The organism is Serratia sp. 2C06 (genome assembly GCF_050037615.1).
GTDB lineage: Bacteria > Pseudomonadota > Gammaproteobacteria > Enterobacterales > Enterobacteriaceae > Serratia > Serratia ureilytica.
The window spans coordinates 4537109-4593908 of record NZ_CP188299.1 but is presented as its reverse complement, the minus strand read 5'-3'; the positions used below and the strand labels follow the sequence as shown (position 1 = coordinate 4593908).

The 56800-nt window shown below is 57.9% G+C and carries 53 protein-coding genes (1 of these 53 only partly in view); 24 read left to right on the top strand and 29 right to left on the bottom strand.

From position 1 onward, the window contains the following. Both ACP3TA_RS22435 and ACP3TA_RS22430 read left to right on the top strand, forming a co-directional pair. A protein-coding gene (locus tag ACP3TA_RS22435; RefSeq protein ID WP_033643796.1) for a FecCD family ABC transporter permease crosses the window boundary here: on the top strand, positions 1–1000 show its 3' portion. Its footprint begins 83 nt before the window's first position; 1000 of the gene's 1083 nt are visible here — the last part of the coding sequence; its start codon lies off the left edge, out of view; it ends in the stop codon at positions 998–1000. Continuing rightward, positions 997–1785: an ABC transporter ATP-binding protein gene (locus ACP3TA_RS22430; RefSeq protein ID WP_033643795.1), complete on the top strand. Its 789-nt coding sequence runs from the start codon at positions 997–999 to the stop codon at positions 1783–1785. The genes ACP3TA_RS22435 and ACP3TA_RS22430 overlap by 4 nt, the downstream gene beginning before the upstream one ends. 736 nt (positions 1786–2521) lie before the next feature. On the opposite strand, the gene ACP3TA_RS22425 is transcribed toward ACP3TA_RS22430, so the two are convergent. The 5 genes from ACP3TA_RS22425 to puuR all read right to left on the bottom strand — a co-directional run bounded on the left by ACP3TA_RS22425 (position 2522) and on the right by puuR (position 8973). Next, complete coding sequence (locus tag ACP3TA_RS22425) at positions 2522–3469, bottom strand: siderophore ABC transporter substrate-binding protein (RefSeq protein WP_099784159.1); 948 nt, start codon at positions 3467–3469, stop codon at positions 2522–2524. A gap of 55 nt (positions 3470–3524) precedes the next feature. After that, positions 3525–5513, bottom strand: a complete 1989-nt coding sequence (locus tag ACP3TA_RS22420) for a ligand-gated channel protein (RefSeq protein WP_046687513.1) — start codon at positions 5511–5513, stop codon at positions 3525–3527. A gap of 244 nt (positions 5514–5757) precedes the next feature. Beyond that, a complete protein-coding gene (locus tag ACP3TA_RS22415; protein ID WP_046687512.1) occupies positions 5758–6753 on the bottom strand; it encodes an ABC transporter permease in 996 nt (331 codons plus the stop codon). Next, on the bottom strand, positions 6750–8261 hold the full coding sequence (locus tag ACP3TA_RS22410) for a sugar ABC transporter ATP-binding protein (RefSeq protein ID WP_047025339.1): 1512 nt from the start codon (positions 8259–8261) through the stop codon (positions 6750–6752). The genes ACP3TA_RS22415 and ACP3TA_RS22410 overlap by 4 nt, the downstream gene beginning before the upstream one ends. Before the next feature lie 154 nt (positions 8262–8415). After that, entirely contained in the window at positions 8416–8973 is a 558-nt protein-coding gene (gene puuR, locus ACP3TA_RS22405; protein WP_016927000.1) for an HTH-type transcriptional regulator PuuR, read from the bottom strand. A gap of 394 nt (positions 8974–9367) precedes the next feature. On the opposite strand from puuR, the gene ACP3TA_RS22400 reads away from it, so the two are divergent. Together ACP3TA_RS22400 and ACP3TA_RS22395 are read left to right on the top strand one after the other, a co-directional pair. After that, the gene (locus ACP3TA_RS22400) at positions 9368–10786 is read left to right on the top strand and encodes a glutamine synthetase family protein (RefSeq protein ID WP_033643789.1); all 1419 of its coding nucleotides are present in this window, start codon (positions 9368–9370) and stop codon (positions 10784–10786) included. A gap of 535 nt (positions 10787–11321) precedes the next feature. Further along, a complete protein-coding gene (locus ACP3TA_RS22395) occupies positions 11322–12689 on the top strand; it encodes an APC family permease (protein ID WP_025303526.1) in 1368 nt (455 codons plus the stop codon). A 70-nt stretch (positions 12690–12759) separates the two neighbouring features. Here the strand turns inward: ACP3TA_RS22395 and sbcB are convergent, their stop codons facing one another. The 3 genes from sbcB to ACP3TA_RS22380 all read right to left on the bottom strand — a co-directional run bounded on the left by sbcB (position 12760) and on the right by ACP3TA_RS22380 (position 14727). Continuing rightward, positions 12760–14187: an exodeoxyribonuclease I gene (gene sbcB / locus ACP3TA_RS22390; RefSeq protein ID WP_033643788.1), complete on the bottom strand. Its 1428-nt coding sequence runs from the start codon at positions 14185–14187 to the stop codon at positions 12760–12762. Between the two features lie 90 nt (positions 14188–14277). After that, positions 14278–14466: a DNA polymerase III subunit theta gene (locus ACP3TA_RS22385; protein ID WP_033643787.1), complete on the bottom strand. Its 189-nt coding sequence runs from the start codon at positions 14464–14466 to the stop codon at positions 14278–14280. Between the two features lie 54 nt (positions 14467–14520). Beyond that, positions 14521–14727 carry a hypothetical protein gene (locus ACP3TA_RS22380; protein ID WP_046896373.1) on the bottom strand — a complete coding sequence of 69 codons (207 nt, stop codon included), beginning with the start codon at positions 14725–14727 and terminating at the stop codon, positions 14521–14523. Positions 14728–14985: 258 nt separating this feature from the next. Here ACP3TA_RS22380 and ACP3TA_RS22375 point away from each other — a divergent pair, with 258 nt between their 5' ends. After that, entirely contained in the window at positions 14986–16095 is a 1110-nt protein-coding gene (locus ACP3TA_RS22375) for an SDR family oxidoreductase (protein WP_033644325.1), read from the top strand. A 36-nt stretch (positions 16096–16131) separates the two neighbouring features. Here ACP3TA_RS22375 and ACP3TA_RS22370 read toward each other — a convergent pair whose 3' ends face one another. After that, complete coding sequence (locus ACP3TA_RS22370) at positions 16132–16878, bottom strand: LexA family transcriptional regulator (RefSeq protein WP_206196369.1); 747 nt, start codon at positions 16876–16878, stop codon at positions 16132–16134. A 176-nt stretch (positions 16879–17054) separates the two neighbouring features. Between ACP3TA_RS22370 and ACP3TA_RS22365 the strand changes: the two genes are divergently transcribed. The 10 genes from ACP3TA_RS22365 to araD all read left to right on the top strand — a co-directional run bounded on the left by ACP3TA_RS22365 (position 17055) and on the right by araD (position 27507). Further along, complete coding sequence (locus ACP3TA_RS22365) at positions 17055–17822, top strand: N-acetylmuramoyl-L-alanine amidase (RefSeq protein ID WP_072627327.1); 768 nt, start codon at positions 17055–17057, stop codon at positions 17820–17822. A gap of 94 nt (positions 17823–17916) precedes the next feature. Further along, positions 17917–18984: an FUSC family protein gene (locus ACP3TA_RS22360; protein WP_033643781.1), complete on the top strand. Its 1068-nt coding sequence runs from the start codon at positions 17917–17919 to the stop codon at positions 18982–18984. A gap of 160 nt (positions 18985–19144) precedes the next feature. Next, on the top strand, positions 19145–19462 hold the full coding sequence (gene tmaR / locus ACP3TA_RS22355) for a PTS system regulator TmaR (protein WP_004935612.1): 318 nt from the start codon (positions 19145–19147) through the stop codon (positions 19460–19462). A gap of 354 nt (positions 19463–19816) precedes the next feature. Continuing rightward, complete coding sequence (locus ACP3TA_RS22350) at positions 19817–20884, top strand: zinc-binding dehydrogenase (protein ID WP_069100301.1); 1068 nt, start codon at positions 19817–19819, stop codon at positions 20882–20884. A gap of 136 nt (positions 20885–21020) precedes the next feature. Next, a complete protein-coding gene (locus tag ACP3TA_RS22345) occupies positions 21021–21938 on the top strand; it encodes an ABC transporter substrate-binding protein (RefSeq protein WP_016927010.1) in 918 nt (305 codons plus the stop codon). A 54-nt stretch (positions 21939–21992) separates the two neighbouring features. Further along, positions 21993–23483 (top strand): ATP-binding cassette domain-containing protein, encoded by a 1491-nt coding sequence (locus ACP3TA_RS22340; RefSeq protein WP_206196370.1) that lies wholly within the window; start codon positions 21993–21995, stop codon positions 23481–23483. After that, positions 23480–24469 carry an ABC transporter permease gene (locus ACP3TA_RS22335; protein WP_122016217.1) on the top strand — a complete coding sequence of 330 codons (990 nt, stop codon included), beginning with the start codon at positions 23480–23482 and terminating at the stop codon, positions 24467–24469. The genes ACP3TA_RS22340 and ACP3TA_RS22335 overlap by 4 nt, the downstream gene beginning before the upstream one ends. Before the next feature lie 8 nt (positions 24470–24477). Beyond that, on the top strand, positions 24478–25965 hold the full coding sequence (locus ACP3TA_RS22330) for an FGGY-family carbohydrate kinase (protein WP_206196371.1): 1488 nt from the start codon (positions 24478–24480) through the stop codon (positions 25963–25965). Further along, on the top strand, positions 25952–26821 hold the full coding sequence (locus ACP3TA_RS22325; RefSeq protein WP_206196372.1) for an L-ribulose-5-phosphate 3-epimerase: 870 nt from the start codon (positions 25952–25954) through the stop codon (positions 26819–26821). Before ACP3TA_RS22330 ends, ACP3TA_RS22325 begins: the two co-directional genes overlap by 14 nt. Next, the gene (araD, locus tag ACP3TA_RS22320) at positions 26815–27507 is read left to right on the top strand and encodes an L-ribulose-5-phosphate 4-epimerase (RefSeq protein ID WP_033632583.1); all 693 of its coding nucleotides are present in this window, start codon (positions 26815–26817) and stop codon (positions 27505–27507) included. Before ACP3TA_RS22325 ends, araD begins: the two co-directional genes overlap by 7 nt. A gap of 6 nt (positions 27508–27513) precedes the next feature. On the opposite strand, the gene ACP3TA_RS22315 is transcribed toward araD, so the two are convergent. Beyond that, entirely contained in the window at positions 27514–28518 is a 1005-nt protein-coding gene (locus ACP3TA_RS22315) for a LacI family DNA-binding transcriptional regulator (protein WP_160125622.1), read from the bottom strand. 518 nt (positions 28519–29036) lie between these two features. Here ACP3TA_RS22315 and ACP3TA_RS22310 point away from each other — a divergent pair. The 4 genes from ACP3TA_RS22310 to ACP3TA_RS22295 are packed head-to-tail and all read left to right on the top strand — an operon-like array spanning position 29037 to position 30667. After that, complete coding sequence (locus tag ACP3TA_RS22310; protein ID WP_206196373.1) at positions 29037–29882, top strand: ATP-binding protein; 846 nt, start codon at positions 29037–29039, stop codon at positions 29880–29882. Beyond that, entirely contained in the window at positions 29869–30105 is a 237-nt protein-coding gene (locus ACP3TA_RS22305) for a hypothetical protein (protein ID WP_197824125.1), read from the top strand. Before ACP3TA_RS22310 ends, ACP3TA_RS22305 begins: the two co-directional genes overlap by 14 nt. A gap of 12 nt (positions 30106–30117) precedes the next feature. Beyond that, positions 30118–30333 carry a hypothetical protein gene (locus tag ACP3TA_RS22300; protein ID WP_040265248.1) on the top strand — a complete coding sequence of 72 codons (216 nt, stop codon included), beginning with the start codon at positions 30118–30120 and terminating at the stop codon, positions 30331–30333. A gap of 1 nt (position 30334) precedes the next feature. Then, positions 30335–30667, top strand: a complete 333-nt coding sequence (locus ACP3TA_RS22295; RefSeq protein ID WP_197824124.1) for a hypothetical protein — start codon at positions 30335–30337, stop codon at positions 30665–30667. A 531-nt stretch (positions 30668–31198) separates the two neighbouring features. Here the strand turns inward: ACP3TA_RS22295 and ACP3TA_RS22290 are convergent. From ACP3TA_RS22290 to ACP3TA_RS22280, 3 genes are all read right to left on the bottom strand, one after another. Further along, positions 31199–32101: a hypothetical protein gene (locus ACP3TA_RS22290; protein WP_197824123.1), complete on the bottom strand. Its 903-nt coding sequence runs from the start codon at positions 32099–32101 to the stop codon at positions 31199–31201. Then, on the bottom strand, positions 32101–33096 hold the full coding sequence (locus ACP3TA_RS22285) for a DGQHR domain-containing protein (protein WP_206196374.1): 996 nt from the start codon (positions 33094–33096) through the stop codon (positions 32101–32103). Before ACP3TA_RS22285 ends, ACP3TA_RS22290 begins: the two co-directional genes overlap by 1 nt. A 390-nt stretch (positions 33097–33486) precedes the next feature. Next, positions 33487–34380 (bottom strand): LysR family transcriptional regulator, encoded by an 894-nt coding sequence (locus ACP3TA_RS22280; RefSeq protein WP_426784441.1) that lies wholly within the window; start codon positions 34378–34380, stop codon positions 33487–33489. A 107-nt stretch (positions 34381–34487) separates the two neighbouring features. Here ACP3TA_RS22280 and ACP3TA_RS22275 point away from each other — a divergent pair, with 107 nt between their 5' ends. Next, on the top strand, positions 34488–35795 hold the full coding sequence (locus ACP3TA_RS22275; protein ID WP_089194961.1) for a serine hydrolase domain-containing protein: 1308 nt from the start codon (positions 34488–34490) through the stop codon (positions 35793–35795). An 89-nt stretch (positions 35796–35884) separates the two neighbouring features. Here the strand turns inward: ACP3TA_RS22275 and ACP3TA_RS22270 are convergent, their stop codons facing one another. The 10 genes from ACP3TA_RS22270 to ACP3TA_RS22225 all read right to left on the bottom strand — a co-directional run bounded on the left by ACP3TA_RS22270 (position 35885) and on the right by ACP3TA_RS22225 (position 45875). Beyond that, positions 35885–36658, bottom strand: a complete 774-nt coding sequence (locus ACP3TA_RS22270; RefSeq protein ID WP_089194960.1) for an ankyrin repeat domain-containing protein — start codon at positions 36656–36658, stop codon at positions 35885–35887. 147 nt (positions 36659–36805) lie between these two features. Beyond that, positions 36806–37564 (bottom strand): ankyrin repeat domain-containing protein, encoded by a 759-nt coding sequence (locus tag ACP3TA_RS22265; protein ID WP_232095102.1) that lies wholly within the window; start codon positions 37562–37564, stop codon positions 36806–36808. Continuing rightward, entirely contained in the window at positions 37561–39063 is a 1503-nt protein-coding gene (locus tag ACP3TA_RS22260; protein WP_198772641.1) for a phospholipase, read from the bottom strand. The genes ACP3TA_RS22265 and ACP3TA_RS22260 overlap by 4 nt, the downstream gene beginning before the upstream one ends. Positions 39064–39286: 223 nt before the next feature. Beyond that, positions 39287–40366, bottom strand: coding sequence for an LPS export ABC transporter permease LptG (lptG, locus tag ACP3TA_RS22255; RefSeq protein WP_426784440.1), 1080 nt, complete (start codon positions 40364–40366; stop codon positions 39287–39289). Then, positions 40363–41433, bottom strand: a complete 1071-nt coding sequence (lptF, locus tag ACP3TA_RS22250; RefSeq protein WP_046687455.1) for an LPS export ABC transporter permease LptF — start codon at positions 41431–41433, stop codon at positions 40363–40365. The genes lptG and lptF overlap by 4 nt, the downstream gene beginning before the upstream one ends. A 28-nt stretch (positions 41434–41461) precedes the next feature. After that, positions 41462–42028 carry a YtfJ family protein gene (locus ACP3TA_RS22245; RefSeq protein WP_047575559.1) on the bottom strand — a complete coding sequence of 189 codons (567 nt, stop codon included), beginning with the start codon at positions 42026–42028 and terminating at the stop codon, positions 41462–41464. 20 nt (positions 42029–42048) lie between these two features. Beyond that, positions 42049–42918 carry a hypothetical protein gene (locus ACP3TA_RS22240; protein WP_101453902.1) on the bottom strand — a complete coding sequence of 290 codons (870 nt, stop codon included), beginning with the start codon at positions 42916–42918 and terminating at the stop codon, positions 42049–42051. After that, a complete protein-coding gene (locus tag ACP3TA_RS22235; RefSeq protein ID WP_004935553.1) occupies positions 42915–44252 on the bottom strand; it encodes a lipopolysaccharide biosynthesis protein in 1338 nt (445 codons plus the stop codon). The genes ACP3TA_RS22240 and ACP3TA_RS22235 overlap by 4 nt, the downstream gene beginning before the upstream one ends. Before the next feature lie 72 nt (positions 44253–44324). Beyond that, complete coding sequence (locus ACP3TA_RS22230) at positions 44325–45119, bottom strand: hypothetical protein (RefSeq protein ID WP_426784439.1); 795 nt, start codon at positions 45117–45119, stop codon at positions 44325–44327. Positions 45120–45149: 30 nt separating this feature from the next. Further along, on the bottom strand, positions 45150–45875 hold the full coding sequence (locus ACP3TA_RS22225) for a lipoprotein (RefSeq protein ID WP_033643765.1): 726 nt from the start codon (positions 45873–45875) through the stop codon (positions 45150–45152). Positions 45876–46243: 368 nt separating this feature from the next. On the opposite strand from ACP3TA_RS22225, the gene ACP3TA_RS22220 reads away from it, so the two are divergent. Continuing rightward, positions 46244–46975: an ATP-binding protein gene (locus ACP3TA_RS22220; protein ID WP_089197232.1), complete on the top strand. Its 732-nt coding sequence runs from the start codon at positions 46244–46246 to the stop codon at positions 46973–46975. Positions 46976–47045: 70 nt separating this feature from the next. Here ACP3TA_RS22220 and spt read toward each other — a convergent pair whose 3' ends face one another. From spt to ACP3TA_RS22200, 4 genes are read right to left on the bottom strand one after another with little or no spacing between them, the layout of a single operon-like run. Beyond that, positions 47046–48218 (bottom strand): serine palmitoyltransferase, encoded by a 1173-nt coding sequence (spt, locus tag ACP3TA_RS22215; RefSeq protein WP_089197231.1) that lies wholly within the window; start codon positions 48216–48218, stop codon positions 47046–47048. Continuing rightward, on the bottom strand, positions 48205–48465 hold the full coding sequence (locus tag ACP3TA_RS22210; RefSeq protein ID WP_015378483.1) for an acyl carrier protein: 261 nt from the start codon (positions 48463–48465) through the stop codon (positions 48205–48207). Before ACP3TA_RS22210 ends, spt begins: the two co-directional genes overlap by 14 nt. Positions 48466–48496: 31 nt before the next feature. After that, positions 48497–49411, bottom strand: coding sequence for an NAD-dependent epimerase/dehydratase family protein (locus ACP3TA_RS22205; protein WP_262943119.1), 915 nt, complete (start codon positions 49409–49411; stop codon positions 48497–48499). After that, positions 49408–51147, bottom strand: coding sequence for a fatty acyl-AMP ligase (locus ACP3TA_RS22200; RefSeq protein ID WP_160204420.1), 1740 nt, complete (start codon positions 51145–51147; stop codon positions 49408–49410). Before ACP3TA_RS22200 ends, ACP3TA_RS22205 begins: the two co-directional genes overlap by 4 nt. Positions 51148–51886: 739 nt before the next feature. Between ACP3TA_RS22200 and ACP3TA_RS22195 the strand changes: the two genes are divergently transcribed. From ACP3TA_RS22195 to ACP3TA_RS22185, 3 genes are all read left to right on the top strand, one after another. After that, positions 51887–53011, top strand: a complete 1125-nt coding sequence (locus tag ACP3TA_RS22195; protein ID WP_033643760.1) for a DNA-binding protein — start codon at positions 51887–51889, stop codon at positions 53009–53011. A gap of 206 nt (positions 53012–53217) precedes the next feature. Beyond that, positions 53218–53583 carry a diacylglycerol kinase gene (locus tag ACP3TA_RS22190; protein WP_033643759.1) on the top strand — a complete coding sequence of 122 codons (366 nt, stop codon included), beginning with the start codon at positions 53218–53220 and terminating at the stop codon, positions 53581–53583. Positions 53584–53685: 102 nt separating this feature from the next. Beyond that, a complete protein-coding gene (locus ACP3TA_RS22185; protein WP_033643758.1) occupies positions 53686–54585 on the top strand; it encodes a LysR family transcriptional regulator in 900 nt (299 codons plus the stop codon). On the opposite strand, the gene ACP3TA_RS22180 is transcribed toward ACP3TA_RS22185, so the two are convergent. Then, on the bottom strand, positions 54560–55366 hold the full coding sequence (locus ACP3TA_RS22180; protein ID WP_033643757.1) for a substrate-binding domain-containing protein: 807 nt from the start codon (positions 55364–55366) through the stop codon (positions 54560–54562). The two genes, ACP3TA_RS22185 and ACP3TA_RS22180, sit on opposite strands and share 26 nt — an antisense overlap. Positions 55367–55392: 26 nt before the next feature. Then, the gene (locus ACP3TA_RS22175; RefSeq protein WP_033643756.1) at positions 55393–56688 is read right to left on the bottom strand and encodes an MFS transporter; all 1296 of its coding nucleotides are present in this window, start codon (positions 56686–56688) and stop codon (positions 55393–55395) included. Positions 56689–56800: the final 112 nt, after the last annotated feature.

Here is a 56800-nt window from a genome sequence, read left to right as displayed (position 1 = left end):
CCATCGCCTGTTGATGATGGGCGTATTGGCATTGGCGATCCTGGGCTCGCTGCTGCTGGATTTCACCATGGGGCCGTCCGGCCTGTCGTTGTCGTCCTTATGGCAAACGCTGCTTGATCCCGCCGCGGCCGATGCCGGCACGCGGGTGATCGTCTGGGACATCCGCTTGCCCTATGCGTTGATGGCGGTGGTGGTGGGCTTTGCGCTCGGCCTGGCCGGGGCGGAAATGCAGACCATCCTGAATAACCCGCTGGCCAGCCCCTTCACCCTCGGGGTGTCTTCCGCCGCGGCCTTTGGCGCTGCGCTGGCGATCGTGCTCGGTATCGGCATTCCGGGGATCCCCGATCAGTGGTTCATCTCCGCCAACGCCTTTATCTTCGCGCTGTTCGCCGCGCTGATGCTTGACGGCATCACGCGCTGGACGCGGGTCGCCACCTCCGGCGTAGTGCTGTTCGGCATCGCGCTGGTGTTTACCTTCAACGCGCTGGTCTCGATGATGCAGTTCATCGCCAGCGAGGACACGCTGCAGGGGCTGGTGTTCTGGACCATGGGCAGCCTGGCGCGCGCCTCGTGGGACAAACTGGGCATTCTGTTCGGGGTGTTCGCCGTGCTGCTGCCGCTGTCGATGATGAGCTCGTGGAAACTGACCGCGCTGCGTCTGGGTGAAGACCGGGCGGTGAGCTTCGGCATCGACGTGCGTCGGCTGCGTTTGACCACGCTGCTGCGCATCAGCATGCTCTCGGCGCTGGCGGTGGCTTTCGTCGGGCCGATCGGCTTTATCGGTCTGGTGGCGCCGCACATCGCCCGCATGATCTTCGGCGAAGATCACCGTTTCTACCTGCCGGCCAGTGCGCTGATTGGCGCGCTGGTGCTGTCGATGGCCTCGGTGGCCTCGAAAAACCTGGTGCCTGGGGTAATCATCCCGGTGGGGATCGTGACGTCGTTGGTCGGGGTGCCGTTCTTCCTGAGCATTATTCTGCGCCACCGGGGGAACGTATGAGCCAGGGTTTACGGATAGAAAACTTCTCGGCGGGTTACCCGAAACGCCAGGTGATCGACAATCTCTCGGTGCCGATGCTGCCGCGCGGGCAAATCACCGTGTTGCTGGGGCCGAACGGCAGCGGCAAATCGACATTGCTGCGCTCGCTGGCCGGGCTGAACCCGGCGCAGGGCAAGCTGTGGCTGGACGACGGCGATTTGATGCAGATGCCGTTCGCCCGTCGGGCGGAGAAAGTGGTGTACCTGCCGCAGTCGCTGCCCGCCGGGGTGCATCTGCACGTGCTGGAGTCGATCATCGTGGCGCAGCGCGCCTCGGGCGGCCGCAGCAACGCCGGCAGCGAAGCGGAAGTGATGGCTTTGCTGGAACAGCTGGGCATCGCCCACCTGGCGCTGAGTTATCTCGATCAGCTGTCCGGCGGCCAGAAACAGTTGGTGGGGTTGGCGCAGTCGCTGATCCGTCAGCCGTCGCTGCTGCTGCTGGATGAGCCGCTGAGCGCGCTCGATCTCAACTACCAGTTCCACGTGATGGATTTGGTGCGCCGCGAAACCCGCAAGCGCGATATCGTGACGGTGGTGGTGGTGCATGACATCAACATTGCGCTGCGTCACGGCGACCACGTGCTGATGCTGCAGGATGGCGATCTGATCGCCGACGGCGCGCCGGATCAGGTGATTACGCCGCAGAGCCTGGCGCGGGTCTATGGCGTGCGCGGGCGCATCGAGCGTTGCTCGCAGGGCACGCCGCAGGTGCTGATAGACGGTCTGGTGAACCAGCCGACGATATAATCCAGGAAAAAGCCCGGCATCGCCGGTAATGCCGGTCAGTTAAGCCTGACTGGCATTTTTTTATCCCATCTTTGTGTGTTTCGTGCAGCCTGAATTGCCGTAAAAATCTCTCATTTCTCTGATGCCGTAGCGAACGGCAATTGGAGGGGCCGAAGGCGCGGCCCCTCCACCTGCGCCTTCGCTTAACACCGTCTGTCCGCTACGCGGATACCCTCGCCGTGTCTGCGTTGTCGGGCGGGTCGGCTGCGACAAACGTCCCTGTTAGTCTCGCCTCAACCGGCCTTCCCTGGCCGGTTGCCCCTGACAACGCCGTCTTGCTCGGCAGCCAGTGATGCGCGCTCAAGGTCAACACCTGAGCTGGCAGCTACTGGGAAATCTGCCGCTGATGAGGTTGTGGTAGAGAAGTTGGAGATGAGCGCGGTGTTGGGCGCCCTTGAAGACGCCGAACGCAGGCATAGCGCATTAGGCGAAACCGCCATGGACGGCGGTTTCAGGTGAGACAGGCAGGGACGCCTGTCGCAACCGGCCTCAATGCGCTATGGCGGAGGGAGGGAAGTTGGCAAAGCCAACCGTCTGACAGGGCAAAGGCGCGGGTTGCCAGGGGCCGCGCCTTCGGCCCCTGGCTCGGTCGAGGTGCGGGAGTCTCATGATGCACCTCTCATTTATCGACCGAAAGCGTCACGAGTACTTCAAAAAAACGCTAACTGACACGCATTACGGCATCGCCGGGCTTTTTTTATCGCGCAGCGCGGTTCAGTGCTTCGCTCACGCGTTCGACGACGTGCTGGGCGGTGACGATGCCGCCGGACAGATAGACCTCGGCCGCCGGCAGGTAAACCACCTGGCCTTTTTTCACCGCCGTGGTTTTCTTCAGCGCGGTGCCGGTGAGGATTTTCTGCGGCGCCACCGCGTTCGGCCGACCGGTCGCGGCGTCTCTGTCGATGACGAACAGCCAGTCCGGGTTCAGTTTGGCGACCTGCTCAGGCGTCAGCTTATTGCCGCGCACGTCTTTTTCATCGGACTGCAGCGCGGACGAGAAGCCGAGGGCGTCATAGACGAAGCTGAAACGGCTCTTGGGGGCGTAAGCGCTGATCTTGCCGCCGGAGAACAGCACCACCAGCCCGCGTCCGGCCTGGGCGGCCTGCGGTTTGACCGCCGCGATCTGCGCATCCAGCTTATCGATCGCCGCCTGCGCCTGTTGCGGCTTATCGAACAGCTCGCCCAACTGCAGGGTGCGCTGTTTCAGGCTGCCCAACTGATCCTGCTGATCGACGGACATGTTCAACGTCGGCGCCAGCGCGTTCAGCTCGTCATAGGCTTTGGACGCCCGGCCGGCGATCAGGATCAGGTCCGGTTTGGCGGCGCGCAGCACGGCCATATCCGGCTCGAACAGGGTGCCGGCATTGAGGTATTTGTCATCCTGATAGCGCTTCAGGTTATCCGGCAAGTTCTTGCGATTGCCGGGCAGCGCCAGCGGCTCGACGCCCAGCAGCTGCAGCGTTTCCAGCGAAGCGTAATCCAGCACCACGATACGCTGCGGGTGCTTCTTCACCTCGGTGCTGCCGTTCAGGTGCTGGACGTTGACGGTGGCCGAGGCCGCCGGCGCGTCGGTTTTGCTGTGGCAACCCGCCAGCGCCATCGCGGCCAGCAGGGCGATCATCAGGGGGGAGCGGCGTAATCTCATGGGGCTTCCTCTCGGTGATGGAATGAAAAGGGCGCGCAGCGCGCGCCCGGGGGCATCAGAAGTTGTAGGTCATGCCGACGGTGTAACGGCGGCCGTCCAGCGTGGTGCGGTAGTGATCGTAATCCACGGTCTTGTCGAGAATGTTGTAGACCCCGCCGGTCAGCTGCAGGTTTTTCGCCGCCTGGTAGCTCAGGCCCGCATCGACGAAGGTGTAGGATGGGGTGCTGGTCTCCATCGACGTGCGGCTCAGGTAGTCTGAGGTGCGGCTGCGGAAGTTAACGCGCGACCACAGGCTGAGGTCTTGCGTAGCCTGCCAATCCAGCACGGTGTTGATCATGTGCTTAGGCATCTGGTTCAGCGCCTTGCCCTGGAACTCGCCGCTTTTCTGCTCGGAAGCGGTGTAGGTGTAGTTGGCGTTCCACTTCCAGTCTTTATTGATCTGCCAGCCGAAGGTGGCCTCTACACCGCGCATATTGGCTTTGTCGACGTTGACGCGATCGCTGATAAAGTCGTAGACGTCATTGCCGATCTTACAGTCCGGCGTGTCTTCGCAGCGGCGCACTTCGGTGATCTTGTTCTTGAAGTCGGTGTTGAAGACGGTCACCCCGGCATTGACGCCTTCCAGGCTGTCCCACATCAGGCCGATCTCTTCGCTCAGGCTCTTCTCCGGCTGCAGATCCGGGTTGCCGACGATGATGCCGTTACGCACGCCGCCGCCGGTGACCTGGCCCCAGCTGGCGGAGGATTGGCGCAGATCCGGCGAACGGTAGCCGGCGGAGACGCCGCCTTTCATCGTCCACTGTTCGGTCAGGTGCCAGACGCCGTACATGCGCGGCGACCAGTGGCTGCCGAAGTTCTGATCGCGATCCATACGGATGCCGCTGGTCAGGCTGAAGTCGTTGGTCAGCGCCCATTCGTCCTCGGCGAACAATGCCCAGCTCCAGCGCGTCAGCTGGTTGACGTCTTGCGCCGAGCTCAGCTGGTTGCCGCTGTCGCCCAGTTTCTCATAGCGGTATTGGCCGCCGAGGTTCAGCATGTGGGCACCCAGCTCGAACTGGTTCTGGGTGTTGAAGATGGTGTTGTACATCTTCATCTTGCGGCCCGGGTTATTGGTCTCTTCCCGCTGAACGTAGCTGGTGGAGTTACCGAAGTCGTAATAACCGTTGTGGGTCAGCGCGTAGTTGGTGCGGGTGTAGAGATTTTCGCTGCGAGAGGTAGGTTTGCACTTGCCTTTGCTGCAGCGCTCCGCCACCACCGATTTGCCCGGCGTGCTGTTGCGATCCTGCAGCGAGCGGCCGATTTCGAAGTCGAATTCGTTTTTCTCGTCCGGCGTCAGAGTGAACACCGCGGTGCCGCTGCGCATGCGCTGTTCGTTGTAACCGTTGGCGATTTTATCTTCGGCGCGGCGCGACAGCAGGCCGTTGACCCGCACGCCGAGCAGGCCTTCAATCAGTGGGCCGGAGGCGTAGGCGTTGGTCTGGAACAGATCGCCGGAATCGCGGTTTTCCTGAAGGGTGGCGTCGCCGTGCAGCGAGCCTTTCCACTCGGTGCGGGAAGTCTTGCGGGTGATGACGTTGATCACGCCGCCCATGGCGTCGGAACCGTACAGCGAAGACATCGGCCCGCGCACCACTTCGATGCGCTCGATGGCTTCCATCGGCGGCAGCCAGCCCTGTTCGATGCCGGCGTTATCGCTGTTCGGCCGGGTGCCGCGGGTGTCAACGCGCTTGCCGTCCACCAGGATCAGCGTGTACTTGGAGGACATGCCGCGGATGCTGATGTCGCTGCTGCTGGCGCCGCCGGTGACGACCACGCCCGGCACGTCTTTCAGCGCGTCGGTCACGTCGCGATAGGCCTTATCTTCGATCTGCTGGCGCGGGATCACCGAGATGGAGGCGGCGGAGTCCTGAATTTTTTGCTGGAAGCCGGAGGCGGTGACGACCATGGTGTCTTGGGTGTCGTCCTGCGGCGCGGCCAGTGCGGCGGTGGCGCTGAGTGAGGCGATCACCAGAGCGGCGAGCTTGCTGTAACGTGGCGTTTCCATGAGGTAAACCTTTCCTGGATTGAAGTGAAAGTAATTAACCAATTGAATTTCTAATGAAATAATTCATCGTTCGCTGAGAAATCCGTCGCTTCGTCAGCGTTGCGTGAGGCCATTGTAAGGATTTTTTACTGAATGTAAACGCTAATGATAATTCATATCATTTGTATGCTTGTTATTCTGGCGGGAAAGAGTAACCGGATGAATTAAAGGGAAAAGCGGCGCAGCAGACGTGCGCCGGAGAGGATCAGCGTTTCTGGATATAGGTGATGGCCAGCGCCAGCGCCAGCACCAGGCCTTTGATAATGTCCATGGCGTAGTAGGGCACCGACAGCATCACCAGGCCGTTTTGCAGCACGCCGAGGATCACCGCGCCGATCAGGGTGCCGAGCGCATTGGGTTTGCCGGCGCCGGCCAGCGAGAAGCCGATGTAGGCCGCCGCCACCGCATCCATCAGATAGCCACCGCCGGCATTGACCTGCGAAGAGCCGATACGTGACGCCAGCAGGATGCCGCCAAGCGCCGCCAGCCAAGAAGAAATGACGTAAGCGGCAACCCTGTAACGCACGGTGCGAATGCCCGACAGGCGTGCCGCCTCGGGGTTGCCGCCGATGGCGTACATGCGGCGGCCGTGCTTGGTCAACGACAGGAACAGCTGTACCGCCACGGTGACCGCCAGCATGATCAGCACGATCACCGGCACCTGGCCGAGGGCGGAAAACACTTCCGGGATCAGGCCTTCCGCCATGTCGCCATTCGGCAGCACCATGTTTTGGGTGATGGAGCCGCCGTAGCTGTAGGTCATCGCCACGCCCTGGATCACGAACAGGCTGGCCAGCGTCGCCAGCATATCGGGGATTTTGAGCACCACGATCAGCAGGGCGTTGAACAGGCCGACCAGCGTGCACAGCAACAGCGTCACCACGATGGCGCCGGCGGTGCCGAACCCGTGCCAGACGAACAGGGAAATCACCAGCGCGTTGGCCAGCGAGGCGGTCGAGCCGACCGACAGATCGAAACCGCCGACCGACAGCGAGATAGAGACGCCGATGGCGATCACCGTCACGATGGCGATCGAACGCAGGATATTGATGATGTTGTTGGCATCGAGAAAGTTGTCCGACGCCAGGCCAAACAGGGCGACCAGCGCCGCGACGGTCAGCAGCATGCCCCACTTGTAGAGGAAATCAAACAGCTGTTGGCGCCAGGGCAGCGCAGGCCGCAAGGCAAATTCTTTACTCACGCAGGGGTTCCTCCGGTGGAATAGAGCAATAAGGTTTCTTCGTCGGTATCGGCGGCGTTCAGCTCCGCCACGATGCGGCCATCCCACAGCACGCAGATGCGATCGCACAGGCCAACCAGCTCGGCGAACTCGCCGGAGGCGTAAATCACGCCTTTGCCGGCGCGGGCCAGGCCGTCGATTAGGCTGAACAGTTCCTGTTTGGCCTTGATGTCCACGCCCTTGGTCGGCTCATCGAAGATCAGCACGTCGGCGTCGCCGCGCAGCCACTTGCCGATCGCCACTTTTTGCTGATTGCCGCCGGACAGGCGCGCCAGCCGCTGTTGCGGACCGGAGGCGCGAATGTTCAGACGCTGCATGATCTCGCGCGCCCAGCGCAGCTCTTGCCGCCGGCTGAACAGGCTCCAGCGCGAGAAGCTGTCATCGGCGCTGACGCTCAGGTTCATCGGGATCGCCTCATCGATAAAAATGCCTTCTTTGCGGCGTTCTTCCGGCACCAGCGCCAGCCCCTGTTCGACCGACAGATGCGGCGCACGCGGCGCCCAGGGCTGCCCGCGCAGTTCGCCGCGTTCCAGCTGCGCGGCACCGGCGCCGAACAATGCCTTGCACAGCTCGCTTTTCCCGGCCCCGGCCAGACCGGCGATGCCGAGGATCTCGCCTTCATGCAGCCGCAGCGAAACGTCGCGCAGCTTATGGCGATCGCGCAAGCCCTCCACCTGCAGCAGCGTACGCTCCGCGTGCGGCGGGCGCGGCGGCGGGAAAATGTCGTCCAGCCGGTGGCCGAGCATTTTCTCGACGATCTGTTCGCCGCCGAGGCCGCGCATGGCGTCTTCGCTGACGCGGCGGCCGTCGCGCAGCACCGTCAGCCGATCGCAAATGTCGCTCAGTTCGTGGATGCGGTGAGAAATGAACACGATGCCGATGCCTTCGGATTGCAGGCGGCGCACCACGTTGAACAGGCGCTCGCTCTCGGCGCGATCGAGCGGCGCGGTCGGTTCATCGAGCACCAGAAAACGGCAGCGGTGCGACAGCGCGCGCGCCAGCAGCACCTGCTGTTTTTCCGCCAGCGTGCAGTCCGCCAGGCGTCTGCGCGGGTTGAGCGGCAGCGCCCATTGCTGCAGCAGCTGTGCGGCGCGGCGGTGCAGTTCCGCCCAGTTCAGCCAGTGGCCCGGTTCGTTCAGCCAGTCCAGCATGATGTTTTCCGCCACCGACAGCGTGGGGATCAGCGCGACGTCGACCTCTTGTTGCACCACGTGGATGCCGTGGCGGCGCGCCTGCAGCGGGGAATGAATTTCCACTGCCCGGCCGTCGATCAGGATCTCGCCGCGGTAGTGATCGTGGGCGCCGGAGAGGATCGCCATTAGCGTCGACTTGCCCGCGCCGTTGGCGCCGACCAGCGCGTGGATTGAGCCGCCGTGCAGCGTGAAGTCCACGTCCTGCAGCGCGTTGAAGCCGGCGAAGGCGATCGAGATATTGCGCATCTCGAGGCGCGAAGGCGTTGCGGTTGACATTGCGTAGTGAGGCCGTTTAGATGTTTAGATGGCTATTTTGCTCTGTTGTAACACAGATTGCGCCGTTGGCAACCAACAAAATGGCATAACGGCGATGAAAGCGTGGGCGGACAGGGGCGCAACCCGCGTCAGGCTGCGCCGGAGCGATAAACGGTCAGAAGGTGGTGGGGGTGTGTGCGCTGACGATGCGGCAGATGCGCGCCGAGGTATTGCTGAAGCTGTGCGGAATGCCGGTGTTGATGGCGTAGCTCTGACCGGCGGTCAGGCAGTAACTCTGGCCGTTGATGGTCAGCACGATCTCGCCCTCCAGCAGGGTGCCTATCTCTTCGCCCTGATGCTTGATCTTTTCGCCGGTGGTGGTGCCGGGCTGGTAGGTTTCCAGCATCATCGCCAGGTTGCGCGTCGGGCTGCCGTTGTGCACCAGCTTCATCGACACCCCCTGGCTGCCGATCTCAATCAGATCCTCGGCGTCGATCACCACGCGCGGCTCGTCGACGGCCTCCGGTTCGGCAAAGAATTCCGACAGCGACAGGCCATACACCTTAAGCAACTTTTGCAGCGTGCTGATGGCCGGGCTGACTTTGTCCTGTTCGATGGTGCTGATCGCACTGTGGGTTAACCCGGACAGTTCGGCGACCCGGCGCTGCGACAAACCCAATTGCTGGCGGATCTGCGACAGGCGTTTGCCCGGTGCCAAGCTGGCTTCGCTCATAGCGGTACTTCCTTCTGGTAAGGGCGACAGGCTGAAATGACGATCGGTATCGGGCGCCTGCCTGGTCGATAACGATGCTGCATGATATCGGTAGTTAGGGTAGGTTTGGAAAATATATTGCCCATGCTCACCGTCGGCGCGGCGGACAAAATAGTTGACGTGAAAATGGCGGCAAGGCCTTTTCGGTCAATATTTTATCAATTTAGCAGCCGGTGGCGAATAATCAAACAGGATTGTAACATTTGCAAACCCATTCTGTTAAGACTATGTTTCATGTTGTGGATGTTATTTTGAGCGCCCGCAGCGGCGCGACCTGGCGAGAAATCCAATCATGTGTTGAATCGAACGGCGGACGGGCGCCAACGCGCCTTAAGAGCATAATGGCGGGTGACGTATGCAAACCAATAGCGCAGCAGTTGAACATTTTGCACAGCATCATGAAGAGAGGCGAAGTAGCGCGTTCCAAAATGAGGTCGCTCATTATTTGGAACGCCATCCCGCCACGCAGTATATCGATATCCTTCTCACCGATCTCAATGGTTCCTTCCGCGGCAAACGCATACCCGTCTCAGGGTTGAAAAAACTGGAAAAAGGCAGCTACTTCCCCGCGTCGGTGTTCGCTATGGACATCCTCGGCAACGTGGTGGAGGAGGCCGGCCTTGGGCAGGAACTCGGCGAACCGGATCGCGTATGCCTGCCGGTGCCCGGTTCGCTGACGCCGTCGGCGGCCGATCCGCAGCACATCGGCCAGGTGCTGCTCACCATGCTGGATGAAGATGGCACTCCCTTTGACGTTGAACCCCGCAATGTGCTGAACCGCGTGTGGCAGGCGCTGCGACAGCGCGGCTTGTTCCCGGTGGCAGCGGTAGAGCTGGAGTTTTATCTCATCGATCGGCAGCGCGACGCGGAAGGCGATTTGCAACCGCCGTGTGCGCCCGGCACGCAGGAGCGCAACACCCAAAGCCAGGTGTACTCCGTCGATAACCTGAACCATTTCGCCGAGGTGCTGAACGATATCGACGCGCTGGCGAAGCTGCAGGGGCTGCCGGCGGACGGCGCGGTGGCGGAGGCCTCGCCGGGGCAGTTCGAGGTCAACCTGCGCCATACCGACGATATCTTGCAGGCCTGCGACCACGCGCTGGCGCTGAAGCGGCTGGTGCGGCTGGTGGCCGAGAACCACGGCATGCACGCCACCTTTATGGCCAAGCCCTATGAGGATTACGCCGGCAGCGGCATGCACGTGCACGTCAGCATGCAGGATGGCGCGGGCAACAACCTGTTCGCCGACGGCGAAGGCGAGGATTCGCCGCTCTTGAAACAGGCGCTGGCCGGGATGATCACCCTGATGCCGGCGTCGATGGCGCTGTTGGCGCCGAACGTCAATGCCTATCGGCGTTTCCAGCCGGGGATGTATGTGCCGATCCAGGCCGCCTGGGGCCACAATAACCGCACCGTGGCGCTGCGCATTCCCTGCGGCGAACCGGAGAACCATCGGGTGGAGTATCGCGTGGCCGGCGCCGACGCCAATCCGTATCTGGTGATGGCGGCGATCCTGGCCGGCATGCTGTACGGGCTGGACAACCTACTGCCGCTGCCTGAGCCGGTGACCGGCAACGGGCTGGAGCAAGAGGGGCTGCCGCTGCCGATCCGCCAGAGCGACGCGCTGTACGAGTTTGAACATCAGCACGCGCTGACGCACTATCTCGGCGAGCGTTTCACCCGCGTTTATCACGCCTGCAAGACCGACGAACTGCTGCAGTTTGAACGGCGAGTGACGGAAACCGAGATCGACTGGATGTTGAAAAATGCCTGAATAGGCGTATAAAGTAAGAGGTATGTGCGGGCGACTGGCCTGCCGGCAGCGGATTAATTCGCCTGCCGGGCTGGTTTTCCGTGCGATCGACAAAAAGAATTTGTATTTGAGGGTTTCCGGATCTTGTCATTCGGAGGCATTCTGGTGCAAAATATCTCAAATGCAGATAGCCGACGTTTTGAAAGCGTCGGTTATTTTTTTTGCATTATGTTTTACCAACGTAGCGTTTCATACACCAAGCGAGGCCGGACACCGATCCGGATAGATAAATAGTTTCGTGCACGATCAAACAAAACTTTATGGTCGTGACTCATGAGGATTAGAAAGATGGGGCAATTTTTCACTTTAGCGCCGGTGCCCGCCGGTTTCCGCTGTGGCCGCAGCGACTATGGAGCAGCCGAGGTTACCTCGACCCGTTATCCAGCTTACAACCCCCTTCTTTTAGAATTAAGTCGCTCGTTGCGAAGTTTCCCCGCAACCTTAAGTCTTGGCGTGTCCGCCATCCGCAAGGCTCAAGGTAAGGGGGGGCTGAACAATGTCCGATAACACCATCAACGCCGCTCCGGCTCAGCGCACTCAGCTGCGTAAAACCCTGACTTTAGTTCCGGTAGTGATGATGGGCTTGGCTTACCTGCAGCCAATGACCATTTTCGATACCTTCGGCATCGTATCCGGCCTGACCGATGGTCACGTCGCGACCGCGTACGCCTTCGCTCTGCTGGCGATCCTGTTTACCGCCCTGAGCTACGGCAAGCTGGTGAAGAAGTTCCCTTCCGCCGGTTCCGCCTACACCTACGCCCAGAAAGCCATCAGCCCGCACGTCGGCTTTATGGTGGGCTGGTCATCGCTGCTGGACTACCTGTTCATGCCGATGATCAACATTTTGCTGGCCAAGATTTACCTGGAAGCGATCTTCCCGGGCGTACCGTCCTGGATCTTCGTGGCGGTGCTGGTCGGCTTGATGACGATTTTCAACCTGCGCGGCATCAAGCTGGTGGCTAACCTGAACTCCATCATCGTGGTGGTGCAGGTGGCGATCATGATCGTGTTCCTCGGCCTGGTGATCAACGGCATTTACCACGGCGAAGGCGCTGGTACGCTGGTCAGCAGCCGCCCGTTCTGGTCCGATAACGCTCACGTGGTGCCGATGATTACCGGCGCGACCATCCTGTGCTTCTCGTTCCTGGGCTTCGACGGCATCAGCTCGCTGTCCGAAGAGACCAAAGACGCGGAAAAAGTGATCCCGAAAGCCATCTTCCTGACGGCGCTGATCGGCGGCATCATCTTTATCGTGGTGTCTTACTTCGTGCAGCTGTACTTCCCGGACATTTCGCGCTTCAAGGATCCGGACGCGTCGCAGCCTGAAATCATGCTGTACGTGGCGGGCAAGTTCTTCCAGTCGGTGATCCTGGTGTTCTCCTGCGTGACGGTATTGGCGTCGGGCATGGCGGCGCACGCGGGCGTTTCGCGTCTGATGTACGTGATGGGCCGCGACGGCGTGTTCCCGACTCGCTTCTTCGGCTATGTGCATCCGAAGTGGCGTACCCCGGCGCTGAACGTGCTGCTGGTAGGCGCCATCGCGTTGTCCGCGGTGTCGTTTGACCTGGTGACCGCGACCGCGCTGATCAACTTCGGTGCGCTGGTGGCCTTCACCTTCGTTAACCTGTCGGTGATCTCGCAGTTCTATATTCGCGACAAGATGAACCGCACCGTGAAGGACACGTTCAACTACCTGATCCTGCCGGTGATGGGCGCACTGACCGTCGGCGCGCTGTGGATCAACCTGGAAGCCAGCTCGATGACGCTGGGCCTGGTTTGGGCTGCCATCGGCCTGATCTACCTGGCCTTCGTCACCCGCAGCTTCCGTCTGCCGGTGCCGCAAGCGAGCGAAGACGCCGCCTAAGCGCGAGCCGTCTCCTCAGCCACAAAAAAGGCCGCTTTCGCGGCCTTTTCCTTTTCTGCTGCGGCGGATTTTATCCCACCAACTCTTTGCCGTAATCGAACAGCGCTTTCAGCAGGGCGGTTTTCTCTTTGTCGCCTTCGTGCAGGTTATACAGCGATTCGAGCTGCAGCAGATAGCTCTGCACGCGCTCCGCGCTCAAGGCTTCCTGACGATGTTGCAGCCAGCGGCGCTGCTCGGCGTCGTCCAGCGTATTCGGGTAGTTGCGCGCGCGGAAGCGGAACAGCAGCTCTTTCATGCGGCCGTCGCTGAAGGCCAGATCCAGCGCCGGCAGGTTCTGCGGCTTGGTCTGCTGGATAATCCTCATCGCCGCCTTGTCGGCGTCGCTGAAGAAACCGTCGTACAAGCGGGCGTCGACGTCCTCGGAACCTTTGAACGGCTCGGCTTCGGCGAACAGCGCGACCACTTTCTCGCGCACTTCCGGATGCTGTTTCAGCAGCTGCAGATTTTGCAGGCACGCCTGACGATCGATGCCCAGCCGCTCGGCGTTCTCCGGCAGCAGGGTTTTGGCCGGCGCCAGCACCGGGCATTTGTTGATGTGCACCAGCTTGATCGGCACCGGCGCCTGATCCGGCGCCAGATCGTCGCGGCGGGTGTACAGCCGCTCACGCAGCTGCTCGGCGCTCAACGTCAACAGCGGCGTCATGTCGCCGGCCAGATCGCACATGATCACCGCATTCTTGTTGTCCGGGTGCCAGGCCAGCGGCGACACCCAGCTGGTATTGCCGCGCGCCGCGCCGAACATGCCGGAGACGTGCACCAGCGGCGTCATGTCGGCGACGTCGATCAGGGCGTTCAGCTTGTGTTTATTGCGGTGCTGCAACAGGAAATCGAACAGCCGCGGCTGCGCCTGCTTGACCAGCTTGGCCATGGCGATGGTGGCGTAAACGTCCGACATCGCGTCGTGAGCCTGCGTGTGCTCGACGCCGTTGGCGCGCGTCAGGTGTTCCAGGCGGAAGCTGGGGAAACCGTCTTCGTTTTCCGGCCAAACGATGCCGTCCGGGCGCAGAGCGTAGCAGGCGCGCATCACATCCAGCAGATCCCAGCGCGAGTTGCCGTTTTGCCAGCTGTAGGCGTAGGGATCGTAGAAGTTGCGATAGAAGATATTGCGGCTCACTTCGTCATCGAAGCGGATGTTGTTGTAACCGAGAATGCAGGTGCCGGCCACGCTGAAGGCCTGATGGATTTGGCGGGTGAATTCGGCTTCGTTAACGCCTTTGGCGCGCGCCACCTGCGGCGTGATGCCGGTGATCATCACCGCCTCCGGTTCCGGCAGGTAATCGTCGGCCGGGGCGCAGTAGATGACCAGCGGCTCTTCGATAATGTTGAAATCCATATCGGTGCGCACGCCGGCGAACTGCGCCGGGCGGTCCAGCGACGGGCTCTTGCCGAAGGTCTCGTAATCGTGAATGTAAAATGTGGCCGTTGCCTTGCTGCTCAAAATCGCGTCTCTTCAGTGGCGGATACAATATGCCTCTATTGTAACGGCGTGGGGAGCGATGCCAAGCGGCGGTTAGCGAAATGCGCGCAATTACGCACGGCGATAATAATTCAGCCGTTGATGAAAGTAGGGGAGCAGGTGGTCGGGGACCTGTTGTTCTGTTTCCGCCTGAGTGGAGGCGATGCCGTAGCGTTCGTTGTAGATCACGCTGATGGCCAGCAAATCGGTTTCTATTTTCTCGCGTTGCGCCTGCGGTAAGCTATCCAGCTTTCGAGCCATCGTTATCTCCCTGTTAACCTTAGGGCATAATAGGATCGTTAGCGGATATTGTCCCTACCCATTCCGGGGGGCAGTCGACGCCTGAGCGCCGGGTTGCGCGCAAGGCGCCTGGCTGTGGCGGGCGGCGAATTCGCTCTCTGCGTGATGTGCCTGGAAGCGATCCACGCGTTGATACAGCGAACAGGCGCCGCCGATCACCGCCACCCAAAACAGGGTGCATAGCAGCAAAACCCCCAACCAGATTTTTTGGTTATAGGTCATAAGTCCTCCACGGACGAAAAGAGAAATAACATTGACCGTTAAATTAAATCAGGGGTTACATCAATGGTATTTAAACAGCAGGGATTAATCGTAATCTTGTCCCGACTCTTTTGTTACTAAACCCATGATGGATGTTTCAAAAGATTCCTTAAGATAATATTAAGAAAAGTGTTTAAGGGCGCCGTAATTCTATTTAATAATTGTTTAATTATCCGCAGATACAATCTTCCACATTCAATGCCAATGTGGGTGACAATTATGAAAACGCTGCTGTTGACCGGCGCTACCGGCTTTCTCGGTGGTGCGGTTCTTGAAAAATTATTGATTGAAAATCAGTCCATTAATTATCTTTTGCTGGTGCGCGCCGACGATGCGCAGCAAGGGCTGGCCCGTATTCGCGCGAATATGGAAAAATTTAATATCGACGCGAATCTGCTGTCTAAAATTACGATAGAAAATATATTGTTGGGCGACCTTTCCGAGCCGGCCGACTTTTTAACTGACGCACGCATTAACAAAGTCACGCACGTTATTAACTGCGCGGCCGTTGCTTCTTTCGGTAATAACCCGCTCATTTGGAAGGTAAACGTAGAAGGCACACTGGCCTTTGCCGAAAGAATGGCGCAGGTGCCGGGATTAAAACGCTTCCTGCACGTCGGTACCGCCATGTCCTGTTCGCCGGAGCCGGGTTCGCTGGTGTCGGAGAGCGGCGAGTTTGAGGAAGACGCCGAGCACCTGGTGGAATATACGCGTTCCAAATCCACCATCGAACAGCTGATGCGCCAGCGCTGCCCGCACATGCCGCTGACCATCGCCCGTCCGTCGATCGTCGTTGGCCACACTCGCTTGGGCTGCCAGCCTTCCAGCAGCATTTTCTGGGTGTTCGGCATGGCGCTGATGCTGCGCAAGTTCATGTGTTCGCTGCAGGACAATATCGATGTGATCCCGGCGGACTACTGTGCGGATGCGTTGGTGATGTTAATGAACAGCGAAACGCTCGAGAACGACGTTTATCATATCTCCGCCGGTGAGGAGAGCAGCGTCAGCTTTGCCGAAATCGACCGCGCCATGGCGGCGGCGCTGGAAAAGGCGCCGGTGGGCGATGAGTATGCGCAGGTGACGTATGACGCGCTGGTGAAAATGCGCCGTCAGCTGAAAGACATTTTCGGCCCGTGCAACGAGCGGCTGATGCTCAAAGCGATGCGCCTGTACGGATCGTTCGCCATGCTCAACGTGCGTTTCAGCAACGAGAAAATCCTCAAGCTGGGCATGCCGAAACCGCCGCGCTTCACCGACTACATCGCCGGCTGCGTGCAGTCGACCCGCGGGTTGTCCATTCAGCAACAGATGGTGGTGGACTTCAAATAACCGCCGGGCGCCCTGGGTGCCCGACGCTGTGGTCCGTTACCAGGACGAAGATGACCAGAAGACGCGGCCGAGCACCACCAGTTGCTCTTTGCGCTGCTGATAGCTGAGATGCTCGTCCTGGTACTCTTCCCGGTTGAGGGAGCGGATGATGACGCCGCCGTCCGGCTGCTCGATAAGCACCTTCACCCGCAGCAAATTGCCGTGGCGGATGGCGTAGGTCTTGCCCTCGCGGATGCGCGTGTCGTCGGTGTTGATGCCGACCACGTCGCCGTCCTGCAGGCGCGGTTCCATGCTGGAGCCGGAGATGCGGATAATGCGCGCGGCGTTGACCGCCACCCCCATCTTGTGCAGATAGTAACGGCGAAAGATCAGCGAAAACTCCTCGCGATCGACGATTTCGTAGCAGCCGTCGCCGGCGGAAAAATCGATATCCAGCAGCGGGATCTCCACAAACTCTTCCTTGTCTTGTTCGGTATCTTCCCATACCACCGGTTTCAAGCGGGCGGGTTGGAAGTCCGACTCCGCCGCCACGTTGTCAAACGGGCGCACCAGCTGCTTTTCATGAAACACGTCGAACCAGCCCTTGGGCAAATTCAGCTTGGCCTCGATCCGCCTGGCCAGATTGTCGCCAAGATTGCGGGAGGATTTCTCCCCGATGATTTGGCTCAGCGTCGGCGCGGAAGACTCAACCAGCGTGGCGAATTCATTCTGGTTGATGCCTTGCCGGGCGTAGCGGGCCATCAATTCGCGCAGATTGTTGCGCCTGATTTCTTTAGTTTCCATCGTGCAATGATCGCACTCTTTAGCAAAAAGGTAAATAACGATTTTGCTAAAAAAGACTTGCGCATGATTTAGCAATTAGCTAAAACAAAAAGGGTGGGCCAAGGGTTCACCCGTGCGGGGCGGTCTGTCATGATGAGGGGCCGCTCAGTGAAATCAAACGAGAGAGGGACTTTACGATGTACAAGATTGATTACAATAGCTACCGATCGGTCGCCAGCTTCGGCCACCGCGTGCGCTTTCTGGTGCTGCACTACACGGCGCAAAACTTCGCCGACTCGGTGAAGTCGTTGACCGGAAAATCGGTCAGCGCGCACTATCTGGTGCCGGATCCGACCGAGGCGACCTATCAGGCGGCCGGCTTCAGCGGCGTGCGCATCTTCAACCTGGTGGACGAGAATGAGCGCGCCTGGCATGCCGGCAGCAGCCAATGGGGCACCCGCAGCAATATCAACGACACCTCGATCGGTATCGAGATCGTCAACCTGGCGAGCGGCGACGGTGGAAACATCACCTTCCCGCCGTTCAATCCGCAGCAGATCGAGGCCGTCACCCAGCTGGCGCAGAATATCCTGCAGCGTTATCCGGACATCTCGCCGGTGAACGTGGTGGCGCACTCCGACATCGCACCGGGCCGCAAGAGCGATCCGGGCCCGCAGTTCCCGTGGCAGCAGCTGTATCAGGCCGGCGTCGGCGCCTGGTATGACGAATCGACCAAGCAGCAGCGCCAGCAGGAATACTGCAGCCAGGGCCTGCCGGCGCAGGCCGATCTGCTGAAACTGTTCGCCCAATACGGCTACGACACCTCGGCGGCGAACACCGCAGAAGGCTATCGCCAGCTGGTGCGCGCGTTCCAGCTGCACTTCCGTCAGCAGAAGTATGACGGCGTGATGGATGTTGAAACCGCCGCCGTTCTGCGCGCGCTGGTCGACAAGTACGTCGCCTGAGCCTGAAGGTGAATGGGGGACGCCTCATTCGCCTTTTCCTCGCCGGGCTTCCTCCGCTAAAATAGCGGCCTGGCTGGTCTTTATCGGAGGCACTGTGCGCCTCGATCGAAAAATCTCTTCCCTTGAACTGCTGACCTATCGCCACTACCGCATCGTTCACGGCGTGCGCATCGGGCTGGCGTTTATCCTGACCTTTCTGCTGATCCGCCTGCTGGCGGTGCCCGAAGGCACCTGGCCGCTGATCACCCTGGTGGTGGTGATGGGGCCGATCTCGTTTTGGGGCAACGTGCTGCAGCGGGCGCTGCAACGCATTGCCGGCACGGTGTTCGGCGCCGCCTCCGGCCTGATCGCCCTGTATCTGGAGCTCTATTCGCTGCCGCTGATGCTGGTTTGGTGCGGCGTGGTGATGTTCGTCTGCGGTTACCTGACGCTCGGCAAACGGCCGTATATGGCGCTGCTGGTGGGGATCACGCTGGCGGTAGTGTGCGGCGCGGGCGCCGGCGACATGCACACCGCGCTGTGGCGCAGCGGCGACGTGATCTTCGGCTCGCTGTTGGCGCTGCTGTTCACCAGCATCTACCCGCAGCGCGCCTACATTCTGTGGCGCATGCAAATGGCGGACTGCCTGCAAACCGCCGCCCGCCTCTACGGCGCGTATTTTTCGCCGAACGTTATCGAGCGGCCGCGGCTGGAGCCGCAGCTCAAGGATCTGTTGAATCAGGTGGTGAAGCTGCGCAGCCTGATCGTGCCCGCCAGCAAGGAAACTCGCATCCCCAAAGCGGTGTTCGAAGCGGTGCAAACCCTCAGCCGCAATCTGGTGTGCACGCTGGAGCTGATGGCCGATGCTTACTGGGCCTCGCGCGAAACGCACTTCATCATGCTGAACGCCCGCACGCTGCGCAGCACCCAACTGCTGACGCTGAGCTCGCTGGAGTCGCTGGCGGTGCTGATGCGCGAAGGGCCGCAGGCGCAGCGCCAGGCGGCGGCGGGGCAGCTGGCGGAAATCGCCGGCGAGCTGAAAACGCTGATGCAGGAAGTCAGCGTCGGCCAACACGGCGAAGCGCCGATTTACGGCTACGTTTGGCTCAGCATGGAGCTGGCGCAGCAGTTGGAAGAGTTGGGGGATTTGCTCCAGGTTTGCACCGCCGCCGGGCGCGAATAAGGGGTCAGATCATGAAGGCGGCGCTTTGGGTTTTGGCCGCCGGGGCAAAGTGGGTAAGATAAGCCAATCACTGTTGTGCCGGACCGCCACAAACCTGTATCTTGGTGCCATGTGGCCGTAAGCAAATGAATCTGTGTATTACTAAAGCAAGGGTATAAAGATGGATAATGCAAATAAGCCGAGTTTCCAGGACGTGCTGGAGTTTGTGCGTATGTTCCGCCGCAAAAACAAACTGCAACGCGAGATCGTCGACAACGAAAAGAAAATTCGTGATAACCAGAAGCGCGTGCTGCTGCTCGACAACCTGAGTGAGTACATCAAGCCCGGCATGAGCATTGAAGACATTCAGGGTATCATCGCCAACATGCGCAGCGACTACGAAGATCGCGTTGATGACTACATCATCAAAAATGCCGATCTGTCCAAAGAGCGCCGCGAGCTGTCCAAAAAGCTGAAAGCGATGGGCGAAGTGAAGTAACCCGCTTTATCGGGCCGGGCGCGATGCCTGGCCCGCATTCCTGCCAATCATCTTCTTCCCGCCGTTTCGATCATCTCCCGATCCTCACCGATCCTGTAAATGGGATCGCGATCCGCATTTGTAGCATTTTTAGCCGCAATGTTAACGAACTGTGATTTTGCTCAAACAATTCTTTTTGCAGCTTTGGTTATATGTCGATCAATGTTCACGTTGTCATTTTGAGTTTTCGGGATGTGTGATGATTAATTCATTGAAATTTAACATGTTGTGTCGTTACTCATTTTTTGTTGAATAAAAATGACAACGTCAACATTAATAAGATTCAAGCGTTTAACGAATGTATTGGAGGAAGAGATGAGCCAGTTGCCGGAAAAAATGCGCGCGGTCGTTTGCCATGGCCCGCAGGATTATCGTTTCGAACAGGTGCCTACGCCGCTGCCGAAGGCGCGCGAGCTGGTGATCAAGGTGGAAGGCTGCGGCATCTGCGCCGGCGACTGCAAATGCAAGAACGGCGCGCAGATGTTTTGGGGGGAGAACCCGTGGGTTAAACCGCCGGTGGTGCCGGGCCACGAGTTCTACGGCCGCATCGCCGCGCTGGGCGAGGGCGCGGAAGGCAAATACCGGATCGGCGAGCGGGTGATCGCCGAGCAGATCGTGCCGTGCTGGGAGTGCCGCTACTGCAAATCCGGCAGCTACTGGATGTGTGAGACGCATAACATTTACGGTTTCCAAAAAGACGTGGCGGAGGGCGGCATGGCGGAGTACATGCGCTTTTCCGAAAACGCCATCGTCCACAAGATCCCGGAAAGCCTGAGCCATGAAGACGCGGTACTGATCGAACCGATGGCCTGCGCCATCCACACCGTGGCGCGCGGCGACATCCAGCTGGACGACGTAGTGGTGTTGGCCGGCGCCGGGCCGCTCGGGTTGTGCATGGTGCAGGTGGCGCGCCTGAAGACGCCAAAGAAACTGATCGTTATCGACGCCATCGACGAGCGGCTGACGCTGGCGAAGGAATTCGGCGCCGACGTGGTGATCAACCCGCTGAAGGAAGACGCCGACCAGATCGTCAAATCGCTGACCGGCGGCTATGGCTGCGACGTCTACATTGAGGCCACCGGCGCGCCGATCGGTGTCACCCAGGGGCTGCAGATGATCCGCAAGCTGGGCCGCTTCGTGGAGTTCAGCGTGTTCGGCAAGGAAACCACCGTCGACTGGTCCATCATCGGCGATCGCAAAGAGCTGGACATTCGCGGCGCGCACCTGGCGCCCTACAGCTACGAAATCGCCATCGATCTGTTCGAGCGCGGGCTGGTGACTTCCAACGGCGTGGTCACCCACAGCTATTCATTGAACGACTGGGACGAAGCCTTCGCCCTGGCGGACTCGACCGACTCCATCAAGGTGATCCTGGTTCCCTGACTCTCCCGCCGTACCGCTGTTGCAGTCACGACCGCCGGCCCGTTCGCAACGGAGGGGCCGGCCGGTCGGCCAAACGTAAAGACATGCTGTTGCTCTGATAACCACAACAAGAAGCTTCCCTACAGGAGAATTGGCTATGTTTTCATTATTCAAAAAGACCCTGCCTTTTATCGTCGCCGGTGGAATGTTGGCGGCCAGCCAGGTGGCGCTGGCCAAGCAAATCACGATCGGTATGTCGTTCCAGGAAATGAACAACGACTACTTCGTCACCATGAAGCAGGCACTGGATCAGGCGGCGGCGGATATCGGTGCCAAGGTGTACGTGGCCGATGCGCGCCATGACGTCGCCAAACAGATCGGCGACGTGGAGGACATGCTGCAGAAGAAGGTGGATATCCTGCTGATCAACCCGACCGATTCGGTGGGGGTGCAGTCGGCGGTGATCTCCGCCCATAAGGCCGGCGCGGTGGTGGTGGCGATCGACGCCCAGGCGGAAGGGCCGCTGGATTCATTCGTCGGCTCGGAAAACTACGACGCCGGCTTCCAGGCGGGCGAATACCTGGCGAAAGCGCTGGGCGGCAAAGGCAAGGTGGCGATCCTCGACGGTATCCCGGTGGTGCCGATCCTGGAGCGCGTGCGCGGCTTTGAAGCGGCGATGAAAAAATACCCCGACATCAAGATCGTCACCAAGCAAAACGGCAAGCAGGAACGTGACACCGCGCTGACCGTGACCGAAAACATGCTGCAGTCGGCGCCGGATCTGGCGGGCATCTTCAGTGTCAACGACGTCGGCGCGCTCGGCGCCCTGGCGGCGATCGAAAGCAACGGCGCCAAGGTCAAGCTGGTGAGCGTCGACGGCCAGCCGGAAGCCATCAAAGAGATCCTCAAGCCGAACTCGCCGTTCATCGCCACTTCGGCGCAGTTCCCGCGCGACCAGCTGCGCATCGCGCTCGGCATTGCGCTGGCCCGCTACTGGGGCGCCACGGTGCCGAAAACCGTGCCGGTCAAAGTGAAGCTGATCGACCGCAGCAATGCGGCCGGCTTTAGCTGGTAACAGCGGCCGGGTTCGCCCCGCTGCGGCGGGGTGTTCGGCGCGGAGGGCAATGCGGTGACACCTTTACTGGAACTGAAGCGAATCAAGAAAAGCTTTCCCGGCGTGAAGGCGCTGGACGGCATCGATCTGGTCATTCAACGCGGCGAGGTGCACGCCCTGCTGGGCGAAAACGGCGCCGGCAAATCGACGCTGGTGAAAATCATGTGCGGCATCTATCAGCCGGACGAGGGCGATATTTTTATCGACGGCGAGCAGAGCCGCTTTAACAACTATCGCCAGGCGATCGAGGCCGGCGTCGGCATTATTTTTCAGGAATTCTCGTTGATTCCGTACATGAGCGCCATCGACAACATCTTCCTCAACCGGGAGATCAGGAACCGCTGGGGCCTGCTGGATCGGCGGGCGATGCGGCGCAAGGCCGAGGCGATCTTCAAGCGGCTGACGGTGGCTATCGATCTCGATTGCCCGGTGGAGCAGCTGAGCGTGGCGCAGCAGCAGTTCGTTGAGATCGCCAAGGCGCTGTCGCTGGAGGCGCGGGTGCTGGTGCTGGATGAACCGACCGCCACGCTGACGCCGGGCGAGGCTGAACACCTGTTCAGCGTGATGAACGATCTGCGGCTGCTGGGCGTCGGCATGGTGTTTATCTCGCACCACCTGGACGAGATCTTCACCATTTGCGATCGCATCACCGTGCTGCGCGACGGCGCCTACATCGAAACGCTGGCGACCGGCGACACCAACGTGGAAGAGCTGGTGCGGCTGATGGTCGGGCGCAAAATCGAGAACGCCTTCCCGGTGAAACAGCACCCGGTCGATACCGCGACGGTGCTGCTGGAGGCGGAGATCCAGCGCGAGAAGCACGGCGCGACCGACCGCTTCCACCTGCACAAGGGCGAGATCCTCGGCTTCGCCGGGCTGGTGGGCTCCGGGCGCACCGAGACCGTCTCGGCGCTGATCGGCGCCAGCCGCTGCCACCGGAAACGCGTCCGCCTCGGCGGCCAACCGGCGGCGCTGCGCTCCCCGGCGCAGGCGCTGGCGCAGGGCATCGGCCTGCTGCCGGAGAGCCGCAAAACCGAGGGCCTGGTGCTGCCGTTTTCGGTGGCGCAGAACATCACCCTCAACCGGCACCACCGGCGCGGCAAGATCTTCGTCAGCGCCCGCAAGGATCGCGACGTGGTGCAGCGGCTGATCCGCGCCGTGGGGGTGAAAACCCCGGACGCCGAGACCGCCGTCAGCACCCTGAGCGGCGGCAACCAGCAGAAGGTGGTGATCGCCCGCTGGCTTAACAATGACTGCAACATCCTGATCTTCGACGAGCCGACGCGCGGCATCGACGTGGGCGCCAAGGCCGAGATCTACCAGCTGATGCAGCAACTGACCCAGCAGGGCATCTCCATCATCATGATTTCTTCCGAACTGCCGGAGATCATCGGCGTGTGCGACCGCGTGCTGGTGTTTCGCGGCGGCCACATCGTCGCCGAGCTGACCGGCGACGACATCGAATCCAACCACATCATGCTTCACGCGACCGGGAGTGCCTTATGATCGGAATTGAACAACCCGCCGTGGCGCGCCGCGCCGCCGGCCCCAGCCTCGGCAAGCGCTGGGAAAAACTGCTGCATCACCCTGCGGTCTTGCCGTTTATCGGCTTCGTTGTCCTGTTCGTGCTGATGAGCCTGCTGAACGACAGCTTCCTCAGCGTCAACAACCTGACCAACGTGGCGCGCCAGGTGTCTATCAACGCCATCATCGCGGTGGGCATGACCTGCGCCATCCTGACCGGCGGCATCGATCTCTCGGTGGGGCCGGTGATGGCGCTGGCCGGTTCGGTCGCCGCCGGGCTGATGCTGGCGGCGGTGCCCATCCCGCTGGCGATGGTGGCGGCGCTGGCGGTTGGCGCGCTGTTCGGCCTGGCCAATGGCGCCTGCATTGCCTACCTGCGCATGCCGCCGATCATCGTCACCCTGGCGTCGATGGGCATCGCCCGCGGCCTGGCGCTGCTCTATACCGGCGGCTACCCGATCTCCGGCCTGCCCGACGTCTTCTCCTTCTTTGGCCGCGGCACGCTGCTGGGCATCCAGGTGCCGATCCTGATCATGCTCGGCGTGTACGTGCTGGCCTGGCTGATGCTCAACCAGCTGCCGTTCGGCCGCTACGTCTACGCGATGGGCGGCAACGAAGAGGCGGCGCGCCTGAGCGGCATCCGCGTGCCGCGCTACAAGATGCTGGTGTACGTGATCAGCGGCCTGACCGCCGCGCTGGCCGGGCTGGTGCTGACCTCGCGCCTGATGAGCGGGCAGCCCAACGCCGGCGAAGGCTTCGAGCTGGACGCCATCGCCGCGGTGGTGCTGGGCGGGGCGGCGATCTCCGGCGGGCGCGGCGCCATCGTCGGCACGCTGGTGGGGGCGATGATGCTCGGGGTGCTCAACAACGGCCTCAATCTGATGAACGTGTCGCCGTATATCCAGAACGTGGTGAAGGGCGGCATCATCCTGGCCGCCATCTACCTCAGCTCCGTGCGGCGCAAATAGGAGGCGCGATGTCAGTCTTTCTTGGCATAGACGTCGGCGGCACGGTGATCAAGGCCGGGCTGTACCGGGCAAGCGGTGAAGAGCTGGCAGTCGCCGAGCGCGACGGCGCGGCGATTGCTGCCCAGCCGGGCTTCAGCGAACGCAATATGGACGCGCTGTGGGATGACGTTTGCGCGGCGATCCGCCAGGCGCTGCACGCGGCGGGGCTGGCGGCCGGGCAGGTGCGCGGCGTCAGCTTTTCGGCGCACGGCAAAGGGCTGTACGCCATCGACCGCCACGGCAAACCGGTCGGCAACGGCATCCTCTCTTCGGACAACCGCGCGGCGGCCACGGCGGCTGAGCTGCGCCGCGCCGGCGTGGACGCGCAGACCTACCCGCGCAGCCTGCAGCCGCTGTGGCCCAGCCACCCGGCGCTGCTGCTGCGCTGGCTGAAGCAGCGGCAACCGGCGCAGTACGCCGCCGTCGATCGCATCCTGATGGCGCACGACTACCTGCGCTTTCGCCTCACCGGCGAGGCGGCGGCCGAAGTGACCAACATCTCCGGCAGCAACCTGTTTAACCAGCGTAGCGGCGCTTACGATCCGGCGCTGATGGCGGCCTTCGGCATCGAAGAGGCGCAGGAGAAGACCGCGCCAACGATCGGCTCGGCGCAGCTGGCCGGGCGGGTGACGGCCGCTGCAGCGGCGCAGTGCGGCCTGCGAACGGGCACCGCAGTGTACGGCGGCCTGTTCGACGTGGTGGGCGCGGCGCTCAGCTCCGGCGTGGCCGACGATCGCACGCTCAGCGCGGTGGCGGGCACCTGGTCGATCGCCACCTGCGTGACCGAGCGCATCATTCCTGCCGATTACCCCTACGCCTGGGGGCGCTACTGCATCGACGGCCGCTATTTCGTGCACGAAGGCAGCCCGACCTCGGCCGGCAACCTGGCCTGGTTCCTGCGCCAGTTCTGCGCCGACGACCGGCAGCGCTACGCCCAGTTCAACGCCTGGGTGGCCGAGCGCCGCGAGCAGCCGAGCGGGCTGCTGTTCCTGCCTTATCTGTACGGCTCCAACCTCGGCGGCAACACGCCGGGCGGGCTGATCGGCCTGAGCGCCCACCACGAGATGGCGGACGTGGTGCAGGCGATCTACCAGGGCATCGTGTTTTCGCACCTGATCCATCAGGAGCGCATGGTTCAGCTAAACCCGCGCATCGAGCGGGTGCGCATGACCGGCGGGCCGACGCAGTCCGAGGTCTGGATGCAGATGTACGCCGACGCCGGCAACCTGCCGCTCGAGGTGGTGGCAACGCGCCAAAGCGGCTGCCGCGCCGCCGCCCTGTGCGCCGCCGTCGGCGCCGGGGAGTACGCCGGGTTCGCCGAAGCGATCGCCGCCGCGCCGCCCAAATTGCGCTGTTATTATCCCGCGACCGCCGCCCATCGGCGCCTGCGCGCCCAGCAGGCGCGCTATCTGGCGGTCGCCCAGGCTTTGAGTGAGGTGACTGATGCAAACGACTAACGCCGCCTGTCTGGGGCTGTATGAAAAGGCGCTGCCTGCCGATCTGAGCTGGCCGCAGCGGCTGGCCACCGCCGCCGAGCTGGGCTTTGAATTTGTGGAGATGTCTATAGACGAACAGCCGGCGCGCCAGCAGCGGCTGGACTGGGATCGCCGCCAGCGGCTGGCGTTTATCCAGGCGCGGCTCGACAGCGGGGTGACGGTGCCGAGCCTGTGCCTGTCGGCGCACCGGCGCGATCCGTTCGGCAGCGTCGACGCCGCCACCCGTGAGCGGGCGCGGGTGCTGATGAGCAAGGCGCTGGAACTGGCGACGGATCTCGGCATCCGCAACATCCAGCTGGCGGGCTACGACGTCTATTACGAACCCGCCGATCGCCACAGCCGTGCACGCTTTATCGAGGGCATGCAGTGGGCGGCGGCGCAGGCCGCCAGGGCGCAGGTGATGCTGTCGGTGGAGGTGATGGACACGCCGTTCATCAACAGCATCAGCAAATGGCGCGACATCGCCCGCCACGTCAACAGCCCGTGGTTCACGGTGTATCCCGATCTCGGCAACCTCAGCGCCTGGGGCAACGACGTCGCCGCCGAGCTGGCGCTGGGCATCGGCAGCATCACCGCCGTGCACCTCAAAGACACCGTCGCCGTGGGGCCGGGCAGTGCCGGGCAGTTCCGCGACGTGCCGTTCGGCGAAGGCTGCGTGGATTTCGCCCACGCCTTTTCCGTACTCAACGCGCTCGGCTATCGCGGCCCCTACCTGCTGGAGATGTGGGCGCGTGAAGACGGGCAGGATAAGCAACGCATCGCCCAGGCCAAGGCCTGGATCGCACAACAGATGAATGAGGGAGGCATCGCATGCTGAACGAACTCAAGCGGCAGGTGCTGGCCGCCAACCTTAGCCTGCCGGCCTACGGGCTGGTGACCTTTACCTGGGGAAACGTCTCGGCGATCGACCGCCAAAGCGGGCTGGTGGTGATCAAGCCTTCGGGCATCGCCTACGAGGCGATGACGCTGGAAGATCTGGTGGTAGTGGATCTGGAGGGCAAGGTGCGCGAAGGGCACCGCAAGCCTTCATCCGACACCGCCACCCACCTGGCGCTGTACCGCGCCTTCGCCGATATCGGCGGCGTGGTGCACACCCACAGCCGCAACGCCACCATCTGGGCGCAGGCCGGGCAGCCGATCCCGGCGCTGGGCACCACCCACGCCGACTACTTTTATGGCGACATTCCCTGTACCCGGCCGATGAGCGAGGCGGAGATCGCCGGGGATTACGAGGGGGAAACCGGCAAGGTGATTATCGAGACCTTCAATCAGGCGGGGCGCGATCCGCAGCAGGTGCCGGGGGTGTTGGTTTATTCCCACGGCCCGTTCGCCTGGGGCAAGGACGCGGCGGATGCGGTACACAACGCGGTGGTGCTGGAAGAGGTGGCGATCATGGCGATGGCGACGCGCCAGTTGGCGCCGGCCATCGCCCCGATGCAGCCGGAGCTATTGGACAAACATTTTCTGCGCAAGCACGGCAAACACGCCTACTACGGGCAATAGCGCCCGTCAGCGATTCAACAGCGAGCCGGTGAAGAACTCTCTGCGCACCGGCAACTCGCCGCGCGGGCTGTGAATGGCGCTGAACAGCAGCTCCGCGGCGATCTCCCCCAGTTTCTGCGTATCGTGATACACCCCCGGAATGTGCAGGCCGTAAGCGCCGGCGCGCGGCGGCTCGTCTATCGAGAAGAATTTCACCTGCTCATAGAGTCCCATCTCGTGGCAGATGGCGATGGCGCCCAGCGTGATGATGCCGTTCAGGCCGATGATATAATCCGGGCGGTTCTCCGGCTGCGCCAGATAGGCGCGCACCTCGCTTTCCTGCGAGGTGAAATCATAGTCGCCGTTGATGATATGAATCTCACGCCCGCTGCCCTGCAGCGCCGCGACGATGCCGGCGGTGCGCGTTAGCGTAATTTCCGAATCCGCCGGGCCGCCGATAATCAAAAGCTTCTTATCCGGCTGCTCCGCCAGAAAACGCCCAGCCAGCACGCCAATCTCGCGGTTATCGAGGAACACGCCGCTCAGCTGCTGATCGTAAAGATCGCGGTCGATCAGGATCAGTGGCACGCCGTACACCTCGGCCAGCTCGAGATAGGCGGGGCGGTAGCGCTTGTCGTCGCGCACCGCCGACAGCAGGATACCGCGCGCCTTGTAGCCGAACAGCGCCTGAATGGCGCGCATTTCCGCCTCTTCGCTGCCGTCGGTGTCGAACAGCATGATCTGGTAGCCCTGCTGGCGCGCAATGCGTGACACGGTCTTGATCAGGCCGGAATAGAACGGGTTATACATGCTGCTGGTGACGATGCCGATAATCTGGCTGCTGCTGCTTTTCAGCCCCTGCGCGAACGCGTTGGGCACATAGTTCAGCTCTTTGGCGATGGCGTGAATGCGCTCGCGGGTTTCCGGCTTGACCAGCTCGGGCTTATTGAAGGCGCGGGAAACGGTGATATTGGTCACCCTGGCGCGGCGGGCGATATCCACGATAGTGGCATTGGGATTGGCTTTCGACACCGTCTTTCCTTGCGTTATGCCTCAACAGATCCCTTATTGTAGGGAAAGGGCGGGGGCGGTGCTAGGGGGAGTTGGGGGGGATGGTTGGGTGTTTGGAGTGGGAAAGGGAAGACAACGAAATGAAAACGAAATTAATAATTTCATTTATTTATTAATCACGATTTAAATCATTTCATGTGGCTGTATTTTGTTGGCGGTGAGTTTGGCTAGGTGTGTTTCTAGGTCGAAGTTAGGTAAGAATGACTGTTTTGTGTCAGAGCGGAAATTGCGAAAGTAAAGGCACGTCAGAAATCTAAAAGCTCATGGTTCGTCTGGATGGGGCACTTACACTATGACAAACGTAACTTTCGAACGATTCGGCATTAAATGCCGAGCATGATATGTTGAATACGTCAATTTTTAACTATTTTTTGGTTCTGAATGAAGATTTTTTAACTTATCAGTTGCCATCGATAATTGCGTGACGGTAAAATTGAAAAAGTTCATTCTGTGTAATTTTATACCCGAAAGGATTTTTGATGAGAAATTTTTTTACGGAATGTGAAATCGATACTTATAAACCAGTTGAACTGTTTGGGGTAAGTGATGAATCCAAAAAAATATTTAAATTTTGTAATTTAATATGGTCTGATGATTGGGTTGTAAAGAGAGAGATATATAATTTCAATCCAACTATATTACTCCATGGTTCACCTGGAACTGGTAAAACAACATTATTAAAAAATGTAGCAAAACGCCTGAGTGGAGAAGGATTTAAGTATTTTTACATAAGCTTGGAGCTATTTTTAGATAAAGATCTTGGCATGTCTTCGAAAAACTTGAATGAGTTTTTTAAGTATCTGGGGAATTTAGCATTGACGGAAATTAAAATATTTGTTCATTTTGATGATGTAGATTCAGTCTTATGCTCGAGATATATTTCAAATGAGTCTTCTGGAGTAAAACGCTTAGTTAACACCTTTATTAAAGAGATTGATAAAATTGAGTCAATGAATTATAAATACCCTCCTATTATAACAGTAACGACAAATATGTACTCAATGATTGATACAGCTGTAAAACGTAGGTTTTCACTCAAATTCTCAATCGAAAATAATATCACAATATCCGAATTTGAGATGTGGCTTAAACCCATAATATCAGACTTGGGTATGGTAGATGATTTTGATTATTTCTCTTTACATGAAAAAATGAAACAAAAAAAACTAACAAATTATGACGTTTATCTCATTATGCAGAGTGTTTTTTTAGATAAAATAGCTGGCAATAAAATTTCATTCGAAACTATAGCTCAAAGATTCGAATTAACAGAATCTTCAAGTATCGGCTTTGAAAACAGTAAGGCGTCACTTGGCTGCTTATAAATGGGATATTATAATGGTGAAAAAAATAAGTGCAGCTCGTAAAGCAGCTGAATCAACAATTAAGCATGAAGATCTTGTTGATGCAATAGAAAATCTTGGAAAAAAAAATGGACTAGATATAGAGGCTACTGAAGGTAATGATGAGCGAGGTGATATTCGAGTCAATAAAAAAGATCTCAATAAATTAATTTACCTCATTGATTTAAAACTACAAAATAAATAATTAGGAGACACAATGTCTGATGATCAGGATGATTTTATTGAAGTAAAAGTTCATAGGGATGGTGTTGGTACAACTACTGCACGAAAAATAGTAAAACAAGGGGCTAAGGTGGTTGTCTCAGGACATGATATTCAACCTGGTGCGAAGAAAATTTTTGAAGAAAATGAAATCATCTATTTTGAAAATGTAGATGCAGCAGATTTAGACACAGACTCGGAGGTTGAATAATATGGATCTCGATTTCTACAAAGGCTTTGAATATCAAGGCTCGGTAAGTGTTAGCAAGGAGTTATGGAATGATATCTTGGCAATAGATTGTCTTGACAAAGTCACTGATGAAGAATCACTCATCCCTGAGGGATTTGATGGTGCAGGTGAAAAAATATCAAGAATTTCACTCAATAATAAGAAAAATGAATTTCTTCTTGGTTTCTCAAGATTGTTAATAAAATTCACCTCTATCGATAGAACGGAAAAAAGCAGTTCAACTATATCTCATATCTTAAAAATAATGTCATATTTAAATGATGATGAAATAACTCATTTTAGATTAGATGTTTAGATTAAATAGTACTAAATTCATGTAAAAGAACTCAGCGTTTGCTTTAAACGTTGAGTTTGAATTTCTGAGGTAGTGTTTGTACATATTGTTTAAGTCTTGCTTGTGCATCAACTCCCGCTTTTCGCTCACTGCGGACCTCCAGCTAAGTTCGCCATGTCATAACAGGAAAGCCCATTATACACGTGTATAATGGGCTTTCCTGTTATGATTCGTTGGCTTGCTTCCCTTCATTATTAAGTGATGCCATCATTGAGAACCTGTTCCATAGGGAAGCATGACAGCTCTTCGCTCACAGTGGACTTTCTGCTCAATGAATCCGCCCACTCCGTGCCAAGAGCGGACTTAAATTAACTTAAGGAAAACTCAGTACAACGCTAAACAATGAAAATTTTATAAAAATAACTTACTCAGCGCGATCTCTAGATATCAACCTCTATTGTCTATAATATTTTATAAAGCAATTACGCTGAGTGTGATAGCGCTCTAATAATACATTGGAAATGATTTGTCTAGCAGCTTAAATACTGATTGTCATCCAATTAGGATGTTATTATAGGCTTTAGTTGTTGCCTCATAAAGAATTTTGTAGAAACATGCAACAGATGTAGCGTTGCTTATATCATCAGTCTTAGTTTTAGCTGCTGCTAGCCACTCTTCTGCATTTAATTCGTTCTTGATGATTTTCATAAAATCACCTCCCAAATTGTCTCCTTTTTCATGAAAAAGCAACGGATCAGTATAATTCCATTTGTTTCTTGTGCCACTTAAATTCAACCATCTATTCCCACGATTATTGTATTTTGAACCTTTTATTATCTCTCTCATCGTCTTTAGCTCATCCCATTTTTTATTTTTATTTACTAAACTTAAGATCGTACTCTCAAGTTGAAACCAAGCATAGGAATGTGGTTTTTCTTTGTTAGAACTTAAGGAGATAATATTATTTTCCTCATCAATCTCGCCAAGAAATCCACGTTGAGACGAAATTGTATTGTCATTGGTTCGGGAACGTCTATTCAGTTCTGTAATTTGCTCTTCATCAAAGTTTATATTGATTTTGTTAAATATCCGGCCAATATCAATTGCGCAAAAAAAAGCACAATAATAAGCGGTAACAAGTGGCCATACCGGATTGCAGTTTGGGTTGCTATTAATTAACTGGAGAAGGTTTTCGTTCTGTTTAGTACGTCTATAATGCCCCATAGCATAATCATAAAGTAATGATTCATATACTGAATTCCCAGTGGTGTCATTAAAATATATTTTTTCAGAACTTATATTTACTTCAAGAGCCTGATCTCTTATTAGCGTCATTTTCAAACCATCATTTATCGATGGCCTTTCAATATTTATTCCGTCCACACCGGCTTTCTTTAAAAGAAATAATAACCGAGTTTCAATTTCACTAGCAATAATAGAAGATACCTTCCCCATTAGAACAGATTCCTCTTGGATATTTTAAGTTTTACTTCAATATCTAACAGAGCAGAAATATCTTTTTCTAAAGCTGTAATTGCTTGTTCGTTAGTGCCGGAATGCAATTCATAATTAATATTTTGAAGAACATTGAACAAAGATACAAAGGTTTCTTTTTTATAATTAGAACCAACTGTCATTGCCACTGAACATGCCTGTTCAAATACTCTAAATATGGATTGAAAGAAAGTTGCTTGAAATAATTTGTCTTGATTTCCAACTTCAATAAGATTTTCTTTCACACCAAATAGATAATTTTTAATAAGAATGAGTTTATCTTCATATGGCAAATCTTTTAAAGGTGAAATCTGCAACACTCTATCTAAAGCCGCTTGGAAAGGAACGTGTGTAATATATCCCCTGCCTTTTTGTGAGGCGCTCAACCTTCCCAAAAGAGGGGAGTCAGAATTATCACTCAAATCTTCAAATAACTTAAGCCTGATGCCTTCAAGTGAGCCTTCTTCAACAAGATACTTCGTTAATTCAATTCTCAGTGTTTTGGGTACACCTTTTTGATTGGAGTTAATATCAATAAAATATTCAATTTCCTCTTGCCGATTTAATCCCGATAGAATGCACACAGGAATTCTAGTTTTGTTACCTGCACCATAAGCAATGTAACTACCATACAGTCTATGTTGCCCATCAATAACCATGAACAGCCCTTCAGAACCCTCTATAGTTAATTTTTGCAAGCTTTCATCATATTTTATATCATCATTTCTTTGACAGGATAGGATTAAAGCCCCAGGGATGACTTTTCCATCATTAAGATATTTTGCTATTTTACTTGCTCGTGCAGTGTCAAGAGCTCTTTGGAATCCTTGCTCTGCTTTTTCATTGATACGTGAAATTTTACATGTACTCATTAATTCATCCGTAGTTAATGAGGTTAAAAAGAACTTTATATTCCCTTTAGTGAGATCAATAGCTGTGGCTTCAATTATGGTCATACTGTCTCCTATCACTGTATCATTACTGTAATCGAACAAGGGTACCATTCTAACTCATTACTCAACAGGGTTTCTACTAACTCTGCTCATTTAAAAAATCATTTGTCATAAGGGCTGTCTACTTTGCATTACTAACACTCTCCTCAAATTTTATAATTTATTTTAGGGATTTCGGTGACTACGCTTGTGTCCGCTCCTCGCTCAAAGCTGCCGCTCTAAATGTCATCAGTCAAAGCACTCAACTAGTACCAGCAGCGCTGGAGTGCAGGCGATGGGGGGCTCATTGGGTAAAACAGCAATCCCCGCTTAAGAGCGAACGGACCAACAACGCAGGTGATTATCCCCACGATCGACTTCCGGTAACAACACCGCTAATCTAGCAGCGACTTTTCACTCCCCAACCTCCCGCCACAACCCCGGCAACAACCCCAACGTCTCATCAATCAGCGCCCGTCGGTCATTGCCCGGCTTCCAGATGGTCACCATGGTTTGGCTGATCCCCTGGCTGCCTACTTCGGTGCGCAGCGTGTTGACGTTTTTCCACCGTTCCGCATGCATATGTGTCGGCAGGAATCCCCAACCGCAGCCCTGTTCGAGCAGGGCGCGCAGCATCTCCAGTTCGTTGGTGAAGATAGTGTGCCCTGAAATTTGCAGGCGGCGCGCCACGGGTTCGTCAGAATCCGGGTGCATGATTGCCTGCGGCGTGAGCGAGAGCTCCAGCAGCGAGAGCGGCTGTTCCGCGCCGGGGAAAAGCGCTTTGGCTGCGTAAAAATCCATCTCTATCGCCCCTAAGGCGCGCCACTCCATGGTGTCGCCCACGCTGCGATGGCGTGCCTGGCAGATGCCCAGATCGGCCTGGCCGCTTGCCAGCAGCCTTTCTGCCTCGTCGCGCGAGGCGTTAATCAGGCTCAGGCGCGTGTTGCGCTGGGCCATCGCTGCTATCAACGCCTGCAGCAGCGCGCGGGGCGTGAAGGGATCGTAGACCAGCGAGATTTCCTGCGCCGCGCTCTTCGGCACGTCTTTGGCAAATGCCTCAAACGCTTTCACCTGGCGCATCAGCAGGTGCGCCTGGCGCTGCAGCTGTTCGCCTTCCGGCGTCAGGTGCAGGCTGCGCCCCTCGCGCAGGAACAGCGCATAGCCCAGCCCATCCTCGAGAAAATCAATCAAATCGCGCAGCGTCGTGCGGTCTTTGCCCAGCTTGAGCGCGGCTTTCGCCAGGCTGCCGTGCTCGGCCACGGCGGTGAAGGCTTCCAGTTGGGCAAAGGAATAAATCAGGCTTGGCACGCGGCTCTCCCGTCGATTTTGCGGGGGATTTTCCCCCATCAGGCGTTTTTTATTATAGGCCGCGTTTTTTTAAGCTGAACGCCTTCCTGAGCTAAGCGAGAAAAAATATGAAAAGCAAAGTGTTTAACCGCAGCCTGCTGGCGGGCGTTGTCATCAGTCTCTGCAGCGGCCTGTTGGCGCCCGCCGTACTGGCCGCCTGTGCGGGCACCGAACTCAGCGCCTGTCCCGCGCCTTTCGATGCGCAATTGCCGGACACGCACAAGATGCTCACCTGGAGCCAGAGCGATCGGGTGATCGGTTTTCGTAACGACTACCGCAACTATGCGGGGGATGTATTTCACCATGGCAACGCCACGCCGCTGCTTACTGCCGCTAAACAGCTAACCGATGCTAGTTATCGGGTGAATGGCAAAACCTACCACCTGCAGGATTACCTGCAGCGCCAGAACGTCAGCGGCATGCTGGTATTGAAAGACGGCAAAATCGCCTGGAAATACCTGGGGCAGGGTAATACCGACGCTACCCTGTGGACATCGCGCTCCGTGGGCAAATCCGTGGTCGCCACGCTGGTGGGCGTGGCGATTAAACAGGGCAAGATCCACTCACTCGACGATCTCATCACGCAATACGAACCCGATCTGAAAGGCACCGCGTGGGACGGCGTGACCCTCAGGCAGCTGATCACCCACACCTCCGGCGTGGCGTGGAATGAGGATTACACCAACCCGAAATCGGACTTCGCGCAGCTGACCGAGTGTGAAGCCAGGCCCGGCGCCTATGCCTGCGTGCGCAAGCTGGTGGCCGGTTTGCAGCGTGCGCATCCGGCCGGGCAGAACTGGTCTTACTCCTCCGGCGGTGCCTGGCTGCTGGGCGACGTGTTGGAACGCGCCACCGGCATGCCGCTGGCGGCCTATCTTGAGCAAAGCATCTGGCAGCCGTACGGCATGGCCAGCGACGGCGTGTGGCATGCCTACGCCAAAGGCCAGCACGACGTGGGCGCGCACGGGTTCAACGCCACGCTGGAAGACTGGGGGCGCTTCGGTGAGTTCATTCTGCATAACGGGACGTTGCCGAACGGCAAACAGATCTTGCCGGCTGATTGGGTAGCCCAGTCGTCCAACTGGACGCGGGCGGCAGGCTCGGTGTCGGCGGCGCATCCCAACGGCATCTACGGCTACCAATGGTGGAACAACGAAGTGCCGGCGAATGCGGCCAACGTAGAACCCGCTCCGCAGGCATCCCTGAAACATTCCCTGTGGGCGCTGGGGATCTTCGGCCAGATGATTATGGTCAATCGGGCGGAGAATCTGGTGATCGTCCAGTGGTCTACCTGGCCGCAGGCGGAACCTTCTTTCAGTGCCCAACCGCTGGAGGCGTCGCTGATGTTTAGCGCGATAGCGAAGGAACTACGTTAATCCCGCGGAGCGAGAAGGGGCGGATGGCGGTTGCCATTCTGCCTCTGAGCGGCATATTCCATGTCTTCGACGCTGACTTTAAGGGAGTCTCAATTCTTTACAGGTAGAGGAGGCCAGTCTCCACCGTTTTTAATTAATAACTCTTTTATCTTGTTAATTTTCTCTTTATCCTCGGCATCGCCTACCCCTCTATCTATAAAGCGTTGGAGCTGATTGCCCATAGTCCAACCAAACTTACCCTTGATTTTATTATCTGCACCTCTCTCCAGCAGAAGTATAGTATGATCAAACGAACGAGAATCCAGAGAGCTTATTAATATGGTATTCCCCAATGAATCCATTGTATTTATATCCGCACCATAATCCAGCATCACCTTTAACGTTTCAGTGTTTTTCGCGTCTAACGCTTCGAATATAATGGGTTGATTGAATACCTTATCTTTTGCGTTTGGCGATAAACCACCGTCGAGCATGGCCTTGATCCAAATTCCCTTGTCGGCTTTCATGACAAATTCCGCCGGGCTGCTTCCCCCTTCCGGTCTGGGCTGCAACGGGTCTGCGCCAGCTTTAACCAGGTCGGTTATTATTTTCAGCCTTTCCGGCGTATTTTTATCATAGATTGCGTTTAGCACCGACCAAAACAGCAGGGTCATGTCTGCTTTCACCGGTCGATTCAGTTCTTCCTTGCTTATAGAGGGAAGCTTCTCTTTCAGTTTTACTTCATCGCCATCATAAATCAGCTGCGCGATGTCCAGCTGCCGGCCTTCAAAAAAATCCTGTGGCTCATATTCCATGCTTTTGTTGCATCCTTGCACCATGAGAACAGTAAACAGTAGCGCTATTGCCATTATCCACTTGCTCATATTCTCCCCCTGAGAATGGTGACATCCTCGTCTGTCTGGTCTTCAATCCGTTTGATTGCGTGGTCTATAGCGTGTTTATCGAAAACCAGATGCCATCTGACAGCCCCAGTATAATAACCGGCAGCTGTCAGATCTGCGTTGATGAAATTACTGTGTTTCCTTTGCTCCTTTCAAAAGCATGAGCTCGAGTATTTTCTTACACTGTACATTGTATTCTGAGCCATCTTGGCTGTCTTTTATTTGCCGATTCACTGCTGTTAACAGCGAAAGATTGTTTATATTTACCGGGTTAGGATTCGCACCCCGATTGAGCAGTAGGGCCATGTGCTCAAAGGCTGAGCTAAAAAAAGCATCCATTAATAAGGTTTGTTGCAAGGAGTCTCTGATGTTTATATCCGCGCCATAATCCAGCATCACCTTTAATGTTTCAGGGTTTTTGGCTTTGATTGTTTGGAATACAATGGGTTCATTGAATACCTTATCTTTTGCGTTTGGCGGTAAACCGCCGTCGAGCATGGCTTTGACCCAAATCCCCTTGTCGGCTTTCATGACGAATTCCGCCGGGCTGCTTCCTCCCTCTGGTCTGGGCTGCAACGGGTCTGCGCCAGCTTTAACCAGGTCGGTTATTATTTTCAGTCTTTCCGGCGTATTTTTATCATAGATTGCGTTTAGCACCGACCAAAACAGCAGGGTCATGTCTGCTTTCACTGGTCGATTCAGTTCTTCCTTGCTTATTGAAGGAAGCTTCTCATTCAGTTTCACTTCGTCGCCATCATAAATCAGCTGTGCGACTTCCAATTGACGGCCTTCAAAAAAATCCTGTGGTTCATATTCCATGTTTTTGTTGCATCCTTGCATCATGAGAACAGTAAACAGTAACGCCATTGCCATTATCCACTTGCTCATATTCTTCCCCTGATAGTAGCGACATCCTCGTCTTTCTGATCTTCAATCAACTTTATTGTCTGGTCTATACCGTGTTTATCGAGCAGGGTTCCTGTCCCTCCGGCAAGCGTGTGCGGTATGCCAGCGGCATCAGGCACCGCCAGTGATGACCACTCTTTCAAGGTGAAAGGCAATGCTACGCCCCAGGGTTTTTGTAAAGCATCGGGCAGGGCATTTCTTATAAGCTCATAGTCACTTTCGTTATTAACCTCCTGTAACGTGGTTAACAGTTCTCCCTCAACTCGATAGGCCTGTATGTTCTTGGCTGAACCAATCATTTCAGCTCCGTATTTCCCTACAGTTCCATGATGGAGTCCGGCTGCATTAAACGTCCAGGCGGGTTTTCCACTGGTCATTGATGCTGCTGAGGCCATTCCCCCGCCCAATGAATGACCAGAAATATCGACACCGGAGGAGTTCTTTACTTGTAATGCTATTTTAACCGCCTGCTTATAATAATCTGAGTTCGCCCCCATCCCCTGCGCGCCATTATTTATCCAGTCATTCACATTTTTAATTCCTGACAAATCGCCCCTAAGGGCCTTTTTGGCGGCGCTGCCGATTCCCTCCGGGAACTCTGGCGCTCTTGATCCTCTGAACACGACCGTTGGGTTCATCTCTTTACCAAAAACAGTGCTATCAGGTTGATATACCCTTGCCAAAAAATCCGGAGATTCATCCCTGTCGAAGAGCATATTTCTGTTTAGCCCAATTTTACTCAGGGCGGCATTATCGTTACTGATATCTTTCCAACCTTCGGGAACGCCGGGAGTCTCCTTTAGCGGATTCGTGGTCTTGTAGATATTCTCCGCCAGTTTTGCCTTCTCGACGGCGACATTGTTTGCCGCCAGGCGTTCCGAGGCGATTCGGGCATCCGGGTAGATACTCCGTTGCCCGCGGCCAATGAGGTATTTTCGCTCCTGCCAGCGTTGCGCCTTGGTCAAGGGGCCAGACACGACCGACTGTGAGGCTCTTCCACCTTGCGCCGGGATATCCGGGCCAAGGGCCGGTTTGGCCCGCGTGACTTGTGCGGGGAAGACGGATGGGCGCGCCCGGCGGCCGCCATAAGACTTCACGGCCTCTTCGTACCGCTTCACTATCCTGTCCACCGGGTAGTTGGGCTCTTGTCTCCCCTGTGGTATCAGGTAGCCGTCGATGTCGGCGTAAAATGGCCCCATCGTCGCCAACACGCCGGGCCGGGTTTCGACCGCTACGACAACGCCGCTCATCAGGTCGCTCTGCACTCTTGCGCGCAAGTTAGAGCTTATTCCATTTTGCGTAACGCCGACTTCACGGCGGATCCGTTCGCCACCGCGAAAACCAGAAAAAAGCGACAGAATGTCATTGTCCGGCATGTATGAAAGGCCGTGACAGGCGCTGGAAGGGCTGACTATACGGGGGAATTCATCAGGCGAAATAATATCATCGGCGATATACAGCAGTTTCAAACGGGAAAACATAGCGTGTCTCTTCCTTTGCTTGCTGCGTCTTGGCCTGTTCAGGCGGGCGCTCGCACTCCTTGCACTCGATGGCCCCCTGAGGGGCATGTTATCGAACGGCAGTCAGCGGTAGCTAACGGCGCATAGGACACCAGATAAGGGATAATAACGGCTCAGGCCAATTTGTAAAGTGGGCCAAAGGTTAACCGGAAAGTTCTTGTTTTCCAAAGGCTCCTGCGGGTTTTTAACCCCGCCGATCAAACCGATAAACCAGCGCCAACGCCAGCGCCAAAATCAGCAGCGGCGGGGCGAGGGCGGTGAAGGGCGCGTTGAGGGCGAACAGCAACCCCAGATTGAGGACGATCTGGTAAGCGATGTAGGTCAGCAGCCCGATGATGACGCCGAGCGCTAATCGGCTGCCCATGCCGGGCGCGCGCGGGGCGGTGAAGGTAAACGGGATGGCCAGCAAAATCATCGCCAGCACCAGCAGGGGCTGGCCGAGTTTTTTCCACAGCGCCAGGCGGTATTCGGTGCTGGGCTGCCCCGAGCCCTGCAGGTAATCGATATAGCGATCCAGCTGTTGGAGCGAGAAGCTGCCGGCCGGCAGGGTCAGCTCTTTCAGGCTCGGCACGGCGAACAGCGAGCGCCAGAGCAGGCTGTCTTGCCGCGCAATCGTCTCCTTTCTGCCTTGCCAGCTTTTTTGCATCACGTTGTGCAGCAACCAGTTGCCGTCGGCGGCGGTGCTGGCGCTTTCGGCGTAGAGGTAAGATTCCAGCGCGCGGTTGGCCTGATAACGGAAGATCTCAATGCCGTGGGGCTGGTCGTTCTCATCGACGGTCTTTACCGTCACAAACTCGTTGCCGCGCCGCGCCCACAGCGGGTTAACGGTGACGTCGTTATCGTTCGACTGCGCCAGGGCGTTGTTCTTCATCTGCAGCGCGCGTTGCTGCAGCGGCGAGGCCGCCCATTCATCGAGGGCGCCGAGCGAGAGGTTCATCAACAGCCCGGCGGCGAGCATCACCAGCGCGATGCGGAATATCGACATCCCGGCGGAGCGGATCGCCGTCAGTTCCAGGCTTTTAGACAGCTGCCCCAGCCCGACGATGCCGCCGAGCAGCGCGATAAACGGCCCCAGATCGACCAGGCTGCGCGGCAGCGTCATCACGGTCACCAGCAGCGCCTGCTGCCAGCGGTAGCCGCCTGGGGTGACGTCCTCCAGCTCGTTGATCAGCGTAAAGGTGGTGAACAGCGGGATGAGCAGCCCGGCCGCGGCGGCGAAGCCGATGAACACGTTGCGGATCAGGTAGCGGCTAAAAATAGTCATCGGGAGGGTTTCCGCAGCAGAGATAGGTCGCGCGCCAGCAGCAGGGCGATGCCGACAGCCATCGCCAGCGGCACCAGCCAAACGCCGGGGATCGTCGGCAGAGAGCCGTTGGCCACCAGCGTGCGGCAAATGTTGCCGCCATAGAAAATCACGGTAAACAGCACCGTCAGGGGCAGCAGCGCGGCGTAGCGCCCCTGCCGCGGCTTGATGCGGCTAAAGGGGATCGCCAGCAGCACCATCAGCACGGTGGTCAGCCCACGGCTCTCGCGCCATTGCAGTTCGGCGGCGTCGCCCGGATCGGCGGAGCGCGCCAGTTCCGCCGGCGAGGCCGACTTGTGCCGGCTCTCGGCGCTGGGCACGAACGGTTTGAGCGCGATGTCAAAGTTGTCGTAATTCTGGCCGTTGTCGTCGGCACCCTGGCGATCCAGCACATAGGCGGTGCCGGTTTTCAGCCGCACGGCGGGGCTGGCGGGAGAGGCGTCGAGCACTTCCACCGACTGCGCGCGGTACAGGTTGGTGTGATGGCCGCCGCGCACATAAATCAGGGCGTCCGTCAGGTGGTTGGCCGTTTTATCGACGTGATTGGCGAGGATCATGCGGCCGTTGCCGCTGACGTTGAATTTGTCGGCCTGCAGGTGGCTCACGTCCAGCACCGATTGCGACTGTTGCTGCAGCTGATAAATATTGGCGTACGCCCAGGGCCTGCCATACAGCGACAGCAGCGTGACCGCGATCGCCAGCGGCACGGCGAGCAGCAGCACCGCCTTGTACAGCCGCAGCGGGCTGGCGCCGGCGGCCAGCATGGCGGTGATCTCCGCATCGCTGTACATCTGGCTCAGCGCCACCGCCACCGAGACATACAGCGCGACGGGCAATATCATCTCCAGCGCGATCAGCGATTTATAGAAAACCACGTCGGCCACCACCCGCAGCGCCAGCGTGCCGTTGGCGGCGTCGGTCAGGTAGCGCTGGGCGGAGTAGCTGGCGAACATGAAGATCAGAAACCCGGCGATCATCATCACCAGGCGGCGGATCTCAACCGTGATATAGCGTTCAATCAAAGGCATGCGTTATCGGCTCCCGGCGGCGTGCGCTTCATGGCGCCTCCCGCGCGATCAGGGCGCGCAGCAGGGCGATCACCTGGTCAACTTCCTGCGGGGTGAGTGCGCCGTCCTTCGCCCACTGCACGCGCCCGGCCTTGTCCAGCACCACGATGGTGGAGCTCTCCTCCGGCAGCCGCCAGGCCATGCGCCCCAGCCCGTCGCTGTCGACGATGAACTGCGCCCAGGGGTAATGCCGCTTGTTTTTCTCGATCTTGCCGCGCACGAAGAAGCCGGAGCCCGGTATCGCATCGTCGGTGTTGACGATGGTGGTGGGCTGGAAGCGATCGCCCGGCAGGTTCGCGTCCTTGACGGCGTTGATCAGCAGCGAGTTCTTCTTTTTGGCGGAGGTGCGCCCGGCGATGTACTGGATCACCCGCACCTTGCCCGCCAGTTTTGCGCTGTTCCACGGCCGGTAGCTGAAATCGCCGTTACGCAGCAGCAGCTCGCCGCGATCGGCGATGGCGATCGGCGCCACCGGCCGGCCATGCACGAAGTTATGTGCCGGCGCCGCCAGCGGCGACAGCAGCAGCGCAAGGGCCAGCAAGCGAGGTAACGTCATCATGGCTACGGGCAACGCGCTTATCTGCCGGCCGCGACGGCCGACGGGGAAAACGACAGCGGAAAACGCGCCAGCAGCAGCTCCAGGCGCTGGCGGATGTCGATGTCCAGCGTCGCCGGCCGGTCATAGATATCGCCGCCGGCCAGCTTGTCCGCCACCATCACGTCGTGCCGGTCGCCCATCAGGCCGTTAATCGCCGCCAGGAAGCGCGAAATCTGCCGGGCCTCGCGGTTGTCCGGATCGATCGATCTCAGCGTGTCGTAAAACGACACCTGGCGACTGACGATTTTGCGCACGTCGTGGAACTGATGCCCGGTCAGCGCCGGGCCGGCGATCAGCGTCTGCAGCTGGCGCATCTGCTCCTGGCGGTAGGCGATAAAGCCCTGCGCGCTTTCCAGGCGGGTGTGGCGTAGCGCATAGCGCACGTAAGACCATACCGGCTTGCTGAGCAGCAGCCGCAGCAGGTTGCCGTACAGCGTCAGGTTCTTCTGGTTGCCGTTGCGAAACGCGTCCTGAAAATGGCCGAGCACCACGGTGGTGGTGTGGAACAGGCGGTTGGCGCGGTGGGGCGCGCCGTACAGCTGCTGGGCGAAGCGCAGGTGCTTATAGCGGGCGCGGATATATTTGTAGCGCATGCGCGTTGCCGCCGCCAACTGCGGGTCTTGCAGGAAACCGTTCACCAGTTGCAGCAGCTCGCGGCGGGAAAAGCCGTCTTCCCAAAACTGCAGGCACAGCGCGTAGTTGTCCCGGATGCTCTCGGGGGAGCATTCCAGATCGATCTGCTGCGGCAGGCTGATATTCGCCTCGACCAGGTCATCCTCTTCCACGGCGACAAACAGCGCCTGGGTGGTTTCGGCGGAGAACTTCTTCCAATTCGTGATAGCGGTCATTGATTACTCTCTTTGGGCACATTCAGCCCCAACATAAAGCGATTGCGGTAGGCGCCGATCGTCGGTATCAGGGATAACAGCACGTCTAAACATTGCCCCAGTAAATAAGCGAAGGCGGCGCCCTGCACGCCGAAGGCATACGCCATCGACACCAGCAGCGCAATGTAGGCCGCCGAGGCCGTCGCCTGCGCGATCAGGAAAGCGCGCTGCTTGCCCGCCATAAACAGCAAGGATTCCTGCGGGAAGCCCATCATCGAGACGATGATCGCGCCCAGCATGATTTGAATCAGGTCATAGGCTTCCAGGTATTGCTGCCCGAAGACCGCGGAAATAAGCGGCTTGCCCACCAGCAACATCAACACCGCGACGGCCAGACCGATGCCGCCGGCCAGCAGCGAAGAGCGCAGGCCCAGCAGCCACGGGGTCTTGGTGCGCGGATCCAAACGCATGATCTCGGGATAGAAGCTTTTCTCCAGCAGCTTGGCCGGGGTGCCCGTCGCATCGAAGAAGGTCATGGCGATCTTGAACAGCCCGGCGGCGGCCGGCCCGAGCACCACGCCCACCAGCACGGTGGTGCAGGAGTTGCGCGCGGCCCAGATGGTGTGGGCGATGTTGGTGGTCCAGACGAAGTTCCAGGCGCCCTCGATGCGGCGCGCGACGTTGAACAGGCGCGGCCTCAGCGCGCCGTGGATATCGCGGCGGCGCAGCTCGCGCGCGGTGAACCACCAAAACAGCGTGCCGCCGATCAGGTTAGAGGCGTACCAGGTGACGATGAAACCGGGGAACCCCAGATCGAAATAATAGGAGATGACGCTGCCCACCGCCTGCAGGAACGGCTTGATCGCCTGCTGAATGGCGATGAGATCGAAGCGGTTGAAGGCGCGCAGCACGCCGGTGGGCGTGGACGAGGTCATCGACGGGATCAGGGTGCAGTACAGCATGGCGAGCCAGAAGCTTTCGCTGTCCAGCCCCAGGGCGTGTGACAAGAACGGCAGCATGATCATGCCGCCCAGCACGGCGATGACGCCGCTGGCGATATCCAGGCCGAAGGAGAACGCGACGACGTCGCGGAAGCGCCCGGTATTTTGATGCTCCAGCGCCGGGGTGCCGAATTGCACCACAAACTGCCAGGTCTGGAATTTGATGAAATCGCTGACCGCTTTGGTATAGGCCTGGATCACCACCAGCACGCCGAACATTTCAGGCGACATGCCTTTACCGGCGCAGGAGAGCGCCAGCAGGCCAAGCAGTGCGCTGGCGACGCTGCCGGAGCCTAAATAGGCGGCATTACGTAAAATGGAACGAAACGCGCCATCGGAAAACCATCGTTTCATAACTTAAACCAGCCATCATCGTTATTTTTGTGCATCTTGTGTTCCGCACTCATGCGCTTGCCCTGTCTCTTTTTAATAAACCTGAGTTTCTTTGCCGGCGTTTTCGCCGGGTTGCCCGATGTCGCTCTGCGGGCGCTTCGCGGGGTTCACCACGGCGGAAATGGCGTTGAGCGCGTTGCTCAGCACCTCGTCGTAAGGGGCTCTGGCGTCCAGCTCGATGATGCGCGCGCCGTTGTACTGCAGGCGCACCATGGCGGAAATCTTGTCTTTCAGCTCTTCATAGCTGTGATCGGGCTTGCGGGAAAACGCCGTATCGACGTCGATATCCAGGCGAATGATCAACTCCGGCCGATAGACGGCCATGCGTTGATATAAACGGCGTTCGCGCGCCGCCAGGCGGCGCAATAGCCGGCCTTTTGCGCGTTCCACGCCGATGCCGGGCCCATCGTAGTAAAAACCGGAAATTTCCGCCTGCGGGTAGCGATCGCTGATCACCAGCACGCCGCTCTGCGCCAGCCGCCGCACCTTGCGCAGGTTGGCGGCGCGCCACAGCGAAAAGCCGTACATGATCAGCGCCGCCCACAGCGCCGGCGGCCTGTTGCTCATGCGCTGGGTTTTATCTGATTTGGCCGCCAGACGCCGCTCCAGCCACACGCCGATGAACGGCAATTTCTTGATTTTGTCGCCGTCTTCGCCGGAGATCAGCCCTAAATAGCGGCGCTGCGTGGGGCGATGCTGCTGCAGGTTTTTCACCAGATCGGCGGTCAGCGTGGACTTGCCCGTGCCGTCGCTGCCCACCACGGCAATCAGCCCGGTGATGCAGCCGTGAGAGATATCCTGCTCGGTAGTGAGTTTATTTTTTTTCATCTGTTTCAGTACGAAAAGGTTATTTGGCGGCTAGGCATTGGCGGCCCTCAGCGATATTTTAACGGCGCGCAGCGAAGCATCGAAAATATGCTTGGCCGGCTCGCGGCCGTCCAAATCCAATATGTTAGCGCCGTTAAACGTCAGGTGCGGGATGACGGCGATCTTTTCACGCAACGCCGCCAACGAGTGATCGGGTTTGCGTGAATAGGCCGTTTGCTCGTCAATATCCAACCGAATTAATAATAAGGGCTGATAAGACGCCATCCAGTGGTACAGGCGTTGTTCGCGTTTTCTCAGCCAGCGTATCCAGCGATTGCCGCCGGCGGTTTTTGCCAGCTGCGGGCCATCGAAACGAAATCCCGCCACTTCGGCCTGCGGATAACGATCGGTAATCAGCAATGCGCCGCGGCGACTTTTCTTCAGCATGCGGCGGAATTTAAAAACGCGCCAATAGGAAAGTAAAAAGATCACCAGCGCCGTGGCATTATCCGGCGGCGTAGCAGGGCGATCGTGCACGCGCTGCGATTTCTTCAGCAAATAACGCCCGAAGGGCGCGCCAATAATCGGCAGCGAACTGATCCATTCGCCGATACGCCCGGAAGACTGGCCGAGATAAAGCAGTTCGGCAGGTTCTTGCGCCGATAAGGCCTCGACCAGACTGGCGGCCAGGGTGGATTTTCCCGAGCCGTCACAGCCGGTTATCGCTATTACGCGCACGGGCGAGCGATCAGATGAAGGTCTTATCTGCTGACTCACAATAATTAATCCAATGCGAAAAAAACTATTGTATTCCAATACGCCTTGGGTTCAAGATATTTATTGTGCTTTGCCGCGATAAAATAATGGGTTCAGTATTCCTGTTGGTTATTTGAATTGATATTTATGGCGTTCGTTCTTGTTATTTTGTGCTAATTGGCCGGGCGTGAGCCGGTTTCGCTTTTTATGTTAACTTTCGGCCTGGCTCACGGCGAAAAAAGAGCAGAGGTTTTCCATTTTCGCTTAATCTTTTGTGCGGTTTGGCGCGGCGCTATGGCAATTATCTTCGCGCTGCCGTCGCGGCCGTGAGCGATATTTCGTTTCAAATAGGGCATGCCGTTTCTGGTGTATTGAAAGAGAGTCTGATTATGAATGCAAAATTTCCGCCGCTGATTGCGGTTATCGGCAGCGACGGATCGGGTAAGTCCACCGTTTGTGAACATCTGATCGAATATGTGAAACATTATGGCCCGGCGGTGCAGGTGCATCTGGGCAAACAGGCGGGCAACGTCGGGCGCGCGGCGGCGAAACTGCCGCTGCTCGGGCGCTCGGTGGGCAAGGCTATCGAAAGCAATACCAAAAAAGTCAAAACGAAGAAATCCCGCATCGGCCTGTTGCCGTCGGCGGTGATCATCGCCTTCGTGGGGCGGCGGCTGCTGCGGTTTCGCCGCATGCTGGCGTTTCGGCGGCAGGGGTATATCGTGTTGACCGACCGTTTTCCGCAGGCGCAAATCCCCGGCGCTTATGACGGCACGGTATTTCCCGTCGATGTTGAAGGCAGCCGTTTCGTCCGTTGGCTGGCGGCGCGGGAGCGGGCGGCGTTCCAGTGGATGGCGAAGCAAAAACCGGATCTGGTGCTCAAGCTGAATGTCAGTCTGGACGTGGCCTGCGCCCGTAAACCCGATCACCGCAAAGCGGCGCTGGAGAAGAAGATCGCCGTCACGCCGTTATTGACGTTCGAAGGCGCCGACATCGTGGATCTCGATGCCGATCGGCCGATCGGGGAGGTGCTTGCGGCGGCGGAAAAAGCCATCGCGGAATTTATGGTGGTGCAGGGGTATCGCTATTCGGCTGATGGGGCATCAACGGCTGCGCACTGAGGCGCGCAGCGATTCGGCAGGGCGGTGATGCCATTTTCGGCACCGCCGCCGCGGCCGAGAGGGAAAGGCTTTATTTTTTCAGCGCCGCAAAGGCGCGCACGATGGTGTCTATTTCTTCATCGCTGTGCGCGGCATTGACGCTGCAGCGCAGCAGGGTGACGCCCGCCGGCGCGGCCGGCGGCAGCACCAGGTTTACATACACGCCGTGGGCGATCAGCTCGCGCCAGAAACGCAATCCTTCTTCCTTCGAACCGATCATCACCGGCACCACCGGGCTGATGCGCGGGCCCAGGGTATACCCCAGTTCGGCGAGGCCGTGGTACAGACGGTGCGCATTGCTCCACAGCTTTTCCCGCAGCTCGGGATGGCGCGCGATTTTTTGCAGCGCCGTGCGCACCGACGCGATGCTGGACGGCGACGGCGAAGCGGTAAAGATATACGGCCGGCTGCTGTAGCGCAGCACGTCCATCCCCTTGCCGCCGACGGCGAAACCGCCGATCGAAGCCAGGCTTTTGCTGAAGGTGCCCAGGATAATATCCACGTCTTGCTCGACGCCGAGCGCTTCGGCCAGGCCGCGGCCGTGCTCGCCCATCACGCCGAAGGAATGCGCTTCGTCGACCAGCAGATACCCGCCCAGCCGCCGCTTGATGTCGACGATTTCCACCAGCGGGGCGACGTCGCCCAGCATGCTGTAGATGCCTTCCACGATAATGATCGCCTCGCGGGCGCGCTCGCCCAGGCGCACCATGCGGCGCTCCAGATCGGCGGCGTCATTGTGGCGGAAGCGAATAATCTCTGCGCCGCCGAGGGCGCAGGCGTCGTAAATGCTCGCGTGGCTGTCTGCGTCGATCAACACCACGGAGCCCGGCCCCGCCAGCGTGCTGATGACGCCCAGGTTGGCGGTATAGCCGGTGGAGAACACGATGGCGCTCGGGCGATCGAAGAATTCCTCCAGCTCCCGTTCCAGCGTCAGATGCGATCCGTAACTGCCGTTCGCCATGCGCGAACCGGTGGTGCCGGTGCCGAGCGCGGCCAGGGCCGCCTGGCCGGCGGCGATCGCCTGCGCATCGAACGTCAGGCCAAGGTAATTATTGGTGCCGGCGAGGACAATCTTTTGATCGCCGATGCGCCCCTGGGTGGCGGAATACACTTCGTCGATGCAGGTGCCGAACGGATTCAGACCGGACGTTTGAAATTGTTCACGGTCATTGGCAAGCCGCGCAAACTTGTCATACAGTCCCATGGTTTTTCTCCAGATAAGGGCGCAGCGCGTCAAGCAGTTGCTCAGGCGTTCTGACATCAAGCAATATATTGATAGGAATGGAGATATCTAATTCATCTTCCAGCATCATCAGCAGATCCAAGACTCTGATGGATTCCAGGCCAAGATCATTGACGAGATCGCTATCAGGTTTTATTTCCACTCCGCCTTCGACGATACCTTGCAAACACGTCAGGATATAATCCATTACAGCATCGCGATTTAGCATAAGAACGTTGACACACCTCTACTTGGAATAATTAAAACAGCCCTTCACGCAGCGCGCGTTCCAAACTCACCTGTGGAAACCAATTAATCTGTTGCGACAGCGCCTGATTGTTGGCGGACCAGTCTTGATGGGTTAATTCGCGTATTTTGCTGCGCGTCAGCATCGGCTCCTGTTTTATCAGGCGGTTCCACAGCACGCTGATATCCGCCAGGGCTTTCAGCAGCGGCAGCGGAATGCCCACCAGCCGCACCGGCCCGTGACGCACGGCGGCGCCGATGTCCCGCAGGCGCAGCCAGTCATAGCCTTCGGCCACGCCGTCGCACAGTTCGTAAATATTCGACTGCGCGGGCTGCGCCAATAACCATTGGCCGACCGCCTTCGCCAAATCGCTCACGTGCAGAAAAGAGAGCCTGGCGTCAGGCGCGCCCAGCCGGGGCAGCACGCCGCGCAGCAGGCCGTTGAACAGCGGTTTCAGCTCTTTATCGCCCGGCCCGTAGACCGCCGTCGGGCGGAAAATCCCCAGCGCGATCTCGCCCGAGGCGGCGATCAATTGCTGCTCGGCGGCCTGTTTTGAATGGGCGTACCAGGACAGCGCCGGATGGCGCGCCGCCAGCGATGACATGAACAAGAAACGATTGCAGCGGCCGTTTTGCCTGGCCGCCTGCATCAGGTTCAGGCTGCCGGTCACGTTGCAGCGGGTGAACACCGCTTCCGCATGCCCGCGCACCTGGCCCGCACAGTGCACGACGCACTCGGCGCCGCGCACCAGTTCGGTGAGCGAAGGCCGATCTTCCAGCGCGCCGGGGATCCACTGCAGGTTGTCGATGGCGGCTTTTCCGGCTTGCCGCGTCAGGGCGCGCACGTTGAACCCTTGCGCCAGCAGTTCCTGGACGATATGCCGGCCGATAAAGCCGGTCGCGCCCGTCACTGCGACGGTGCCGCTCATTGCGCGAAACCGGCCAGCTGCGGCATTTGCGGGTAGAGCGAAGCGCTCAGCCAGCGTTTTTTGGCCTCCGCGCGGGCGGGTTTGCCCGACGACGTGCGGGGAATGCTGTGCGGCGGCAGCAGCTCGATGTCCACCGCAATGCCGAACTCGCTTTGAATGCGCGCGCTCAGCGAGTGCACGATTTGTTCCCGGCGTTCTTCCGAACTGACTCGGCACTGGATTTGCAAAATGATCCTGGCCGCTTCGTCGTGTTCTTCGGTTACGAAGGCGATCGCATCGCCGGAACGGATTTCCGGTTCGGACTCCGCGACGTACTCGATATCCTGCGGCCAGATATTGCGGCCGCGAATGATGATCAAATCCTTCTTGCGGCCGGTGACGTACAGATAGCCGTCCAGCAGGTAGCCCAGATCGCCGGTATCCATCCAGCCGGTCACCTGAATTTGCTGCTGGGACTCAGTATCGCAAAAATAGCCGTTCATCAGGCTGGGGCCGGAAATCGTGATATGGCCGACCTGGCGCTCCGGCAGTGGTTGCCCGGTTTCGCTGCGGATCTCGATGCGGTGGCCGGGCAGCGCACGGCCGCAGTTGACGAAGGTCGAGACGGCGCGGGTTTTTTTGCCCGGCGCGACCGCTTTTCCCTCGTACTCCAAAATATCCCGGTCGACCGCGTTGGTTTGCGGGCCGGAGCAAGGATCGGAAAAGCTCACCGCCAGGGTGTTCTCGGCCAGCCCGTAGCACGGCATGAAGGCTTTGCTGTCGAAGTTGATGCTGCGGAAGTGTTCGCCAAACTGGCTGAGCAGCTCGGCCGGGATCGGCTCGGCGCCCACGCCGGCGACCCGCCAGCTGGAAAGATCCAGATCGGCCAGCTCTTTGGCGTTGCTGCGGCGCAGACACAGATCGTAGCCGAACGGCGGGGCGACGGACACCGTGCCGCGATTCTTGGCGATCAGTTTCAGCCACTGCATCGGGCGCATGGCGAAATCTTGCGTGCGCAGATAATCGACGGACAGCTGGGTCGCCACCGGCGTCAGCAGGAAACCGACCAGGCCCATATCGTGATAGAAGGGCAGCCACGACACGCAGCGATCGCCCGCGCGCAGCTTGATCCCGTCGCGACTGATCGCATTCAGGTTCGCCATCGCCGCCCGCTGGGTGATGATCACGCCGCGCGGGAAGCGGGTGCTGCCCGAAGTGTATTGGAGATAGGCGATATCGTCGGGCGAAGGCGCCGGCAGCGCGATCTCCGGCTCCGGCAATGCGTTGAAATCCGCGTCGCTGAGGATGTGCATCGCTGACGCGTTTTCCGTGGCGGAGGCGATGAGCGGCGTCCACTCTTCGCTGCTGATAATAGCCGCCGGGTTGCAGCTGGCGATCAGCCCTTTCAGTTTGGCGGTGTAGGAGTCGCGCTGGCCCACGCCCATCGGGATCGCCAACGGCACCGCCACCAGGCCGGCATATTGGCAAGCGAAAAAGGCTTCGACGAACCCCGCGCTGGTTTCGGCGATCAGCGCCACGCGATCGCCTTTCTTGAGCTTCAGGGACAATAAACGCCGCGCGCCCGAGATCGCTTTTTGCTGCAGCGTGCGATAATCGAGAACGGTCACGAGTTGATTGCGCCGATCGTAAAAATTCATTCCCGTATTACCGAGCGCCGCGTAATCCAACGCGTCCACTAAAGTGGGGAAGTCCGCATAGCGCATGGGAAGAGAATGAACGGAACTTGTTTCAGACATAGACAAACTTAGCCATAGATTAAAAATCACCAAAAGAGTTAAATCACTCTTGGCGAGGTAATTGATGTTTTACTATGAATAGGTTTTGAATAAGTTTGTTATTCAACCATCTTCATTCCGCGAATTGCGTATATTGCCGTACTTGAGCGGCACGCCGGTTATTAACCCGGTAGCGCGTGAGCGGCCTGCATTATCAGCCTTGAGCGGCGACCTGGAGATATACGAGAGGTGATTGTAATACCCGAGGTTCGCCGTTCTTTAGTCTGCATCTGTCGGGCAGGAAATACCTGTCTGCTCATAGGTTATGACCTCATGCATGGCTATCTTCGAACTTAAACACTTCCTAAACAGTATGCCGCAAGAAATCAAAAAGTGAATGCCTCATTTAAGTTGATTCTTAAAAAGAGCATTAAGTGGTAAAAATGGCGGCGCGCCACCTGATTAAAGTCGGTACACTTAAAGCGGCGGGTTTCTTTCGCCCAAATAGCACTAAATAATAAAAGAGCACGCATAGCGTAGCATGTCAGCGCCGCTTTGGGCTTTCCTTTTTTTGTTTAATCACGCCGCCTCAGTGCGCGTGATAGGCAAATAATGCGCTGGTTCACAGGGGGAAATATTCGGTTTTTCTTATCGTTGAACCGGAGGCGATACACAATCCAATAAAAGAGAACAGCATAAAAAATGCTAAAGGCGTTGTCGCGCTCATATTTAATTATTTTATTAATACGTAAGGCTATTTATGATCCGTATTGAGAAAGTTCTGGATAAACGCGAACTTAAAGAATTTATTGCTTTCCCTTCGTTACTGTTTCGTGATGACCCGAACTGGATTGAGCCGCTGTATTTAGAGCGCGAAGAGCACCTGTCAAAGAAGAATCCCGGCACCGATCATATCGAATGGCAGGCGTGGGTGGCGAAAAAGCAGGGGAAGGTCGTCGGGCGCATCACCGCGCAAATTGATTCTCTGCACCGGGCGCTGCACGGAGAAGATTCCGGTCACTTCGGCATGATCGACGCCGTTGACGATCCCGCCGTGTTCAGCGCGTTATTCACGGCGGCGGAGGAGTGGTTGCGGTCCAAGGGCACGCGGAAAATCACCGGGCCGTTCAGCCTCAATATCAATCAGGAAAGCGGCCTGCTGGTCGAAGGGTTCGACACGCCGCCGTCGGCCCTGATGACCCATGCCAAACCTTACTACGCGGCCCAGATAGCGCAGCAAGGATATAGCGAAGGGATTGATTTGCTTGCTTATTGGATGAAAAGAACCGACCTGCATTTTTCGCCGTCGCTGACCCGGATGATGGATCAGGTGCGCAAAAAGGTGACCGTTCGCCGCCTCAACCGCAAGCGCTTTCGCGAAGAGATGCAGGTGCTGCGCGAGGTGTTCAACTCGGGGTGGCAGCATAACTGGGGGTTTGTTCCGTTCACCGAGCATGAGTTCGCCACCATGGGGGATCAGCTGAAGTTCCTGGTGCCCGACGATATGATCCATATCGCCGAGGTGGATGGCGCGCCCTGCGCCTTTATCGTCGGGTTGCCGAACATTAATGAGGCGATTGCCGATCTGCAGGGGCGGTTATTGCCGTTCGGTTGGGCGAAGTTATTGTGGCGGCTGAAAGTCAGCGGCGTTCGCACCGCGCGCGTGCCGCTGATGGGCGTTCGCCAGGAATATCAATTCAGCCGCATCGGGCCGATTATTGCATTGCTGTTGATTGAGGCGCTGCGCGAGCCGTTCGCCAAGCGCAATATCGACGCGCTGGAAATGTCGTGGATCCTGGAAACCAATACCGGCATGCGGACGATTTTAGAACGTATCGGCGCGGTGCCTTATAAACGCTACCGTTTGTACGAAAAGACGCTTTAATCGACTGATATCGCATCGCCTTTTAACGCCATCAGGATAATAAGCGCATTGCGTGCGGCGCCGTTCGTTTTGGGGGACTGAGCGTGAGTGAAAGCATTGTCCCCAGAGTGGAACGGTTAAGGCCGTTAATTAATAAACCCGAGATAAATTCACGGCGCGTGATTTATTGAACCGCGATCGCCGTGATGCTGAAGAGAGCAGAATGCATGCCTGTGGAAAAGAAAAAGGGAATAAGCCGATTAACCTACAGCATAAGGAACTCCTGGGCCGGCTTTATTGACGCCGCGCTGACCGAAAATGCATTTCGTGAATTATTGGTTATTAACGCCATTTTACTGGTTGTTACATTTACTCTGGATATTACAAAAATGGAGCGGCTGTTATTAATCGCCTGCAGTTTCCTGCTGCTGGTGGTTGAGCTGCTTAATACGGCGATTGAAACCGTGGTCGATCGCATTTCGCTGGCGTTGCATCCGTTATCCAAACGCGCCAAAGATCTGGGCGGCGCAGCGCAGCTGGTGGCGGTGATAATGACCATCATTATTTGGGGGACGGTGCTGCTGGGAGGATAACGGCGAGGCGCGCTCCGGCGTTAAACCGGTTGCTGCGGCTAAATAAGCGGCTATTATCGTTGCTTTACGCCTTTGGCGCCATGGTAAGGATAGGTTGCCGTTATGCCCGTGAATTTTGATCTCAACGATCTTTATGCGTTTCGCGCGCTGGTGGAGTACGGCAATTTTCGGCTGGCCGCAGAGTCCATCTGCCTGTCGCAGTCGGCATTGAGCCGCAGGATTGAGAAGCTGGAAAACGCGCTGGGCATCAAACTGTTCGATCGCACCACCCGGCGCGTGACCTTGACGCTGTACGGGCAGGCCTTCGCCGAACGTTCGGAGCAGCTGCTGATGAACGTCGAAGCGGTGATGGCTGATATCGATAAGGTCAGCCAGGAGCGGGTGGGGCTGGTCACCGTCGCCACGGTGCCGTCGGCGGCCTACTATTTCATGCCCGACGTGATACGCCGTTTCCGGCTTCGCTATCCGCGCGTGCGCGTTAAGCTGATCGACGGCAGCGCAGGCAATGTCATCGAGGCGGTCACTGGCGGCCAGGCCGATTTCGGCATCTGCTTCGCCGGGCGGCTGCAGCCTAATCTTGAGTTTGTGCCGTTGGTGGGGGACGTCTACGTGGCCGCCTGCCGGCGCGACCATCCGCTCGCCGGTAAAAAGAGCCTCAGCTGGCGGGAGTTTTATCAGCAGGATTACGTGTCGCTGGATAAAACCTCCGGCAATCGCAATCTGCTCGATCAGCGCCTGGAACACCTCGTGCCGGAACGCCCCAGCGTGTGTGAAACTCGCCATGTGACGACCATGCTGGGCATGGTTGAGGCGGGCATCGGCATTGCCGCCGTGCCCGCCATGTCGATGCCCGCTTCAGAGCACTCGGTGTTGACGTCGGTGCCGCTGGTCGATCCGGTGGTGAAACGCACCGTAGGCCTCATCAGACGCGGCGGCCGCATGCAGTCTTTCGTCGCCGCCGAGCTGGAAAAGCTGATTACTGAACAGTATCACTCTGCCTGACCGGCTGCGGCGCCGGCACGGTTCGCATGCCGGTCGCGCGAATGGTCGGCTGCGCCTGAGAGGAGGCGAGGAAGTCCAGCAGCGCTTTGCCTTCGCGGCGGTGCTCCGCCTTGGCGGTTACCGCGCCCGCGAAGCGGGTGATGTACTGCACGTTTTCAGGCAGCTCGCCGATAAAGGTCACGCCCGCCACGGGCAGCAATTCGCTGACCTGCTGGAAGCCCAGCGCGTATTTCCCCTGCGCCACTTCAGAGGCCACCGGAATGCGCTCAACCTTATGCGCTTTCCCTTTCACCTGTTCCTCGATGCCCAGCTTTTTGAACAGTTGGCCGCTGACATAGCGGCCGCTGGCGCTGTCGGAATAGGCGAAAGAGTCCGCCTGCAGCAAGACATTGCGCAGGTCGGCATCCGTTTTTATCACCGGCTTGGGCGCGCCCTGTTTGACCACCATGCCGATCGGCGAATCGGCCAGCTCCACGCGCGAACCCGGCTGGGTCCAGCACTCTTTTTCCAGTTGGGTGAGCGCGTCGCCCACCATGATCAGCACATCGGCTTGCTCTCCGCGCGCCAGCCGCGCGGGGATCGCCTGCGGCGTTTTGCCCATCGAGGGGCCGGACACCAGAATGATTTTGTCGCCGCTTTGGGCTTCATACTCCGGGGCCAGCTTCTCCAGCGCGGCTTTGAAGCCACCGGAGATCATGACGGTCACGTCTTTGGCCAGCGCCGCCGTACTGCAGGAGGCGCACACCAGCGCGGCGAGGATCGAACGAGTGAGTTTTTGCATGGCATCATTCCTTTTGAGATGGCGGCTTAGCGCGCGGTTTGCAGTGGCATGGCGATGCGGCGATACATATACAGCGTCGCCAGCAGGGCGCACAGCGCGGCGAAGCTCATCCAGTAGCCCGGTGAAGCCTTGTCGCCGGTGTATTCGATCAACGCGGTGGAGACTACCGGCGTAAAGCCGCCGAACACCGCCGTCGCCAGGCTGTAGGCCAGCGAGAACCCGGCCACCCGCACTTCCGTTGGCATGATCTCCGTCAAGGCCGGGATCATGGCGCCGTTGTAGAGGCCGTAAATGAAGGACAGCCACAGCAGCACGGCCAGCATCATGCTGAAGCTGGGCGCGGCGGCGAGCAGGCTCAGCGCCGGGTAGGCGGTGGCCAACGTCAGCAACGTCATGGCGACCAGCACCGGTTTGCGGCCGAAACGGTCCGACAGCGCGCCGCCGATGGGCAGCCAGATGAAGTTGGAGATCGCCACCAGCAGGGTGACCAGCAAGCTGTCGGAAGCGCTGAGCAGCAGCACCTTTTTGCCGAAGGTCGGCGCATAGACGGTGATCAGGTAAAACGCGGTGGTGGTCATGGCGACCATCAGCATGCCGGCGATCACCACCGGCCAGTTTTTCAGCAGGGTTTTAAACACGTCGCGCATCGCCAGGTGGTGACGGCGAGCGGTAAATTCCTGCGTCTCTTCCAGCTTGCGGCGCAGGAAGAAGATAAAGGGAACGATCAGGCAGCCGAACAGGAAAGGCAGGCGCCAGCCCCATTCGCGAATGGCGCTTTCTTCCAGCGCCGCATTGAGCGCGAAGCCCATGGCCGCCGCCACCATGATAGCCACCTGCTGGCTGCCGGACTGCCAGCTGGTGTAGAAGCCTTTACGGCCCGGCGTGGCGATTTCGGCCAGATAGACGGACACGCCGCCCAGCTCCGCGCCCGCCGAGAAGCCTTGCAACAGACGCCCGCACAGCACCAGCAGCGGCGCCCAAAGCCCGATGCTTTGGTAAGAGGGGATCAGCACGATCAGGAAGGTGCCCGCGGCCATGATCGACAGGGTCACGATCAACCCTTTGCGGCGGCCGACTTTATCGATGTAAGCGCCCAGCACGATGGCGCCGATCGGGCGCATCAGAAAACCTGCGCCGAATACCGCGAAGGTCATCATTAGCGAGGCGAACTCGCTGCTGGCCGGGAAAAAGGTGTGTGCGATGTAGGTAGCGTAAAAACCGAACAGGAAAAAATCGAACTGCTCTAAAAAGTTGCCGGAGGTGACGCGCAGTATCGCGCCGGTTCTGGCCCGGGTGGTCATGGGTGAGGTAGAGGAATGCATCTTTATCTCCAGTTTGTTATTGGCGCTTGACGCCGCGCCTGTTGCTGAAGACTCGCTCAGGAAAATAAAGTAAATAAGCGCAATAAACTCATGGCGCGATGCGTTTGACGCA

Coding starts and splice junctions, on each gene's coding strand:
- ACP3TA_RS22430 (WP_033643795.1), top strand. CDS start 997: ATGAGCCAGGGTTTACGGATAGAAAACTTCTCGGCGGGTTACCCGAAA.
- ACP3TA_RS22425 (WP_099784159.1), bottom strand. CDS start 3,469: ATGAGATTACGCCGCTCCCCCCTGATGATCGCCCTGCTGGCCGCGATG.
- ACP3TA_RS22420 (WP_046687513.1), bottom strand. CDS start 5,513: ATGGAAACGCCACGTTACAGCAAGCTCGCCGCTCTGGTGATCGCCTCA.
- ACP3TA_RS22410 (WP_047025339.1), bottom strand. CDS start 8,261: ATGTCAACCGCAACGCCTTCGCGCCTCGAGATGCGCAATATCTCGATC.
- puuR (WP_016927000.1), bottom strand. CDS start 8,973: ATGAGCGAAGCCAGCTTGGCACCGGGCAAACGCCTGTCGCAGATCCGC.
- ACP3TA_RS22400 (WP_033643789.1), top strand. CDS start 9,368: ATGCAAACCAATAGCGCAGCAGTTGAACATTTTGCACAGCATCATGAA.
- ACP3TA_RS22395 (WP_025303526.1), top strand. CDS start 11,322: ATGTCCGATAACACCATCAACGCCGCTCCGGCTCAGCGCACTCAGCTG.
- ACP3TA_RS22385 (WP_033643787.1), bottom strand. CDS start 14,466: ATGGCTCGAAAGCTGGATAGCTTACCGCAGGCGCAACGCGAGAAAATA.
- ACP3TA_RS22380 (WP_046896373.1), bottom strand. CDS start 14,727: ATGACCTATAACCAAAAAATCTGGTTGGGGGTTTTGCTGCTATGCACC.
- ACP3TA_RS22375 (WP_033644325.1), top strand. CDS start 14,986: ATGAAAACGCTGCTGTTGACCGGCGCTACCGGCTTTCTCGGTGGTGCG.
- ACP3TA_RS22370 (WP_206196369.1), bottom strand. CDS start 16,878: ATGGAAACTAAAGAAATCAGGCGCAACAATCTGCGCGAATTGATGGCC.
- ACP3TA_RS22365 (WP_072627327.1), top strand. CDS start 17,055: ATGTACAAGATTGATTACAATAGCTACCGATCGGTCGCCAGCTTCGGC.
- tmaR (WP_004935612.1), top strand. CDS start 19,145: ATGGATAATGCAAATAAGCCGAGTTTCCAGGACGTGCTGGAGTTTGTG.
- ACP3TA_RS22350 (WP_069100301.1), top strand. CDS start 19,817: ATGAGCCAGTTGCCGGAAAAAATGCGCGCGGTCGTTTGCCATGGCCCG.
- ACP3TA_RS22345 (WP_016927010.1), top strand. CDS start 21,021: ATGTTTTCATTATTCAAAAAGACCCTGCCTTTTATCGTCGCCGGTGGA.
- ACP3TA_RS22335 (WP_122016217.1), top strand. CDS start 23,480: ATGATCGGAATTGAACAACCCGCCGTGGCGCGCCGCGCCGCCGGCCCC.
- ACP3TA_RS22330 (WP_206196371.1), top strand. CDS start 24,478: ATGTCAGTCTTTCTTGGCATAGACGTCGGCGGCACGGTGATCAAGGCC.
- ACP3TA_RS22325 (WP_206196372.1), top strand. CDS start 25,952: ATGCAAACGACTAACGCCGCCTGTCTGGGGCTGTATGAAAAGGCGCTG.
- araD (WP_033632583.1), top strand. CDS start 26,815: ATGCTGAACGAACTCAAGCGGCAGGTGCTGGCCGCCAACCTTAGCCTG.
- ACP3TA_RS22310 (WP_206196373.1), top strand. CDS start 29,037: ATGAGAAATTTTTTTACGGAATGTGAAATCGATACTTATAAACCAGTT.
- ACP3TA_RS22300 (WP_040265248.1), top strand. CDS start 30,118: ATGTCTGATGATCAGGATGATTTTATTGAAGTAAAAGTTCATAGGGAT.
- ACP3TA_RS22295 (WP_197824124.1), top strand. CDS start 30,335: ATGGATCTCGATTTCTACAAAGGCTTTGAATATCAAGGCTCGGTAAGT.
- ACP3TA_RS22290 (WP_197824123.1), bottom strand. CDS start 32,101: ATGGGGAAGGTATCTTCTATTATTGCTAGTGAAATTGAAACTCGGTTA.
- ACP3TA_RS22285 (WP_206196374.1), bottom strand. CDS start 33,096: ATGACCATAATTGAAGCCACAGCTATTGATCTCACTAAAGGGAATATA.
- ACP3TA_RS22275 (WP_089194961.1), top strand. CDS start 34,488: ATGAAAAGCAAAGTGTTTAACCGCAGCCTGCTGGCGGGCGTTGTCATC.
- ACP3TA_RS22270 (WP_089194960.1), bottom strand. CDS start 36,658: ATGAGCAAGTGGATAATGGCAATAGCGCTACTGTTTACTGTTCTCATG.
- ACP3TA_RS22265 (WP_232095102.1), bottom strand. CDS start 37,564: ATGAGCAAGTGGATAATGGCAATGGCGTTACTGTTTACTGTTCTCATG.
- ACP3TA_RS22260 (WP_198772641.1), bottom strand. CDS start 39,063: ATGTTTTCCCGTTTGAAACTGCTGTATATCGCCGATGATATTATTTCG.
- lptG (WP_426784440.1), bottom strand. CDS start 40,366: ATGACTATTTTTAGCCGCTACCTGATCCGCAACGTGTTCATCGGCTTC.
- lptF (WP_046687455.1), bottom strand. CDS start 41,433: ATGCCTTTGATTGAACGCTATATCACGGTTGAGATCCGCCGCCTGGTG.
- ACP3TA_RS22245 (WP_047575559.1), bottom strand. CDS start 42,028: ATGACGTTACCTCGCTTGCTGGCCCTTGCGCTGCTGCTGTCGCCGCTG.
- ACP3TA_RS22240 (WP_101453902.1), bottom strand. CDS start 42,918: ATGACCGCTATCACGAATTGGAAGAAGTTCTCCGCCGAAACCACCCAG.
- ACP3TA_RS22235 (WP_004935553.1), bottom strand. CDS start 44,252: ATGAAACGATGGTTTTCCGATGGCGCGTTTCGTTCCATTTTACGTAAT.
- ACP3TA_RS22230 (WP_426784439.1), bottom strand. CDS start 45,119: ATGAAAAAAAATAAACTCACTACCGAGCAGGATATCTCTCACGGCTGC.
- ACP3TA_RS22220 (WP_089197232.1), top strand. CDS start 46,244: ATGAATGCAAAATTTCCGCCGCTGATTGCGGTTATCGGCAGCGACGGA.
- spt (WP_089197231.1), bottom strand. CDS start 48,218: ATGGGACTGTATGACAAGTTTGCGCGGCTTGCCAATGACCGTGAACAA.
- ACP3TA_RS22210 (WP_015378483.1), bottom strand. CDS start 48,465: ATGCTAAATCGCGATGCTGTAATGGATTATATCCTGACGTGTTTGCAA.
- ACP3TA_RS22205 (WP_262943119.1), bottom strand. CDS start 49,411: ATGAGCGGCACCGTCGCAGTGACGGGCGCGACCGGCTTTATCGGCCGG.
- ACP3TA_RS22200 (WP_160204420.1), bottom strand. CDS start 51,147: ATGTCTGAAACAAGTTCCGTTCATTCTCTTCCCATGCGCTATGCGGAC.
- ACP3TA_RS22195 (WP_033643760.1), top strand. CDS start 51,887: ATGATCCGTATTGAGAAAGTTCTGGATAAACGCGAACTTAAAGAATTT.
- ACP3TA_RS22190 (WP_033643759.1), top strand. CDS start 53,218: ATGCCTGTGGAAAAGAAAAAGGGAATAAGCCGATTAACCTACAGCATA.
- ACP3TA_RS22185 (WP_033643758.1), top strand. CDS start 53,686: ATGCCCGTGAATTTTGATCTCAACGATCTTTATGCGTTTCGCGCGCTG.
- ACP3TA_RS22180 (WP_033643757.1), bottom strand. CDS start 55,366: ATGCAAAAACTCACTCGTTCGATCCTCGCCGCGCTGGTGTGCGCCTCC.
- ACP3TA_RS22175 (WP_033643756.1), bottom strand. CDS start 56,688: ATGCATTCCTCTACCTCACCCATGACCACCCGGGCCAGAACCGGCGCG.